Here is a 56,834-nt window from a genome sequence, read left to right as displayed (position 1 = left end):
CACGGTGCCGGCGGCGTTGGCACGGCCAGGCTTGATCGCGGTGGAGCCCAGCAGGGCGCCCACGAACGCGGGCAACAGGTAGTCCATGCCGACACTCGGGTTGCCGATCTGCTGCTGCGAGGCCAGCAGGACACCGGCGAAGCCGACCACCAACCCTGAGCCGGTGAAGGCGAGGATGCCGTAGCGGCGGGTGGGGATGCCGACGAGTTCGGCGGCGCGGGCATTGGAGCCGATGACGTACAGGTAGCGGCCGAGCGGCAGCCGCTCGAGCAGCAGCCAGAGCGCGGCGGCGAGGGCAAGCACGTAGAAGGCGGGCACGGGGAGGCCGAGAAGCTTGGAGTCGTACAGGTCCGTGAAGGCCGGAGGCAGGCCCTGCGGGCCCGGGACGATCCTGGCGCCGTCGGTGCTCCAGAGGGTGAGGGCGTACAGGACGCTGCCGGTGCCCAGGGTGGCGATGAAGGAGTCGATCTGGGCGAACTCCACGAGCAGGCCGTTGAGCACGCCGACGATCCCCCCGCCGAGGATGACGGTGGCGCAGGCCAGCGGCCAGGACCACCCGTTGCCCACGATGAGCTGCATCGTCATGACATGGGCGAGCCCCAGGCCGTAGCCGATCGACAGGTCGAACTTGCCGATGACGATGGGGATCATCGCGCCTAGCGCGAGGATGGCCGGGATCGACTGGTTGGACAGGATCGACGAGGCGTTGGCCAGGGTCGGGAAGGTGTCCGGCAGTGCCAGGGAGAACCCGATGAACAGCAGCACGGCCAGGACGAGCAGGCCATACGTGCCGACCAGGTGACCACGCAGGCGGCCGGCCGCGGACCGCGCGGTGCCGGTCGCCATCACTCGCCCACCGTTCCGGTCAGGGCCGGCCCAGTCAAAGCAGGCCCAGTCAAAGCAGGCATGGCCGAGGCGGCGTGGGTGAGCTCGGTGACGGTGAGGTCGTCGCCGCTCAGCTCGGCGGTCACGGTGCCGCGTACGAACACCAGGGCGCGGTGGCACACGTTGGCTATCTCCTCGAAGTCGGTGGAAATGAGCAGGACGGCGAGTCCTTCTGCGAGTGCGCCGTCGAGCAGGCGATAGATCTCGGCCTTGGCGCCCACGTCCACACCGGCGGTCGGCTCTTCGAGGATCACCACGCGCCTGCTGATGCGCAGCCAGCGTCCGATCATGATCTTCTGTTGGTTCCCGCCCGACAGGGTGGCGATCGGCGCCTCGGAGTCGGCGGGCCGCACGCCGAACCGCTCGACCAGGGACGTCGCCTCAGCGCGCTCGCGCCGGGGGCCGATCCAACGCAGTAGGGATCGGCCCCCGACGCGAGGGTTGGCCAGGAAGTTCTCGCGGACGGTGAGTTCGAGCGCGCAGCCTTCCTCGTGGCGGTTGCTGGTGACGAATCCGATGCCCGCGTCGACGGCGGCGGCGACCGACCCGGGCCGGTACGGCCTGCCGTCGAGCAGCGCCTCACCGCCCAGGAGCGGCCGCGCTCCGGCGAGGGCCCGGCCGAGCTCCATGTGGCCCGCGCCGGTGAGGCCCACCATGCCGAGGACCTCCCCGGCACGCAGATCCAGATCGACCGGCCCGGCGCCGCGCGTGGTGACGCCGGTGAGCCGGAGCACGGTGGCGCCGGGGGCGCGAGAGGCGTGGGGCCGATGGCTCTCCGGCTCGTGTCCCACGATGTCGTGCACGAGCCGGTCGGGACCGTGGTCGGCGAGGTGGCCCTGGCTGATGAGGCGGCCGTCACGCAGGACCGCGAAACGGTCGGCCACCTGATAGACCTCGTCGAGCCGGTGGCTGACGTAGACGATGCCGTGCCCGCGGTCGCGCAGCGTGTGCAGGACGTCGAACAGCCGCGCGCAATCCGTGGCGGGCAGGCTGGCCGTGGGCTCGTCGAGGACGATGAGCCCGGCCTGGGTGGACAGCGCGCGGGCGATGGCGACGAGGGAGCGTTCAGCGCGCGTGAGGTCGGCCACCGGCGTGTCCGGATGCAGATGACCGGCGACGATCCCGAGGGCCTCGGCGCAGCGCTCGCGGACCCGCCGCCGGGAGACGAGCCCGGCGCTGCGCGGGTAGCCGGTGCCGAGGGCGATGTTCTCGGCCACCGTCATCCACTCCACCAGGCCGAGGTCCTGATGGATGAACGACATCTCGGCGGAGGCGACGCCCGTGCCGAGGGAGTGTCCCGCCACGGTGACCCGGCCCTCGTCGGCGCGGTAGACGCCGGCGAGGATCTTGATGAGCGTCGACTTCCCCGCGCCGTTGTGACCCAGGAGCGCGAGCACGCTGCCCTTGTGGATGTCGAGGTCGAGATCGGCCAGTGCCAGGGTGCCGCCGAACCGCTTGCGCAGGCCCCGGATGGTCACCAGCGGACTGGGTGCCGCGTCGTCGGTAGCGTCATGCACGGATTTCTCCGAAGGGATCTTCCGGCCGATGACCATTCACCGGCACGAACAGAATCCTGTACATCGACCAGTATGTTGGTCAATAGTTGAGGCGGTATTTGTTGCCGCAAAGTTAAGGCGGCCGTACGGAGCGATGTCCGTACGGCCGCCGTAAGGGTCGGTGGCCCGCTCAGCCGCCGCCGTCGGCGCCTCCCTTGGGCAGCAGAGGGTTCTCCATGCCCGCCGCGATCGCGCGCAGGTCGGCGAGCAGCGCCTCGCGGAACTCCTCGTCGAGACGGGCCTTGAGCACGGTGACGCTGATCGCGAACGGTGCCGAGTCCGTGCGGAACCCGCTGACCGGCACCGCGAGGCAGACAATGCCCGCGGTGGTCTCCTCGTCGTCGATCGCGTAGCCGCGCCGGCGGGTCGCCTCCAGGTCCGCCAGCAGCGCGGGCACGGAGGTGATCGACCGCTCGCTCAACGCGACCAGGGGACGTGTGCGAAGCCGGTCCTCGGCCACCGCCCGGTCCAGGGTCGACAGGATGGCCTTCCCCGTCGCCGTGCAGTTGGCGGGGAAGCGGTCGCCGATGTTGGCCGTCAGCCGCAGCGGCTGCGTGCCGTCATATCGGCCCAGGTAGAGCACGTCCATGCCGTCCAGCACGGCGACCCGCGCGGTCTCCCTGGAGATGTGCCCGCTGCGCCGGCACAGCTCGTAGAAGTCGCGCAACTGGTCGACGGTGGCGAGGTAGCGGCCGCCGAGTTCGACGAGTTTGCGCCCGAGGCCGAAGCCTTGGCCGATGCGGGCGACCATGCCCGCCGCCTCCAGTGAGGCGCACAGGTTCGCCGTCGAGGATTTCGGCAGACCGAGAGCGCGGGCTATCTCGCTGACCGACAGCGGGCGCCCCTCCGCTTCGCCGAGCGTGTCGAGGATGGCCACGGCCCGCGTGATCGCGGGGACGAGGCTTCCCGGATCGCTTGCGCTCACCAGCAACTCCACCCATCATTCTGTTCATCGTTCAGCATGCTGTTATTGTCCGTCCTGTGTCCCTGAACGACAACGTCGTTGCACCCGCTTCGTCCGCCGGGACCCTCCGACCGTAGCGCCGATGCGGGCGTGCCGATCCCCACCCCCTCCGAGCCTTGGAGCGCTGAGCAACAGATGACCAGCCCGGAAGAATCCCCGCCGCCGACCCCCGGCAACGGGCCTACGGTCTCCCGCCAGGAGTTCGACGAGCTGTTCGCGGCCGTACGCACCTGGGGCCGGTGGACCTGCGCCGACCGCGGCGCCTGGAACCGCGTCACCCCGGAGCACGTCCAGCGCGCCGCCGCACTCGTCCGCATCGGCGTCACCGTCCCGATGGCATTGCCGTGGAACACCGTGCCCGGCCCGGACAACGGCAAGCCCGCTCTGCACTACATGTCCGACCTCGGCGACGTGGAGGCCCCCGAGCCGGCCACGCACAAGGACTTCATCGCCGTCGACTACCACGGCAAGGGCGTCAGTCACCTCGACGCCCTCTCCCACATCGCCTACCGGGGGCAGCTCTACGACGGCCGCACCGCCCGCGAGGTGGTCGACGCCGGGGGAGCCCGGTTCGGCGCGGTCGCCGCGCTCGGGCCGCTCGTCACCAAGGGCGTACTCCTCGACCTGCCCGCCGTGCTCGGCATCAGCTGGCTGGAGCCCGGCCGGGCCGTGCACGCGGAAGACGTCCTCGCCGCCGAGAAGGCGCTCGGCGTGACCATCGGCGAAGGCGACGCGGTGCTGTTGCGCTCCGGACACGTCCGCCGCCGCGCCGAGCTCGGCGCCTGGAACCCGGACAATGCCAGCGCCGGTTTCCACGTCGACGCGATACCGCTGCTGGCCGAACGCGGGATCGCCCTGCTCGGCGCCGACGGCGACAGCGACGTTCGCCCGTCCCCGGTCGAAGGGCTGCATTCCCCGGTGCACGCACTGGCCATCACCGCCATGGGCGTGCCGCTGCTCGACAACCTGGACCTGGAGCCGCTCTCCGCCGCCTGCGCCGACGCGGACCGCTACGAGTTCCTGCTCGCCGTGGCACCGCTGAACATCCCCGGCGGGACGGGGTCGCCCGTGAACCCGGTAGCGGTCCTATGACGGCCGGTCCGCGGATCACGGTGGGCGTCAGCCGGGACTTCCTGGACGACGACGGCCGCAACGTGTGGGGCGACATCCGGCTCGGCGAGCTGGACGTCGCCGGGATCGCCTGGCATTACCTGCCGCGCGACACCGGCGAACTGCTCGCGGCGGACGTGGCCGGCCTGGATGCCGTCCTGTTCGCCGCGCCCGCCGTCACCGAGCGCACCTTCGCGGGCCTCGACCGCCCCCCGCTGCTGTTCGCCCGCTTCGGTGTCGGCTACGACGCGGTGGACCTCGACGCCTGCACCCGGCACGACGCCCTGGTGACGATCACCCCGGACGGCGCGCGCCGGCCGGTGGCGACGGCCGCCCTCACCCTGCTGCTGGCCACTTTGCACAACCTCACCGCCAAGGACCGGCTGGTACGGGAGGGACGCTGGGCCGAGAAGGACCGGTGGATGGGCCGCGGGCTCACCGGCCGCCGCATCGGCCTGATCGGCCTCGGCAACACCGCCGGTGACCTGGTGGGGCTGCTGAGGCCGTTCGACGTCGAGGTCATCGCGTCCGATCCGTACTGCACGCAGGAGACCGCCCGCAGGCTCGGCGTACGCCTCGCGGACGTCGACACGGTGATGGCGGAGGCCGACGCGGTGATCGTCATGTGCGTGCTGACCGAGGAGACCCGCCACCTTATCGACGCGCGTCGACTGGCCCTGATGCGACCCACGGCCGTGCTGCTCAACGTGGCCCGCGGCCCCATCGTCGACGAGGCTGCGCTCATCGAGGCGCTGCGGTCGGGTCGCATCCGCGCTGCAGGGCTGGACGTGTTCGAGACCGAGCCGCCCGAACCCGGCAATCCCCTCCTGCACCTGGACAACGTCGTGCTCAGCCCGCACGCGCTGGCCTGGACCGACGAGATGTCGGCGGGCAACGGCGGCAGCGCGGTCCAGGCCGTGCTCGACGTGGCGGCCGGCCGGGTTCCGCGTTTCGTGGTCAATCGCGACGTCGTCGGCCGGCCGGCCCTCGCGGACCGGCTAGGCGCGCTGGCGGCTCGCGCGGAGGTCCGTACCGTTCTCGACACCGGGGCAGGCGCGCCGGCGGCTCGGGCGGAGGGAGGCTCATGACGCCCGTGCAGGAGACCGTCGGTTTCGTCGGGCTCGGCGCCATGGGCTTGCCGATGGCGGCGAACCTCGCCAAGAGCGGATACGACGTCCTGGCCTGGAACCGCGCCCGCCCGCCGCTGCAGGCCGCCGGATCGTCCGGCTGCCGCACTGCGGGACGCCCGGCGCAGGTGAGCGCCGCCGCACCCGTCGTCATCACCATGCTGCCCGACCTGCCCCAGGTCGCCGAGGTGCTGGACGGCCCGGACGGGCTGCTCTCCGGGGACCCGGCCATGGACATCCTGCTCGTGATGGGCACCGTCTCCCCGACCGGCGTGCGTGCGCTGGCCGAGCGGCTGCGCCCGTACGGCATCACGGTCATCGACGCCCCTGTCAGCGGCGGAGTGACCGGCGCCCGCGACGCCACGTTATCGATCATGGCGGGCGGGCCGGTGGACGCCGTTGAGCGCGTCCGCCCATACCTGGAGTCCATGGGTTCGACCGTCCGCCGCATGGGGGACACCGGCGCCGGATCACTCGCGAAGGCCTGCAACCAGCTCGTCGTCGCAGGCACCCTGGTCGCCCTGGCCGAAGCCGTGCTCCTCGCCGAACGCGGCGGACTCGAACCGACGGAGCTGCTCGACGTGCTGGCCGGTGGGCTGGCCGCCTCGGAAGTGCTCGCGCAGAAGCGTCACCACCTGGCCACCGGGGACTTCACACCCTCTGGTCCGGCCCGCTACCTCCGCAAGGACCTGGGGTTCGTCCTGGAGAGCGCCGCCGGCGCGCGGACCGCGCTGCCGCTCTCCACGGCCGTCGCCCGGCTGTACGAGGCGGTCGACGCCGAAGGGCTCGGCCACCTCGACAACAGCGTCGTCCTGGACATTCTTCGCAACACTCCCGCAAAGGACTGAGACCAATGCAGGTAGGAATCGTCGGCCTCGGACGCATGGCGGCAACTCGCGCTTGAGCGACGACGCCGAGCACGCCCGCGCTACCAGGGCATCTCGCGCAACACCCGGTACAACTGCTCGGTGAGGTGCCGCGTGGCGGCCATCCGCCGCGCGGCCACGGGGTCGGGCGTGACGGTGCGATGGGCACGGAAGCCGGCTTCGGATGTCGCGGAGGGCAGCGAGGGGAGGGCGCCGAGAGCACGCCAACCCAGCAACGCGGCGCCGAAGCCGGAGCCGGCGGCGTCGTCCGTGATCTCCAGCGGCATGTCGAGGGCGGCGGCGAGCACCTCGGCCCACAGCGGTGAGCGCAGTGCGCCGCCGGTGGCCCGCACCGCGGTGATCGCCGACCCGGCCGCGAGCACTGAGTCGCGTACCAGTGCGAGCTGCTGCCCGACCCCCTCGATCATGGCCCTCGTCAGATGCGCCCTGCCGTGTCCGCGCCGGAGCCCGACCAGGGCGCCCCGAGCGTCCGGATCCCACCATGGGGCGCGTTCGCCGAGCAGGTGCGGCAGCCCGATCAGACCTTCAGCGCCGGGTTCCACCTGTGCCGCCTCTTTGAGGAGGTCGGCGAGGTCGGCGCCGCCGAACGACTCGGCCGCCCATTGGGCGACCACCCCGGCGTTGCTGACCGCGCCGCCGAGCACCCACAGTCCGTCGGCGAGGTAATAGCAGAACACCCGGCCCTGCTCGTCCACGCCCGGGCGGTCGCGTACGACCCGGAGGGCCCCGCTGGTGCCGAGGGACAGAGCCGCCATTCCCGGGACGGTGGCGCCCACGGCGAGGTTGGCCAGCGGGCCGTCCCCCGCGCCGGCGACCACGGGCAGTCCGGCGGGCAACCCCAATGCGCGGGCCGGCTCAGGAAGCAGTGTCAACACCTCGGTGGGCGGTACGAGCTCGGGCAGCCGATCGCCGGACACTCCGGCGACATCCAGCGCGGGTCCGTGCCATCGGGAGTTCCGCAGGTCCATGAGCCCCATGCCCGACGCACAGGAGAGGTCGGTCACCAGCCGGCCGGTGAACTGGAGCAGGACGAGATCTTTCAGACCACACCAGCGGGTCGTACGCCGGACGAGCTCGGGCTCGTGAACGGAGAACCAGGCGAGCTTGGCCATCGGCGACATGGGATGCACAGGAGTGCCGGTCGCCCGATGCAGCTCGGTGCCGCCGCCGTCGGCGCGCAACCGCCGGGCGACATCGGCCGAACGGGTGTCCGCCCAGCTCAGTGCGGGGGTAAGCGGGTGGTCAGAGGGGCCGAGCGCGAGGAGCGTGTGCATGGCAGCACTGAAGGACAGCCCACGCACCGCCAGGCCGCGCCGCGCGCAGACTTCGGCGCTCTCGCGCACCGCGTCGTACACTCCGGCGAGCACCTCTCCGGGGTCGTGCACGGCTTCGCCGTCGCGCCCGGTGCGCATTGGAGCTGGGCGCTCGACCGTCGAGACCAGCCGATGGGCTCGGTCCACCGCGACGACCTTGGTCATGGTGGAGCCCAGGTCGATGCCGAGCACGATCTCGCCCGCGACCGTCATCATCGTCTCCGTTCGGCTCAGAATCCGGGGGCGGGCGTTCACCGGCTAGCGGGCGTCGGCGAGGTCGGCGAGATCCCGGCCCCGGGTCTCCGGCGTGAAGAACGTGGTCCCGAAGGTGATCAGCGAGAGGACCACGACGTACGCGGCCAGCGGCCACCACGAGTTGCTGAACGCCAGCAGCAGGGCCGCGCCGATCATGGGCGCCACTCCGCCGGCGATGATCGCGCTGAACTCCCGGCCGATCGCCACACCGGTGTAGCGGTGCCGGGCGCCGAACAACTCGGACAACAGCGCGCACTGCGCGCCCAGCATGCCGTTGACCCCGACTCCGATGCCCAGGGTGATGACCACGCAGATCAGAACCGTGTTTCCGGTACTCAGCAGCGCGAACGCGGGAACGGCGAACAGCGCCTGGAAGAGCGCCGCCATGCGGTACAGCGGCACCCGGCCGATCCGGTCGGACAGCATGCCGAACAGGGGAATGGAGACCACGCCGGCGAGCGAGGCGCAGGCCACCGCCAGCGGGCCGACCGAGGCGGACACTCCGACGACGGCGGTCACGTAGCTGATGCTGAACGTGGAATACAGATAGGACGTGCCGTTCTCGGCCATCCGCAGCCCGAAGGTGATGAACAGGTTCCGGCGACTGTGCGCGACCAGGTCCCGCAGCGGACGCTTGCTCACGTCCCCGGACTCCGACAGCTGTTCGAAGGTGGGGCTCTCGTCCATCTGCCGCCGGATGTAGACCGCGAGCACGATGAGCACCGCGCTCAGCAGGAACGGCACCCGCCATACCCATCCGAACAGCAGGTCCTGGTCCAGCGTGGCGAGCGGGATGAACAGGACGGTGGCGGCCAGCATGCCGACCTGGATGCCGACGAAGGGCAGTGCGGCGTAGTAGCCGCGCCGGGCCCGGGGGGCGTACTCGGCCATCAGCGTCGACGCGCCGGCCTGCTCGGCCCCGGCGCCGAAGCCCTGGAGCACCCGCAGGATCATCAGCAGGATCGGACTCCACACGCCCGCGGTCTCATAGGTGGGCAGCAGCCCGATGGCGAACGACGAGCCGCCCATCAGCGCGACCGTCACGACCAGCACCGTTTTCCGGCCATGCCGGTCGCCCAGTGACCCGAAGAACAGCCCACCGAGCGGACGGGCGACGAAGCCGACCGCGTAGGTGGCGAAGATCGCCACGAGCCCGACCGCCGAGCCGAGCCCGGGGAAGAACAAGTGCCGGAACACCAGGGCCGAGGCGAGGCCGTAGATGGCGAAGTCGTAGTACTCGAGGGCGCTGCCCACCGAGCTGGTCAAGAGTGCGCGACGCAGTCCGGGGGTCGTGGGGGGTGCTGTCGCCGCCGGTGGTCTGGGTTGTCGAGGTTGGCACCTGCATGGGGGGATGCCGCCTTCCGTCTCGCGGAGGTAACACGCAGTTCATCTGCGGACGACTGAGACCGTAACAGGAAGCAGCACACAAGCCAATATTCTGAACACATCTTGTTACGCGCAGCGAGTTCAGGAAGCGCCATCCATTTCGGCCTCTCACCTGGTAGATCGGGTCATCGGGGAGGTCTGGGCCGCGATCGGAGCTTGCCAGGCGCGGTCGAGGAGAGTTCAATATGCTGATACGAGGACAGAATATGGGCCAGGAGGGTGCATGGAGGAGCAGATAGAGGTGGGGATCGCCGGGCTGGGCGTCATGGGCGCGGCCATCGCCCGCCGGCTGGTGAAGCAGGGGCGGCCGGTGCGGGTCTACGACATCCGGCCCGACACCGTCGCCGAGCTCTCCTCAGAAGGGGCGCTCGCGGCGCGGTCGCCGGGGCATCTCGCCGAGTCGTCCGTGGTGCTCCTCTCCCTCAACACCGCCGACATCGTCGAGGACGTGGCCTTCGGGCCGGAGGGCGTGCTCGCCGGCGCGCCGGACGGCGTACTGGTGATCGACATGTCCAGCATCGACCCCGACCGCACGCGCGAGTTCGCCCGGCGCGCCGCGAAGCTCGGCGCCGGCTGGGTGGACGCGCCGCTGTCCGGCGGGGCGCCGGGAGCCGCGCGTGGTGAGCTGACTCTGATGCTCGGCGGTGATGACGAGCACGTGGAGCGGGCCCTGCCCGTGCTGGAAGACCTGGCCTGCCGGCTGACCCACCTCGGCCCGGCGGGCTCCGGGCAACTGGCGAAGTCCATCAATCAGGTGCTGGTCGGTTGCGGGTTCGCCGCCCTCGCCGAGGCCGCCGCGCTGGTGCGGGCGGCCGGGCTGCCGGCGCGGCAGGTGCTCGCGGCTCTCTCCGGGGGTAGGGGGGACTCCGCGCTGTTGCAGGAGTTCTTCGTGAAGTTCGCCGAGTTCGATCTCTCGCCGACCGGGAGAGTCAGCAATATGGTCAAAGATCTGGAAGCCGCCCGCGACTACGCGCGCTCGGCCGGCGTGCCGCTGCCGGTCACCTCCGCCGTCGCCGAGCTGCACCGCTGGCTGGCCGCCGCCGGTCACGGCGAGGCCGACAACGCCGCACTGATGCACTACTACTGTCCGACGGAGGCCGGCTCATGAAGGGTTCCGCGTTGTTCGACCTGTCGGGGCGCCGCGCTCTGGTGACGGGGTCCAGCAAGGGCATCGGGGAGGCCCTGGCCACCGGACTGGCCGAGGCGGGCGCCGAGATCGTGCTCAACGGCCGCGACCCCGAGGCGCTGGAGCGCGCACGGGACAGGCTGGTGGAACGCACCGGGGCGAAGGCGCACGCGATGCCCTTCGACGTCACCGACCCGGCGGCCGTGCAGCGGGCGGTCCAGGAGATCGAGCACCGGGTCGGCGCGGTGGACATCCTGGTGAACAACACCGGGATCCAGCACCGTGAGCCGCTGCTCCAGGTGCCGGCGGAGACCTTCGACAGGGTTGTCCACACCAATCTGACCAGCGCCTTCCTCGTCGGACGCGCGGTCGCCGCAGGCATGATCGAGCGCGGTTACGGAAAGATCGTCAATATCTGCTCCGTGCAGACCTGGCTCGCCCGGCCCGGCATCGCGGCCTACTCCGCGTCCAAGGGCGGCCTGGCGATGCTGACCAAGGGCATGTGCGCGGAATGGGCGGCCTCCGGGGTGACGGTCAACGGGCTCGCCCCCGGATACGTGATCACCGAGCTGACCCGCCCGCTCGTCGACGATCCCCCCTTCGACGCCTGGATCCGGGGCCGCACCCCGGCCGGGCGCTGGGCGTCCGTCGAGGACCTCGTCGGAACGCTGGTGTGGCTCGCGGCACCGGCGTCGGATTTCGTCAACGGCCAGGTCATCGCCGTCGACGGCGGACTGACCGCGGTCATCTGAGGAAGGGTGGGTCAAGACATGACGTCGACGACGACGCGGCCGGCCATGCGCGCGGTGGTGGCGCACGGCGCGGGAGACCTACGCCTGGAAGAACGCCCCATCCCGGTGCCCGGACCGGGCGAGGTGGCGGTGGACATCAGCTACGGCGGCATCTGCGGCTCTGACCTGCATTACTGGCGGCACGGCGCGGTCGGCGAGTTCCGCCTGCGCGAGCCGCTGATCCTCGGCCACGAGATCGTGGGCCGGGTGCGTGCGGCCGGCCCCGGCGCGCGGCTGTCCCCAGGAACCCCGGTGGCCGTGCACCCGCTGGTGTCGTGCGGGAAATGCCGGCAGTGCCGCGCCGGGCGGCGCAACACGTGCCTGGACACCGGCTACCTCGGCAGCGCCGCCCGCTCGCCTCACGTGCAGGGCGGCTTCGCCGACGTCCTGGTGGCGCCCGCCGAGCGGGTGCTGCCGCTCCCCGAGGGCCTGGACCTGAGGATGGCCGCCGTCGCCGAGCCGGCGGCGGTGGCCTGGCACGCCGTGCGGCAGGCGGGCGATGTGCGCGGCAAACGGGTGCTCGTGACCGGTGCGGGTCCCATCGGCTGCCTGGTGGTCGCGGCGCTGCGGGCGTCCGGCGCCGGCGAGATCGTCGTGACCGACGTGTTCGAGGAGCCGCTGACGGTCGCGAAGGCAGTGGGCGCCACCTCGGTGATCCGCGTCGGTGGGACCATGGACACCGGCGTGATCGAGGACCTGGCGGCGGACCTCGCCATCGAGTCCTCCGGCACCTCCGCGGGCCTGCGCAGCTGCGTGTACGGGGTGGACCGGGGCGCCACCGTGGTGGGCCTCGGCCTGCTTCCGCCAGGAGACACGCCGCTCCCCGCCAACACGATGATCACGCGAGAGCTTCGGTTCGTCGGCTCTTTCCGCTTCGACACCGAGCTCGGGGAGGTCCTCCAGGCACTGGCCGACGGCCGCCTCGCCGTCGATCCGGTGATCTCCTCCGTGCTTCCGGCGGAACGCGCGAACGACGCGTTCGAGCTGGCCGCCGACCCGGCGCGCTCCTGCAAGGTCCTGCTCGGCTTCGCCGATCCCGGCGCGGCGTGACCATGCCGCCCGCCGGTCCGGGTACGCCTGGTGTAAGTCTGAAGATTTCCCTGAAACGGAGCACAACATGTCTGGCACGCCCGCATCTCGCCCGCGCGTCGTGGTCTCCCGCGCCGACCTCCCGGGAGACGCCGTCGCCCGCCTGGCCGAGCGCTACGACGTCACCGTGTGGGAGGGGACGGCGCCACCCGTCCCCGCCGAACTCGCCGACCTGGCCCACGGGTGCGACGCCCTGCTCGCCGTTGGCAACGACCGCATAGGAGGCGAGTTCCTGGACGCGGCCGGGCCGCGGTTGCGCGTCGTGGCGCTGGCGTCGATGGGGTACGACAGCGTCGACGTGGCGGCGGCCGGCGAACGCGGTGTCGTCGTCACACACACGCCGGACGTGCTGGCCGACACCACCGCCGACGTGGCGATGGCGCTGATCCTGATGGCGCGGCGCCGCCTGGTCGCCGGCATGGACGCCATGCGGCGCGGCGAGTGGGGCTCGGCCGCCGTGACCGAGTTCTTCGGCCTGGACGTCCACGGCGCGACCCTCGGGCTGATCGGCTACGGCCAGATCGCGCGCGCCCTGGCTCGCCGGGCGGCCGGGTTCGGCATGCGGGTGCAGCACCATCACCCGAGACGAAAGGAGGACGACGCGCAGTCTCGCTGGGTCCCCTTCGACGAGCTGCTGTCGACCAGCGACGTGATCTCCATCCACACGCCTCTGACACCTGAGACCTCGGGCATGATCGGCCGCGAGGAGCTGGCCAGGATGAAGCCGACGGCGACTCTGGTCAACACCGCCCGGGGCGGGATTGTCGACGAGGATGCCCTGCTGGCGGCCCTGCGCCGAGGCGAGCTGCACTCGGCGGGACTCGATGTGATGACCGATGAGCCCCGTACGGATCCGGCCGACCCGCTGTTCGCCGAGCCGCGCCTGGTGGTGCTGCCGCACGTGGGCTCGGCGACCGGGGCGACGCGCGCGGCGATGACCGACCTCGCAGCCCGCAACATCGAGGCCGTCCTCGGTGGCGAAGCCGCGCCGACCCCGCTGCCCGGAACCCAGGACCGGCCGGGTCGCTGACCTCGTCTATCGCGCTGGCGGAACGTCGTTCCAAAAACTGTACAGAGGTACCGCGGTCTGGGTCATCGTTCGTAGTATGGGAGCACAGCGTAATGACAAGAGGAGCCCTCATGATCCAGGCCGTCGGCGCCTCTCTGGCGGAGCAGCCCGAGGAGCGTTCGCTGCGCTCGGTCGAAAGCCGCTCCCCTGCAGTGACCAGGGCGGTCGCGGTGCTGGAGATCCTCTCCAAGAGCAGGCGGCCGCTGTCCGTGACCGAGCTGGCGAGGGCGCTCGACCTGGCGAAGTCCACCGTCGCGAATCTCTGCGCGGCGCTGGAGGACAGCCACATGATCCGCCGCATCGACGGCCGCTGGGCGCTGGATTACAAGGTGCTCGAGCTCGGCCAGGGCTTCCTCGCCGGCACCGACATACTGGGCGAGTTCCGCACGGGCGCCGCCGCGCTTCCCGCGGCCTCGCAGGAGACGTTGCTGCTGGCCACGCTGGACGACCTCGAGGTCGTCTACCTCGCCCGGCACGACGGCAGCCAGCCCGTCCGGCTGGCCAGCGACATCGGGCGGCGCATGCCGGCCGTGGTGACCGCGCTCGGCAAGGCCATGCTCGCCTCTCTTCCCGCGGACGAGCTGGAGCGGCGCCTGGCCCGAGTGCAGGAGCTGCCGGCGTTCACGCCCCGTTCCCACCGGAGCATGGACGCTCTGCGCCGTGATCTGGACAGCACTCGCGAGCGCGGCTACTCCGTCGACGACGAGGAAAACACCGAAGGCATCACCTGCGTGGGCGTCGCCGTGCCCGGCGACCGCCCCACTCCCGTGGCGGTCAGCGCGACCCTGCTCACCGTGCGGTTCACCACCCGGCTCCGCGAATCCCTCGTCGAGGACCTCGGCTCGCTCGCGCAGCGCCTGGCCAGGGTCGCCCCCATCTCGTGAGGCCGGTCAGGCGGCGTAGCGCTCGACGCTGACGACCTGCCCGCCCGTCTTGTGCAGCACCGCGAACGCGCCCTTGCGCAGGTGGACGTTCTTGCCGCTCAGCGCCTGGATCAGCTCGGGCAGCACCTTGCCGTGACTGCACACGGCGGCGGGCACCGTGATGTCCCTGACCAGGGCCGGCGTCTTGTGCGGGTCCTGGCTCTCCTCGCTGAGCAGCGGCTCGACCTTGATCTCGCCGTCATAGGCGTCATCGTAGGGTTCTAAGGTCTGCACGCAGCGGGTGCTGGGCGAGCTCATCAGGACCTCGGGCCGGTAGGCGGGCAGCGCGGTGGCCAGGGCGGCCGCCTGGGAGCGGCCGACGGCGTCCAGCGGCCGCAGCGCGTCGTCGCCGGTCCACTCGCTCCTGGAGCCGGCCGAGCCGTGCCGGATGAGGACGAGGGGCACGGTCTCGAGCGGCGCCACGGTCAGCGCCCGCAGCAGGCCCGCGTCCCATTCGTACGTCAGCAGCGCCTTGGCCTCCTCCAGCGGAAGCCAGCGCAGCTCGTCCACTTCTTCGCCGGGCACGAACCCGTCGTCGGCGACCGCGCGGGCCGTCCAGTAGTCGACCCGCTTGAGCCGGCCCCTGCTGATGTAGTGCACGGGCGGCAGGGCGCGGCCGAGCGCGACGGTCATGCCGGTCTCCTCGCGTACTTCGCGGAGGGCGGCGGCGATCACGTGTTCCCCGGTCTTCAGCTTGCCCTTGGGGAAGGTCCAGTCGTCGTAGGCGGGGCGGTGAATGACAGCGACCTGGGGGCTGCTCTCCGCGCCCCTCCAGACCACGGCTCCGGCTGCGCGGAGCAGGTCAGTCATCAACGGTCCTCCAGCGGCGCGTACTGATGAGATGGCTCTGCAGGTCCTCGCCGGGATGGCGGGCCCACGTGCCATCGGAGTTGAGCCACCACACGTTCGTGGTCTCGGCCATGGCCTTGTCCATCAGCTCGATGAGGTAGGCCCTGTGTTGCTGCGACGTCACCTTGACCAGGGCTTCGACGCGGCGATCGATGTTCCTGCGCATGAGGTCGGCGCTGCCGATCCAGACCTCGGGCCGCCGGCCCAGGCCGAACTCGTACACCCGGGAGTGCTCGAGGAAGCGCCCCAGAATTGACCTTACGCGGATATTTTCTGACAGGTCCGGGACGCCGGGCCTGAGGATGCAAATGCCACGCACCCACAGGTCCACCGGGACTCCCGCCCTGGACGCCCGGTAGAGCGCGTCGATGATCTGCTCGTCCACCAGCGAGTTGGTCTTGATCCGGATCCTGGCGGGGCGGCCGGCCTGCTGGTGGGCGATCTCCCGCTCGATCCTGGCCAGCAGCCCGGTGCGCATGGAGTGCGGCGCGACCAGCAGCCTGCGGTAGGCGGAGTGGTTGGAGTAGCCGGTCAGGTGGATGAACAGGTCGGTGACGTCCTCGCCGACCAGCGGGTCCGCCGTGAGCAGGCCGAAGTCCTCGTACTGGCGGGCGGTCTTGGGGTTGTAGTTGCCGGTGCCGATGTGGCAGTAGCGGCGCAGCTCGCCCGAGGCCTCCTGGCGCACCACGAGGGCCAGCTTGCAGTGGGTCTTCAGGCCGACCACGCCGTAGACGACGTGGCAGCCGGCGCGCTCCAGCTTCCTGGCCCAGGAGATGTTGGCGTGCTCGTCGAAGCGGGCCTTGATCTCCACGACCACCACGACCTGCTTGCCGGCCTCGGCCGCGTCGATCAGGGCGTTGACGATGGGGGAGTCACCACTGGTCCGGTAGAGGGTCTGCTTGATCGCCAGCACCCGGGGGTCGTCCGCGGCCACCTCGATGAAGCGCTGCACGCTGGTGGCGAACGAGTCGTACGGGTGGTGTAGCAGCACGTCGCGCTCGCGCAGGACCGCGAAGAGGTCGTCCTCGGCGTTGATCACCTCCGCCGGCACGAAGGGGCGGTAGCTGAGCTCGCCGCGCTCCAGGTCGGCGATGGCGTGCAGGCCCGACAGGTCGAGCGGCCCGGACACGCGGTAGATCTCGTGCGGCGCCAGCTCCAGCTCCTCCACGAGCGGGGCCAGCACCTCGGGGGTGATCGTGTCCTCGACCTCCAGCCGCACCGGCGGGCCGAAGCGCCGCTTGAGCAGCTCCTTCTCCAGGGCCTGCATGAGGTTCTCGGTGACGTCCTCGTCGACGTCGAGGTCCTCGTTCCTGGTGACGCGGAAGGCGTGGTGCTGGAGGATCTCCATGCCCTTGAAGAGCTGGCCCAGGTGGGCTGCGATCACGTCCTCAAGGGGGACGAACCGGTCCTTGGACGCCTGGACGAACCGCGGCAGCTGCGAGGGGACCTTGACCCGGGCGAAGACCGTGTGATCGGTCACCGGGTTGCGCACCAGAACCGCCAGGTTCAGGCTGAGCCCGGAAATATAGGGAAACGGGTGTGCGGGGTCCACGGCCAGCGGCGTCAGGACCGGCCTGATCCGCTCCCTGAACAGCTTGCGCAGCTCCGTGCGCTCCTCGCGGCCCAGATCGTCCCACCGGACGATCTCGATGCCCACGCCCGCCAGCTCCGGGGAGATCTTGTCGTGGAAGACCGCCGCATGCCGCCTGGCCAGCTCGTCCGCGATCGCCGCGATCCTGACCAGCTCTTCGCGCGGCTTCAGCCCGCTCTTGGTCCGCAGCAGCAGGCCCGTCGCCATACGCCGCTTGAGGCCCGCCACCCGTACACGGAAGAACTCGTCCAGGTTGCTCGCGAAGATCGCTAGAAACCGCACCCGCTCGAGCAGCGGAAGTGTGGGGTCTTCGGCCAGTTCCAGCACCCGCTCGTTGAACTGGAGCCAGCTCTCCTCACGGTTGAGGAACCGCTCCTGTGGCAGCGGCAGGTCGTTGGCAGATTGCAGCGGTTCGGCGGACATATGACCTATATTGCCCTTATTGGTTGAACAGAACGTTAACGGAGTAGCAACGACGCGCTCCGGCCGGTCATTCCCGATCGGCCATTCAGGTCATTGTGGCGGCGCGTGCGTGCAAAGCCGTCACTCCGGCTGATCAACCTGCTCAAGACGGGCGGCGCGCTCGGCCAGCCGCGCCTCCCGCTGGCGGATCTTCTCCTCGCGCTCGTGCGCTTTCTCCGCCTCTTTCAAGAGCCGCTCGCGCTCCTTCAGCTCGCGCACCCGGGCCTTTTCGGCCTCCTTGAGCTCGCGCTGGCGGATCTTCTCCGCCTCCTTGGCCTCCTTCTCGCGGGCCTTCTCGAACTCGCGCAACTCCTTCTCGCCCGCGCGGGGCTTGGCGGGCGCGGGGAAGAGCTCGCGGCTGACCGCGGTGATGGTGGGGTTGGCGTTGAGTCCGGTCAGGCCGTTCCAGGCCAGGTTGACGAGGTGGGCGGCGACCTCCTCGCGGCCCGGTTTGCGTACGTCCAGCCACCACTGGCCGGTCAGTGCCACCATGCCCACCAGCATCTGCGCGTACATCGGCGCGAGCTTGGGATCGTAGCCGCGGGCCGCGAACTCGTCGGCCAGGACGTCCTCGACCTGGCTGGCGATCTCGCTGATCAGACTCGCGAAGGAGCCGGTGCCCGACGCGGCGTGCGAGTCGCGCACCAGGATGCGGAAGCCCTCGCTGCTCTCCTCGATGTACTGCAGCAATGCCAGCGCGGCGCGCTCCAGCTTGATGAGGGAGTGAGAGGCCGACAGGGCCTCGGTGATCATGGTGAGGAGTTTTTGCATCTCGCGGTCGACCACGACCGCGTAGACGCCCTCCTTGCCACCGAAATGCTCGTATACCACTGGTTTCGACACCTGTGCGGTAGCGGCGATTTCCTCGATAGAGGTCCCGTCGAACCCCTTCTCCGCGAAGAGCGTGCGACTGATGCGGATCAGCTGCTCTCGTCGCTCGCTGCCGGACATACGCCTGCGAGATCGGGGTTCGGTCACGGTTTCCATAATGACGGCCACGGATCCATGGCCGTTCATCGGATTATCGTCGTCAGGCAATGCGCTTCGCCGCCAGGCGCTCCGGCGTCGGCCAGCGGACGTCGTACACCCAGCCCAGCTTCTCGAAGATCCTGATCAGGCCGGCGCTCAGGTCGATCTGGCCCTTGAGGGCGCCGTGGCGGGCGCAGGTCGGGTCGGAGTGGTGCAGGTTGTGCCACGACTCGCCGAAGGACGGGATGGCCAGCCACCACACGTTGCGGGACTTGTCGCGCACCTGGAAGTCCTCTTCGCCGAAGACGTGGCAGATGGAGTTGATCGACCAGGTCACGTGGTGCAGCAGGCCGATGCGGACGAGCGTGCCCCAGAACAGCGCGGTCAGCGCGCCCTGCCAGGACCAGGTGATGAGCCCGCCCAGGACGCCGGGCAGCACCATCGAGGCAACGGCGAGCGGGCCGAACCACTTGTGCAGCTTGAGCACGTCCTGGTCCTTGCACAGGTCCGGCGCGTACTTCTCCCTGTTGGTGCGCTCGCTCTCGAACAGCCAGCCCATGTGGGCGTAGAGCAGGCCCTTGGCCATGTTCTTGAAACCAGGGCCGAAACGCCACGGCGAGTGCGGGTCGCCCTCCTTGTCGGAGAACTTGTGGTGCTTGCGGTGCGTGGCCACCCAGTCGAGCACCGACATCTCCAGCGACAGGCTGCCGGCGATGCCGAGGGCGATCTTCAGCGGCCGCTTGGCCTTGAACGAGCCGTGCGTGAAGTAGCGGTGCAGCCCCACGGTGACGCCGAGTCCCGAAACCATGTAGAAGACGAACGCAATCGCGATGTCCGTCCAGCCGAGACCCCATCCCCATGCGAGCGGCACGGCGGCGGCAATCGCGACCAAGGGCAGTCCGACGACCAGACCGAAGATGATCAGTTCTGCGCGGGATTTCGGCTCGGGTTCGAAGTCGGGCTTTGGGGTGGGTGCGGAGCGCTCGGCGAGAACGGTCATGGGCGACCTCCAACGACATGTATGTGAATGAATGTCCTGGCTACGCAACCGTAACCTACGCCATCGTAAGTAAGGAAGACCTAAGCAAGCATGTGGGGAATGTGACGGGTCGCCCGCGCAAGGTGAGCGGGTTCGTGCCTTGCTGCTTTAGGGACGGTCTGTTAAGGGGCGTTACCGCCGTCACCTGCGGAGTTCCGGCACGGAGGTAATTACGGGCGCGCGCCGGGGTCCGGGCTCTGTATCGTAGGGGGGTGTCGGACGTCACGTGTCCGATCTATCCCGGATCGTCTAATCGGCAGGACAAGTGGTTTTGGTCCACTTTGTAGGGGTTCGAGTCCTCTTCCGGGAGCCTTGAGGTCCTCCCGAGAGAGAATGTTCCGGGTGCGGCCAGGTATCCTCACGGTGTCGGGAGGGTAGCGGTGCGGTAGCCGTACCAAATGCCCTGATCCGTCCAGTCACAGGGAGCCTCAGTCCGTGAGTGTGCCGCGCCCGGCAGCTGTCATCGTCCTCGCCGCGGGCGAGGGCACCCGGATGAAGAGCCAGACCCCGAAAGTCCTGCACGAGCTGTGCGGTCGCGCTCTGGTGGACCACATGCTCGCCGCCGCCCGCGACCTGGGGCCTGAGCGCCTCATCGTCGTCATCGGGCATGCGCTCGAGCAGGTCGGCGGCCACCTGGCCGCCACCAGCCCCGACGCGCGAGCCGTCGTCCAGGAGGAGCAGCGCGGCACCGGCCACGCGGTCCGCACCGTGCTCGAGGAGGTCGGCACGATCTCCGGCACAGTGCTGGTCACCTACGGCGACGTGCCGCTCCTGCGCACCCAGACCCTCGCCGCGCTGCTCGAACGGCACGCCGCCGAGGGCAACGCGGTCACCGTGCTGACCGCCGAGGTGCCCGATCCGACCGGCTACGGGCGGATCATCCGCGACGGGAACGGCGCCGTCCTGGAGATCGTCGAGGAGAAGGACGCCACGCCGGAGCAGCGTGCCATCAAGGAGATGAACTCCGGCATCTACGCCTTCGACGGCGAACTGCTCGCCGATGGCGTCAAGCGCGTGTCCACCGACAACGCCCAGGGCGAGGAATACCTCACCGACGTCCTGTCCATCCTGCGCGGCGACGGCCACCGGGTCGGCGCCTGCGTGGCCGGCGACCACGTCGAGGTCGAGGGCGTCAACGACCGCGTGCAGCTCGCCGCCGCCCGCAAGGTGCTCAACCAGCGCCTGCTGGAGGGCCACATGCGGGCCGGCGTCACGATCATCGACCCGGCCAGCACCTGGATCGACGTGGGCGTGCGGATCGCGTCCGACGCCGTCATCCACCCCGGCACGCAGCTGCACGGCGACACCGTCATCGAGACCGGCGCCGAGGTCGGCCCGGCCACCACGCTGACCGGCACCCGGGTGGGCGAGCGGGCCGTCGTGCGCAACGCCGTCTGCGACAGCGCCGAGATCGGCCCCGAGGCCAACGTCGGCCCGTACGCCTACCTGCGGCCCGGCACCGTGCTGGGGCGCAAGTCCAAGGCCGGCACGTTCGTCGAGATGAAGAACGCGAAGGTCGGCGACCGCTCGAAAGTGCCGCACCTGACCTATGCGGGCGACGCCACGATCGGCGAGGACGCCAACATCGGCGCCGCCACCGTCTTCGTCAACTACGACGGGGTCAACAAGCACCACACCACCGTGGGCGACGGCGTATTCGTCGGCTGCGACACCATGCTCGTCGCCCCGGTGACCGTCAACGACGGCGCCTACACGGCGGCGGGCTCGGTGATCGTAGACGAGGTGCCCCCGGGCGCGATGGGGGTGGCGCGGGCACGGCAGCGCAACATTGAGAAATGGGTCTTGCGCAGGCGCGCGGGCACGAAGTCGGCCGCGGCCGCCGAGCGGGCGCTGGCGCGGCAAGAGCAGCAGGAGCAGCAGGAGATGGAACAGTGACCAGCATCAAGCAGCCGGGTGAGAAGAACCTCATGCTCTTCTCCGGGCGGGCCCACCCGGAGCTGGCGGAGGAGGTCGCCCGGCACGTCGGCGTCTCACTCACTCCCACCAAGCTGGTCGATTTCGCCAACGGCGAGATCTACGTCCGCTTCATGGAGTCCGTACGCGGCTGCGACGCCTTCGTGATCCAGAGCCACACCGGGCCCATCAACAAGTGGATCATGGAACAGCTCATCATGGTCGACGCGCTGAAGCGGGCCTCCGCCAAGCGCATCACCGTGGTCATGCCGTTCTTCGGCTACGCCCGACAAGACAAGAAGGGCCGCGGCCGCGAGCCCATCACGGCCCGGCTGATGGCCGACATGTTCAAGACCGCGGGCGCCGACCGGCTCATGTCGATCGACCTGCACACCTCGCAGATCCAGGGCTTCTTCGACGGGCCGGTGGACCACCTGTTCGCCATGCCGGTCCTGGAGCGCTACCTCAAGAACAAGCTGGACCTGGAGCACACCACGGTCGTCTCGCCCGACACCGGCCGCGTCCGCCTGTCGGAGCGCTGGGCGGACACGCTCGGCACACCGATGGCGTTCATCCACAAGCGCCGCGACCTCGACGTAGCCAACCAGGTGAAGGTCAACGAGGTGGTCGGAGACGTACGCGGGCGCACCTGCGTGGTGATCGACGACATGATCGACACCGCGGGGACGATCTGCAAGGCCGCCGACGCCCTCTACGAGCAGGGCGCCACCAACGTGATCACCGCCGCCACCCACGCGGTCTTCTCCGACCCGGCCGTGGACCGGCTGAAGAACTCCAGGATCTCCGAGGTCATCGTCACCAACACGCTGCCGTTGGCGCAGGCCAGCAGGTTCGACAAGCTGACGGTCCTGTCCATCGCGCCGCTCATCGCCCGGGCCATCACCGAGATCTTCAACGACGGCTCGGTGACGAGCTTGTTCGAGGGTGACACCTGACGCCTATAGAATGAGGAGGTTGCGCTCGTAACGCCTTCCGCTAGGGCGGGTGAGGGAGAGCGCACCACACCGATCCCCGATGCATCCCTAGGAGATGGCATGTCTGAAGTACGTATCGCCGCCGAGTCCCGCACCGCGTTCGGCAAGGGCGCCGCTCGCAAGATCCGCCGCGCCAACAAGGTGCCTGCCGTTCTCTACGGGCACGGCATCGACCCCAAGCACCTGAGCCTGCCCGGCCACGAGGTGCTGCTCGCGCTCCGCACGCCCAACGTGCTGATCCGCCTCGAGGGTGACGGCGTGGACGAGCTGGCCCTGCCCAAGGGCGTGCAGCGCGACCCGATCAAGGGCTTCGTCGAGCACGTCGACCTGCTCCTGGTCAAGCGCGGCGAGAAGGTCACCGTCGAGATCCCGGTCACCACCGTCGGCGACGTGCACTCCGACGGCCTGCTCGACCAGCAGCTCGTCCAGGTCGCCGTGGAGGCCGAGGCCACCCACATCCCGACCGGCGTCGAGGTCAACGTCGAGGGCCTGGAGGTCGGCACCGCCATCACCGCCTCCCAGCTCCAGCTCCCGCAGGGCGCCACGCTGGTCGCCGGCCCCGAGACCGTCATCCTCCAGGTCATCGGCAAGCCGGTCGAGGCTCCGGAGGAGGCCGCCGAGGGCGAGGTCGCCGTGGCCGCCGCCGAGGGCGAGACCGCCGAGGCCCCGGCCGAATAACCACCGTGAACGGGGCGGCCGGCACACGGCCGCCCCGTTTTCGCGATTAAAGGGAAGCGCATGGACCGCTGGCTGATCGCCGGACTGGGCAACCCGGGGCCCGAATACGCCGGCAACCGGCACAACGCCGGATTCATGGTGCTCGACGAGCTGGCCGCCAGGGCGGGCGGGCGGTTCAAGGCGCACAAGAGCCGGGCCGAGGTGTGCGAGACCCGTGCCGCCATCCTGGCCAAGCCGCTGACGTACATGAACCTGTCCGGCGGACCGGTCAAGGCGCTCGCCGACTTCTACAAGATCGGCCCGGACCGGCTGATCGTCGTGCACGACGAGCTCGACGTGCCCTACGGCGCGTTGCGCGCCAAGCTCGGCGGCGGCGACAACGGCCACAACGGTCTCAAGTCGATCACCAAGGTCCTGGGCACCCGCGACTACCTGCGGGTCCGGTTCGGCATCGGGCGCCCGCCCGGCCGCATGGACGCCGCCACCTTCGTGCTGAGGGACTTCGCCACCGCCGAACGCAAGGACCTGCCTTTTCTCGTCGACCGGGCGGCCGACGTCGTGGAATCGCTGATGGCCCGCGGCCTCGAAGCCACGCAGAACGAGTACCACCGGGCTGATCTGCACATTTCCGGCCCTCCTCGCTGATCGCCGCATAGGTCCTTTCGCCGGTTCTCCGCTTGTCGTGTCGCTACGATCGGTGACTGTCCGCTCATGAATGGTCACAGTGGAGGCGCGCGTGCGCGGTGGGGGACTCATGACCGTCGGCCATGTGGTCTCATGGCGAGCCGGTCCCCGCACGCCTGCCTGGATCCGCTCCTATCGCCTGTGCGCCGTCGCGGCCGACCTGTGCGGCGCCGGCATCGGGTCCGCCGTGGCCTTCTTCGTGCGCTTCGGCGGGCTCACTCCCTACGCGCTTCCCTACCTGCTGGTCAGCCTGGCGCTGCCGGTGGTGTGGACGAGCGCGGTGGCGCTCAACCGGGCCTATGAGCCGCGCTTGATCGGCGTCGGCTCCGAGGAGTTCCGCAGGATCCTGCAGTGCGGCGTGGCGCTCACCGCCGGCACCGCCATCGGGTCCTATCTGACCAAGACCGACGTCGCCCGCGGCTACGTCGTGCTCGCGCTGCCCCTGGTCACGCTGCTCACGCTGGTCTTCAGGCACGCGTTGCGCAGCGCGCTGCACCGGCGCAGGGCGGTCGGCGCCTGCATGCGCAAGGTGGTCGCGGCGGGCCACGCGGCCTCGATCGCCGAGCTGGTCGAGTTGTTCCGCAGGGAGCGTTACCACGGCATGGAGGTCGTGGCGGCCTGCGTGCCTGCGGCCGCGCCCGGGGAGTGGGTGGCCGGAGTGCCGGTTCTCGGCGACCTCAGCGACGTGCCGCTCGCGGTGGCACAGCTCGACGCCGACACCGTGGCCGTGCTGGCCTGCCCTGAGATGGACGGGCAGGCGCTGCGGCGGCTGGCCTGGCGGCTGGAACGCACGCACACCGAGCTCGTGGTCGCTCCCGCGCTGATGGACGTGGCCGGGCCGCGCACCACGATCAGGCCCGCCGCCGGGCTGCCGCTCCTCCATGTGGAGCATCCCGAGCTGGCCGGGGCCAGGCAGCTGATCAAGAACGTCTTCGACCGGCTGGTCGCTGTCGCGCTGCTGGTGCTGCTCGCGCCGGTGCTGGCCGGGCTGGCGGCGGCCGTGCGTGTGACGAGCCCCGGACCCGCGTTGTTCAGGCAGACCCGGGTGGGCAGGGACGGCAAACCGTTCACGATCCTGAAGTTCCGCACCATGCGGCGCGGCTCGGAGCAGCAGAAGATCACCTTGGTCAGCGACCGTGACGGGGTGCTGTTCAAGATCCGGAACGATCCACGCGTCACGCCGCTCGGCATGCGGATGCGCCGTCACTCGCTCGACGAGCTGCCCCAGCTCATCAACGTCGTGCTCGGCCACATGTCGCTGGTGGGGCCCAGGCCGCCGTTGCCGGAGGAGGTCGCGCGCTACGGTGACGACGTGCGCAGACGGCTCCTCGTACGTCCTGGGCTGACCGGGCTGTGGCAGGTCAGTGGTAGATCTGACCTATCTTGGGAGGAATCCGTACGTCTCGACCTGCGTTACGTGGAGAACTGGTCCCTCACGCTGGACTTGCAGATCCTGTGGAAGACTTGGTCGGCTGTCGCCCGCGGGCAAGGAGCATATTGATGACGATTCGCGACGACCACGCGCTCGCCGCTGACCTGGCGAGCGAGGCGGGCGAGCGGCTGCTGCGGATAAGGGAGCGCCTGGGGTTCGGCGACGCGCCCGCGCTCAAGGCGGAAGGCGATCGGGCCTCCCACGTCTTTCTGATGGAGTCCCTGGCCCGGCTGCGGCCCTCCGACAGCGTGTTGTCGGAGGAGGCCACCCGCGAGGAGCGGCTCGACCCGCGCAGGCTCGCGGCGGACCGGGTGTGGATCGTGGATCCCCTCGACGGCACGCGCGAGTTTTCGGAGCGGCGAGCCGGCCCCGGAAGCGGCAGCTTGCGTAACCAAGACGGGGCCGAAGGGAGCGCGACCATAAGCGCAGAGGAGGGCCGGGCGGACTGGGCCGTGCACGTGGCGTTGTGGGAGCGCGGGCAGCTGACCGCGGGCGCCGTGGCGCTGCCCGCCCAGGGCCGCACACTGAGCACCGCCGAGCCGCCCAAGCCGCCCGCCTACGACGGAGGCCGCTTCCGCATCGCAGTCAGCCGCACCAGGCCGCCCGAGTTCGTCCAGAAATTGGCCTACCTTGCGGGCGCCGACCTCGTGCCGATCGGCTCGGCGGGGGCGAAGATCTCCGCGGTGCTCACCGGCGAGGTCGAGGCATACGTGCACGCCGGCGGCCAGTATGAGTGGGATTCCGCCGCGCCCGTCGCCGTCGCGCTGGCCGCCGGGGCCCACGCGAGCCGGATCGACGGCTCGCAGCTCACCTATAACCAAGCCGACCCGTCACTACCAGATATTCTGGTTTCCCTACCGGAGCTGGCGGCATCTCTGCTCGCCGGCATTCGGGACCTGCACCGCTGAAACGCCGGAGGAAGCACCCATGCTCCAGCGCGACTACACGACGTCGCAGCTTGACGTGCTCGAAGCCGAGGCCATCCACATCATGCGAGAGGTGGCGGCCGAGTTCGAGCGTCCGTGTCTGCTCTTCTCCGGGGGCAAGGACTCGATCGTCATGCTCCGCATTGCGGAGAAGGCGTTCTGGCCCGCGCCGATTCCGTTCCCCCTCATGCATGTGGACACCAGCCACAACTTCGACGAGGTCATCGAGTTCCGCGACCGCCGATCCGCGGAGCTGGGCGCCCGCCTGATCGTGGCCAGTGTCCAGGACTCCATCGACCAGGGCCGGGTCGTGGAGGAGACGGGGCGGCGCGCCTCGCGTAACCGGCTGCAGACCACCACGCTGCTGGATGCGATCGAGGAGCACGAGTTCGACGCCGTGTTCGGCGGCGCGCGCCGCGACGAGGAGAAGGCCCGCGCCAAGGAGCGCGTGTTCTCCTTCCGCGACGACTTCGGTCAGTGGGACCCGAAGAACCAGCGCCCCGAGCTGTGGAACCTTTACAACGCGCGCATCCGCAAGGGCGAGCACATCCGCGTCTTCCCCCTATCCAACTGGACCGAGCTCGACGTCTGGGACTACATCAGGCGCGAGGGCATCGAGATCCCCTCCATCTACTTCGCCCACACCCGCAAGGTGTTCGAGCGTGACGGCATGCTGCTGCCCGACTCCGACGTGGTGCAGCGCGGCGACGACGAGCCGCTGTTCGAGGCCGTCGTCCGTTACCGGACCGTGGGTGACATGACCTGCACCGGCGCCGTGCAGTCCACGGCCGCCACGGTCGAGGAGATCATCGAGGAGATCGCGGCCACCCGGATCACCGAGCGCGGGGCCACCAGGGCCGACGACCGCTCGTCCGAGGCCGCCATGGAGGACCGCAAGCGAGAGGGCTACTTCTAAAATGGACATTCTTCGCTTTGCCACGGCGGGAAGCGTCGACGACGGCAAGTCCACCCTCATCGGACGGTTGCTCTACGACTCCAAGGCGATCTTCGAGGACCAGCTCGAAGCCGTCGAGCGGACCTCACGTGACCGCGGCACCGAATACACCGACCTGTCGCTGCTGACCGACGGGCTGCGGGCCGAGCGCGAGCAGGGCATCACGATCGACGTGGCCTACCGCTATTTCGCGACGCCGCGCCGGAAGTTCATCATCGCGGACACGCCGGGGCACATTCAGTACACCCGCAACATGGTCACCGGCGCCTCCACGGCCGACCTGGCGATCATCCTCATCGACGCCCGCAAGGGCGTGCTGGAGCAGTCGCGCCGGCACGCGTTCCTGACCTCGCTGCTGCGAGTCCCGCACCTGGTGCTGGCCGTCAACAAGATGGACCTGGTGGACTACTCGCAGGAGCGGTTCGAGGAGATCAGGGAGGAGTTCACGGCGTTCGCCTCCAAGCTCAACGTCTCCGACCTGACGTTCATCCCGATCTCCGCGCTCAACGGCGACAACGTGGTCTCCCGCTCGGAGAACATGCCCTGGTATCTCGGCACGTCGCTGCTGCACCACCTGGAGAACGTGCACATCGCCTCCGACCGCAACCTGACCGACGTGCGCTTCCCCGTGCAATACGTCATCCGCCCGCAGCGCGCCACCGAGCACGCCTTCCATGACTACCGCGGCTACGCCGGGCAGGTGGCGGGCGGCGTGCTGAAGCCGGGTGACGAGGTGGTGCACCTGCCGTCGGGCCTGACCACGCGGATCGCCTCGATCGACACGTTCGACGGCCCGGTGGAGGAGGCGTTCCCGCCCATGTCGGTGACGCTGCGTTTCGAGGACGACCTCGACATCTCGCGCGGCGACATGATCGCCCGGCCCAACAACCAGCCGAACGTGGCGCAGGAGCTGGAGGCGATGGTCTGCTGGATGGGCGACGGGGTCAAGCTGACGCCGCGCTCCAAGCTGACCATCAAGCACACCACCCGTACGGCCCGCGCTCTCGTCCGCGACCTGCACTACCGGCTCGACGTCAACACCCTGCACCGGGACGAGGAGGCGACCTCGCTCGGCCTCAACGAGATCGGGCGGGTGTCGTTGCGCGTCACGCAGCCGCTGTTCGTTGACGACTACGGGCGTAACCGGCTCACGGGCGGCTTCATCCTGGTGGACGAGGCCACGAACAGCACGGTCGGCGCTGGCATGATCATGGACGGCCGCTGAACGGTAGATCTTTTCGCTCTTCCCTTACCCGCTGATTACTCTCCGCGTTAGGGTTCTCGCGTTCCGTATTCGCGACGCGAAAGCCCTCCTCCGTGACCGACCGCGCTATCACCACCCGGGTGATCTACTTGGGCGGTTTGGGCCGTAGTGGCACCACTCTGCTCGAGAGGCTCCTTGGCGAGCTGCCCGGCGTGGTCGCGCTTGGGGAGGTAGTGCACCTGTGGGAGCGGGGAGTCCTGGCGAAGGAACCCTGCGGGTGTGGCGAGCCCTTCCCCGCCTGCGCCTTCTGGTGCCAGGTCGGGGAGCGTGCGTTCGGTGGTTGGGCGAGCGTGACGGCCAACCGGGTCCTGATGCTCAGGCGCCGGGTCGATCGCACCCGCAGGATCGTCCGCATCGCCCACCGGGACCTGGCCGAATACGTGCAGGCCTACCGGTTGGTTTACGCCGCCACCGGCGCCCGCGTCGTGATCGACTCCAGCAAGCACGCCTCCCTCGCCTGGTGTCTGGTGACGAGTGGCGTGGACGTCCACGTGGTCCATGTGGTCAGGGATCCGCGTGCCGTCGCCTACTCCTGGGGCAGGACCGTGGCGCGGCCTGAGGACGGGCAGCCGATGACCCGCTGGGGGCCCGCCCGCACGGCGCTGCAGTGGAGCGCGCAGAATGCCGCACTGGAGCTGCTCGCGCGGCGCGGGGCCCGCGTGACGACGGTCCGCTACGAGGATCTGCTCGCCGCCCCTGAGCACACGCTCACGGGGCTGGTCCGCGAGCTCGGGCTGTCCGGCGTCCCCGGGCTCCCGTTCGTCGACGGCCACGCCGTCTGGCTGGGGCTGTCGCACACGGTGTCCGGCAATCCGATGCGGTTCCACGTGGGGCGGGTGGAGCTGCGGCGAGACGACTCCTGGGCGACGGGGCTGGGCGATGGTGACCGGCGGGTGGTCAACGCGCTGACGTGGCCGCTCAGGGTCAGATACGGGTACGGGAGGGCGGCGGGGTGACGCGGCTGCCATCCGTGGGCGTGGTGATCCCAACGCGCGGCGACCGTCCCGGGCCGTTGCGCGAGGCCGTTGAGGGCGTGCTGGCTCAGGATTATGAGGGCGAGTTGGCGCTGGTCGTCGTGGCGGACACCACAACGACCCCAGGCGTGGCGTCTGTGGACGCGGCTGCTCCTGGTGTGGTGTGTGCGGGTGCGGCGGGACTTGGTGTGGTGTGTGCGGGCGCGGCGGGACCTTGTGTGGCGGCTGCGGACGCGACGGCCCCTGATGGGTCGTCTGCGGGCGAGGCGGCTCGTGGTGTGGCGGCTGCGGGCCCGGCGGCTCGTGGTGTGGCGGCTGCTGGCCCGGCGGCCCCTGGTGTGGCGGCTGTGGACGCGGCTGCTCCTGGTGTGGTGTGTGCGGGCCCGGCGGGACCTTGTGTGGCGGCTGCGGACATGGCGGACCTGGGGTTGGCCCGTGGTGATGCGGCGGTTGTCGTCCTGCCGAACACGCGCACCCCAGGGCTCCCAGGCGCCCGCAACACCGGCATCGCCGCCTGTGACACCGATCTCGTGGCCTTCTGCGACGACGACGACGTCTGGCTGCCGGGCAAGCTCACGGCCCAAGTGCGCGCGCTGCGGGACGCCAGTGGTGAGTTCGCCAGCTGCGGCATCGAGGTCGCCTACGGTCACCGCCGCGTGGCCCGGCTCGCCGGCACGGAGTCCATAACCGCAGACGATCTTCTGCGGTCGCGCATGGTGATGGTCCACTCATCGACGTTCCTGTTCGTGCGTGGCGCGCTGTGGGTCGACGAGAGCGCGCCCGCCGGACAGAACGAGGACTGGGACCTGGCGCTGCGAGCGGCCAAGCGGCGGCCGATCGCGCACGTCGACCGGCCGCTCGTCCGGGTGCGCTGGGGCGGGTCCCACTACGTCGCCCGCTGGGCGGACCGCATTGCCGGGCTCGACTGGATGCTCGCCCGGTACCCCGAACTGGCCGTGGACCCGCGCGGCGCGGCACGGGTCTACGGCCAGCTGGCTTTCAGCCACGCCGCCTTGGGACGCCGGCGCGAGGCCGCGCGCTGGGCCCTCCGCACGTTCGCGGCCCGGGCCGCCGAGCCACGGGCGCCGATCGCCCTGGCGGTGGCCGCCGGCCTCGTCTCGGCGCCGACCGTGCTGTCGATGTTGCACAACCGGGGACACGGGATTTGACCTCGCCGTACACAGGGATCGGGCCATCGACCCCAGCCCCTTCGCCGGCTTCGGAATCCGGCGCGGTGGCGCCCGAGGGTGCGCCCGGGTCCGGCACCATGCCCGGCGTGCCCGGGTCCGGCACCATGCCCGGCAAGTGCGCCGCCGGCGGGCGAGTGCGGGTGGGCGGGGTCGGGGTGGATGCGCTCACCGAGGAGCAGGTGGTGCAGCGGGTGGCCGGCGAGCTGGAGGCAGGCAGAGGCGGCCGGATCGTCACCCCCAACGTCGACATTTGCCGGATCACCGCCGCCTGCCCCGAGCTGAAGGACCTGGTGTGCTCGGCCGAGCTGGTGGTGCCCGACGGGATGCCGTTGGTGTGGGCGGCCCGGCTGCTGGGCACGCCGCTGCCCGAGCGCGTCACCGGAGCCGACCTCCTCTGGGCGCTCAGCGAGCTGGCCGCCCGCCGAGGCTGGCCCGTCTACGTGCTCGGCGGCGGCCCTCCAGACGTCCCGCAGCGAGCCGTCGGCGAGCTCATGAGCCGCTATCCACGGCTACGGGTCTGCGGCTCGCACGCGCCGCCCTACGGCTTCGACGCCACCTCGGAGGGACGCGAGCTCGTACGGCGCAGGCTCGTCGCCGCGCAGCCGCGGCTCGTCTTCGTCGGCCTCGGCTTCCCGCGGCAGGACCAGCTCATCGTGGACCTGCGGAAAGAGCTGCCGGAGGCATGGTTCCTCGGATGCGGGGCGGCGATCGCCTTCGCGGCGGGCACCGTGCCGAGAGCGCCGGGATGGATGCGGCAGACCGGGCTGGAGTGGGCGTTCCGGCTGGCCGGCGAGCCGGGCCGGCTGGCACGCCGCTACCTGGTCGACGATCTGCCGTTCGCGGCGCGGCTGCTGGGCCGCTGCCTGGCGACCCGTCTCAGGAGAAGAGCCGATCCAGCCCGGACGTGAGGGCGCGGACGCGCGCCGCCTCTTCCTCGCCAAGGCCGCGTGCGGTCCCGTCGAGCGCGCGACGCGAGTCCATGCGCCGGTACGCCGTGCGCGACAGGCCCGACCAGGCGAAAGCACCGGCGACCCGCCCGGAGCCCCCCGTGCACGCCCTGGCGATGCGACGCGCGGCGGCAGGCGTCCAGGGCAGATCCGCGTAGGCGTACAGCCGCTGGAAACCGGCGATCGGGTCGGCGGCCAGCGACTCGTACGAGGTGACGAGGACGCCGGGCGTCCGGGTCAGGATCGTGTGGGCGACCCGCCACAGCGCGGCGGCCGTGGCGATGCGGTCGTCGGAGCCGGCGAGGACACGCAGCTCCAGCACCTCCGGATGGTCGCGGACCAGCAGCGGCTGGTCCAGGAGCTCACGGACGTCGACCGTCCACCCCAGCCGTTGCCAGCTGGCCACGAACGACACCGGATCCCGTACCAGCGCGACCACCCGGCACCCCAGCCGCCGGGCGAACCACCCCGCGCTCAGCACCGCGAACGGGTCGTCGAGCAACGCGCGCCGCCCCGCCAGGCGGCCCAGCGCGAAAGCGGTCCCGTAGCGGAGCAGGCGGGCCAGGTCGTAGGGGGAGCGGTTCGCGCGCAGCTCGGCCAGCCAGTGGTAGCGCAGGGCGACCGTATCCCGGAAGGCAGGCAGCCAGGCGCCGGCGTTGTCGTCGCAGATGTACTGGAACCGGTGCGTCACCTCGGCCCTGAGCACTCCCGGGCAGCGGCCGGGCGGGTGTTGCGGGTTGAGCGGCTCGTTCACGTAGACGAGGTCGCCGCCGGCCGTGAGCATCTTGCCCGTCCAGCTGGTGCCGCTGCGCGGGAGCCCGGTGACGAGGACGGGCGCGCTCATGCCGCCGCCCAGGCACGCGACCGCAGCGCCGCCAGGGTGTGACGGCCGAACGGGTGCAGCCCGTAGCGGCGGTGGAGCTGCCACAGCGGGAGCAGGTTCTTGACGAGCACCCCGCCCGACCAGCCGGCGACCGCGCCGAGCGCCCCATGGGCAGGGATGAGCGCCAGGTCCAGCGCCAGCGTGCATGCGACGGCCGCCAGCAGGTTGAGGAGGCTCGTCCAGGTATGCCCCGCGGCGGTGAGCACGACGTCCACCATCCCGCAGGCTGTGGCCACCATCATCGTCCCGGCCAGCACCAGCGCCACCGGCGCCGCGGACCCGTACGAGGGGCCGAACAGCCGCAGCAGCCACGGCGCCAGCGCGGCGTAGCCGAGCCACACCGGCCACGTCAGCAGGACCAGCCAGATGGTCGCGGCCTGGTAGAGCTCCCGGGCACGCGCAGGCTCCCCGCTCGCGAGCGCGCCGACCAGCCGAGCCTGTACGGCCTGCGCGAGCCCTTGGTTCGCCAGCTGCCCGACGACCTTGAACCGTGTGGCCGCCGTGTAGACGGCAGCCTGCGCAGGCCCCGCGAGCAGCGCGACGACCACGATGTCCACCCGCTGGAACACCGCCTGGACCGCCCCCGCCACTGACCGGGGAGCCGTGTGGCGCCACAGGTCCCGCCCCGTCCCCGGCAGGTACGGGCTCCGCGGCGCCCGCCCCCGCACCCCGGCCGCGGCCAGGACCAGCACCGGCACGTAGGGCAGGGCCCAGGCCACCGGCAACCACTCGACCGCCCCGGCCACGGCCACCCCGGCGACCAGGACCAGCTGGGCGGCAGGCAGCACCATCCCGTCCAGGAGCACGGTCGGGCGCATGGCCCCGAAGCCGCGGGTGGCGGCCAGCAGCACATCACCCAGCACCACGACCGGCACGACCGCCGCCACCACCCCCACCTGGGGGTACAACACCGCCGCCGCGCCGCCCGCCGCCACCGCACAGGGCACGAGCGCCGCCCTGATATATCCGGAAATGCCGAGATAGCCGTACGTATCCGCGCGGGCGATGAAGTACACGAGCCCATTGCCCGCATCCAGCTTGGCGATCCCCGCCGCCATGAGCACCACGGCGGTCGCCGTGAAGAAGCCCCCGGCCTCAGCGGCCGTGAACGCCCTGGTCACGACCACCACCAGCACGAACTGTGCCAAGGCGGAGAAGGCCGCCGCCGTGACCCCCGCGATCCCGGCCCGCCCCGGCCCCTCGACCGGGCACTGGGTCAGCGCCGCCACGACGGTTCCTCGCCCAGCCACCGCACCAGCCGCGCGTCGTACGGCTCGAAGTGCTCCCGCAGCGCCCGCCCGAGCACATGGGGTACCGGCCGCGTCAAGGCCCGCCCGTTGTGCTGCTCGAACACCGGATACCCCAGATGCGGCACCCCCAGGAACTCCAGCACCCGGTCGTAGACCAGCTCCGGGTCCCGGAAGAACCGGTGGCTGTCCAGCACCAGCATCCGGTCCCGCCCGATCAGCGGCTCCAGCCGGTCGAGCTGATCGGCGTAGCGGCCCCGGGCCACGTACGCGTGGTGGCGGTGCGAGTGGTGCAGCGCGTACGGCGACCCGCGCAGCAGCGCCTCTGCCCCCGCCAGCCGTCCTTCCTCCAGCTCGATCGCGTACTCGAGGTGTGACTCCGTCTCGAACCCCCTGGCCAGCTCGTGGGCGTGGGCCGAGCAGGCCCGCTCCACCGGATCGCGGACCAGGACGATCAGCTTCACGTCGGGCAGATCGGCCGCTATCCGCTCCCCGGCCAGCGGATGGAACAGGTAATAGGGCGACGACTCGAATGCCAGCGGCCGGCCGCCGTACCGGCGTCCGACCAGCGCCGCCCCCACCCGCAGCGGAAAGTGCGCCTGATACCAGGACAGCCCGTGCCAGTAGGCGACGTCGAAGTAGTGCACGCCCTTGTGCAGCACCGGCTTGAGCAGCAGCGGATGTTGGGCGAGGGCCCGGTACAGGGACGTGGTGCCGCACCGCTGCGCCCCCGTGATCAGGAACGACGGCAGCACCCGTGCGCTGGACGTGAGCCTGCCCGCGCCCCGCGACAGCGACAGCGCGGACCGCTTGGTGGTCCTCATGTCAGCAGCTCCTCGTGGTCGACGGCCGGGTTGAGCCACGTCTGCGGCGGCCCGAGCGGCGTGTGCCCGTCCGCGGCGTGTCGGTCGGCCAGCGCGATGAGGTAGCGCAGCGCGGTCTGCCTGGCCGTGGCCGCCGACAGCCCCAGAGGGGCCAGCTCGCGTGCCGCCCGCGCCACGCATGCCCGGGCGGCGGTAGGGGGATCCATCCTGCGCAGCGCCCGCTGGAAGAAGTGGTGCACGGCGTCGAACCCGTAGGGCACGCCGAGCTCGTAGCGTTCCCAGTCCCACACGAGCAGCCGCCCGCCGGGCGCCGGGCACACGTTCCACGGCGCGAAGTCCCCGTGCCAGGCCGGGCTGGGACCTCCGGTTCGCGCGATCTCCTCGATCGCGGCCAGCAGCAGCGGCCGGGGCACGCGACGGCGCCGCACCGGCAGCGGCGACAGCGCCAGCACCGCCAGCCCGCGCCAGTCGCCGTGGTGGAGCACCGCGGGCGGGGTCACGGTCTTCAGCCCGAGTCCCGCCAGCCTGCGCAGCGCCGCGGCTTCGGAGGCGATCAGGTCGCGTGCGCGGGGGCTGTCGCCGATCTTCACGAACGCGAGCGGCCGGCCGCCGGAGCGGGCCTCCAGGATCGGCTTGCGGTTGGCCCGCAGCGCGGGACGTACGTGGAGGACGGTCTCCACCGGCCGGCCGAAGACCTCGCTCAAATGCGCCGTGATCGATCCCCCGCCCGGAACCACGACCTCCGACCACAGATGCCACCACCGGCGTGGCGCCAACCGGCGGGGCAGGGCGGCGTGCGGCAGCACGGTGTACGCCCGGGGCGAGCCAGGCCCCGGATAGAGCAGCCGGACGGTCTCGGAGAGGTAATCGAGGCGGGCGGCGGCATCGCTCATGCGTTTCTCCACAGAAGGGCGAAGGAGATGAGGTAGAGGCCGAGCGGGGTGACCAGGCCGTCGTAGACGAACATGTAGATCAGCACCAGCCCCATCACGAGGACCCCCGCCAGCCCGATGGGGCTGCGGTCGGACCAGTGGCGGCGGATCGCGCCGAGGAAGAACGCGACGTACAGTGCCGCCCCCGTGAACCCCTGCGTGATGATCAGCAGCCAGAGTTGCCCGTCGCTGCCGAGCGGCGGGTGCCCGCAGGTCGTGCACCACTCGGTACGGCCCGTGGTGATCGTGCGGTGGTTGCCCATCGCGTTGCGGGTGTTGCCGTAGCCGATCACCGGTGAGTGCTGGGCGGCCGCGAGGGTGGCGGTCACGGTGAAGGCCCTGATGTCGTTCGAGTGTGGTTTGTCCAGCCGCTGCCCGACGAGCGCCGCGAGCGGGCTGAGCGCGAAGGCCAGCGCGGCCGCCGCCACGGCCCCGCACAACGCCACCCTGGTGCGTCCGCCGACCCGGAGGATCAGGTAAACGACTGCAAGGCCGAGGCCGATCCACAGGCCGCGGTTGAGCGAGTAGACGATGGGGATCGCGGCCAGGGCGATCGCGGCGGCCACGAAGAGCTTGTGCCGCGGCCCGCCGTAGACCCACCAGCCGACCACGGCCCAGATCAGCAGCACCGACACGTTGCTGCCCCACGCGTTTGCCCATTCGAACGGGGCCTCCGGCCTGGGCATGGCGTAGCCGAGCACCTTCTGTGTCTGGGCGGCCGTGGGGTGGATCAGGTTCTGGACGAACGGGTTGTCGCCCAGCCACCGCGGCAGCAGCCACTCGACCGGCGAGGTGTAGGAGAACCCGGGCAGGAACACGCCGAGCAGCCCGCCCGCGACCGTCGTGACGAACAGCACGCCGAGCATGCGCACCAGGCGCAGTTGCGGCAGCTCGCGCTCGGTCAGGTTGCCGAGGTAGAGCACCATGATCAGGACGGCCGCGTACAGCGCCAGCCGCATGGCGTAACCGACGATCCGGCCGGGGCCGAGCTCGCCGTACGTGCCCGGCGGCGTCTCGGCGAGCATGATCGCACTCACCAGGTAGCCGGCGATCAGCAACAACCACAGCCCGAACCCGGGCGGCACCCTGATCGGGCGGCGCCGCCACAACAGCACCGCCATCGGCACGGCCAGGACGACCACCGACAGGCCGCCGAACCCGAGCGCCCACCAGAGCGGGTAGCCGACCAGCAACGCCGCGATGGGCCAGGCGGGTCCCCTCACGTCGGCTGGCCGGGGCGGGGTGGGCGCAGCGCCTGCATGGGTGTGGTCTCCGCCGACACGCTCACCCCGAACTCGCCGGTGGCGACGAGCTTGCCGAGCGGCGTGTGCGGGCGCGGCTCCAGCAGCGGAACGAACGACGGCACCGCGTCGGCGGCGGTCACCACGCCGATGATCGGCACGTCGTGCCGGCTCAACCGGCTCGCGGCGGCCGTGACCTGCTGCGCGGTGACCCGGCCGAGCCCCACGAGCAGCAGGGCCGCGTCGGCCCTGGCCAGGTCGCGCACGTCGGAGCCGTCGAGCACCGACAGCGGCGCGCGGACCTCCAGCGGCTCCGCGGCGAACGAGGCGCCGAGGTCCGCAGGCAGCGTCTTGATCAGCAGCCGTTTGCCGGGGCACGCGGCGACCACGGCGCAGGCCAGATCGTGCGCCACACCGTGCTCACGGGGGTCGGAGAGGTCACCCAGCACGGGCAGGCCGGTCAGCCGCTCGACGTCGGCGGCCGTACGCAGCCGGGTGTCGAGGCGGTCGCGGGCGTATGCGGCGGCGGAGCCGGTCAGGAGCCCCGCCATCAGCCCGGTGCCGAGGTAGAGCGGCAGGCTGGGCGAGCTGGGCGCGGCCGGCGGCGCGGCCCGGCTGATGATCGCGCCGGGCGTCACCGCGACCGTGCGCAACGCGTCGTGCTTGAGCGCGAGACTGGCGGCCTGCCGGTTGAGCACGCCCTGCCGCTGCAGCGCTATCGCCCGCTCGGGGCTGCCCTTGGGCAGTTGGCCGAGCTCCTTGATGCCCGCGTCGATGCCGGCGTTGACCTGCTTGAGCTTGGCCAGCACCGCCTGCTGCTGCGCGGCGAGCGCGTCCAGCGTGCTCTCGCGCCGGTGCGCGAGGTAGGCCTCGGCGTACGCATGGGACTGGGCGGCGGAGACGCCGGGCTCTGAGGCGGTGACGGAGATCCACAGGACCGCCGAGTTCGGCGGCACCGAGACCACGGCGGGCTCGGCCTTCTCGATCCCCAGCGCCTGCGCGGCGCGGGTGGCGACGACGGCCGACTGCGCGACCTGAGCCTCGGTGTCGAGGTTGAGCGGCTCGCGCTGGCGTGCGGTCACCGGGTTGCCCGGCTCCTGCGGCCCGACCGGCATGACGTGTACCTGCGTGACGGCGGTGTAGGCGGGCGGGGTGAGGCGCATCAGCGCGAGCCCGGCCGTGCCGCCGAACACCACGCAGCCCACGAGCAGCAACCACCGCCTGCGCAGGAGCGAGAGATGCTCGTCCAGGTCGGCGCCGGGGCGGCGGGCCTGGACGTCCGGCGACTGGCTCATGGGGGAGGTCTCCTGGAAGGTGTGCGTATTGTCGTCGGCCGACGACTCTGCGTCACATGTCGAGGCGTGCGCCCACTATAGGCCGGACGATCAGACCCCGGTCGAATACCCCAAGATTTTCTCCTGTACGGCAGGAAAGAAGGGACGCAATAAATCGAAATAGCCGGAAAATCCGGGCGCACTATTACCCAGCGTGAACTGCGAAGACTTCCCCGCGGGCGGCAATGACATGGCAAGGTTCAGGTGTGACAAGGCGGGGGTCCTTCGACAAGGGGGTTGAACGGCTTTGCTGCTACGGGGAATTACCACCAGAACAACCGGGCTCGTCGTGGTCGCGGCACTTGCCGCCTGCTCGGGCGCCGAGGGCTCCGACGCCCGGGCGCCGGCGACCGCGCCCGTCAAGGACAAGATCGCGGGTGCGCCGGCCTGCACGGCCACCGCCCGGCTCATCCCGTCGTGCGGCGCGTGGTGGGGCCTGGCGCCCGAGGTCTTCACCGGCGCCCCGGTCGAGCAGGCGCTGCGCGGCGCCGAGACCCGCATGGGCGCCGCCGCGGACGTGCTGCACGTCTACCACCGGGGCAGCGAGTTGTTCCCCACCGAAGTCGAGGTCAGGCTGGCCCGCGATCCGGCGCGACCACGCCTGCTCATGATCAACTGGAAGCCGTCGTTCGACCACACCTGGGCGGAGATCGCCGACGGGGCGCTGGACGGCAGGATCGACCGGCTGGCCGGATATCTCAGGAGCACGTTCCCCGAGCGGTTCTTCCTCACCCTCCACCACGAGCCGGAGAACGACGTGGACGCCTCGTCCGGGTCGGGCATGCGGGCCGCCGACTATGCCGCGATGTACCGGCACATCGTGCTCAGGCTGCGCGAGCAAGGGGTTCGGAACGCCGTCATGGTCATGACGTACATGGGGGCGCCCAACTGGGCGGCCGAGCCCTGGTTCGAGGAGCTCTATCCGGGCGACGACGTGGTGGACTGGGTGGCCATGGATCCCTACGCCGACGACCGGGTCCAGAGCTTCGACGGGCTGGTCAACAAGACCCGCGAGGAATACGCGCAGTGGCCGGGCTTCTACCGGTGGATGCAGATGCGCTTCCCCGGCAAGCCGGTCATGGTGGCCGAGTGGGGGGTGTTCGAGCGGTCCAGGGACCCCGGGTTCAAGCGGAAGTTCTTCGAGTCGGTACGGCGGCAGGTCAAGCGGTATCCCCAGATCAAGGCGCTGCTTTACTTCGACTCGCCGCGGGCGCCGCGCGGCGACACCAGCTTCGACTCCAACGGTGAAGCCGACCGGGCCTTCACCCGGCTCGCGCGTGATCGGTACTTCCGCTCGACTCCCGTTCCGCGCCCGTAACGCTGGAGCTCCGCCACCTCCAGCCCGCGAGGATGATCGCGCCGGCCACCACGAGTGCCCAGACAGTGAGCGTGTTGCTCGCGTCGAGCAGCTTGAGCGCCGAGGCGAGCAACACGATCGCCAGCAAGGCCCTGATCAGCCCGCCAGGGGCGCGTGAGGAGATCCTGGCGCCGAGGTAGACACCCGGGATCGAGCCGATGAGCAGCGACACCGTGAGGTCCATCTGGAAGTCACCGAACAGCAGGTGGCCGAGCGCGGCCGAGGTGACCAGCGGCACCGCCTGCACCAGGTCGGTGCCGACGAGCTGGTTGGCCTTGAGCGCCGGGTAGAGCACGAGCAGGGCCACGATGATCAGCGATCCCGAGCCGACGGAGGAGACGCCGACCACCAGTCCGCCTACCATACCGACCAGTAGGGTCGGAATCGGGCGCACGACGATGTCGTGGGCGCTCGACGTCCCGCCCCGCGTGCCGAGCCACGCCTTGATCGCCATCCCCGCGACGGCCAGCAAGAGCGCCACGCCCAGGGCGTACTTGACCGCGTCGCTGACCGCGAACGCCCGCGCCAGGAACACCCCGCAGAACGCGGCCGGCACCGACCCCGCGCACAGCCAGCCCACCAGACGCAGGTTGACCGTGCCGCGTCGCAGGTGCACGACGCTGCCCACCGGCTTCATCACGGCCGAGGCCACCAGGTCGCTGGAGACGGCGGCGAGCGGCGGCACGTTGAAGAACAACATCATCATCGGGGTCATCAGCGCCCCGCCGCCCATGCCGGTCAGCCCGACGACGATCGCGACGAGAAAGGAGCCGGCGATCAGGGGGAAGTCGATCAACGAACCCATCCTCCAGACCGCAGCGTCCCCAGCACCTGGGAGACCGCCGCGTCGATCGTCATGTGCGTGGTGTCGATCACCAGGTCGGCGTCGTCCGGCTCCTCGTAGGGGTCGGAGATGCCGGTGAACTCGGGGATGAGCCCGGCGCGGGCCTTGGCGTACAGGCCCTTGCGGTCGCGCCGCTCGCACTCCTCCAGCGGCGTCGCGACGTGCACGAGCAGGAAGTCGGCGCCGACCGACTCGACCATCTCGCGCACCTCGGCGCGGGTGGCCGCGTAGGGGGCGATGGGGGCGCAGATGGCCAGCCCGCCGTGCCGCGCGGCCTCGGCGGCCACGAAGCCGATGCGCCGGATGTTGAGGTCGCGGTCGCTCTTGGAGAACGTCAGGCCCTTGGACAGCAGCTGCCGGACCACGTCGCCGTCGAGGTAGGTCACCGTGCGGGTGCCGAGCTCCAGCAGCGCGTCGCGCAGGCCGCGGGCGATCGTGGACTTGCCCGAGCCGGACAGGCCGGTGAAGAAGACCACGAGCCCGCGCCGGTGCGGCGGCCCGGGGATGCTCACCGGCTCGGGCCCGGCGAGGTGCTCGGTCGCGCCGTAGGCGGTGGCGACGTGCTCGCGCAGCTCCAGGTCGATCTCGGGCTCGGCGCGCGGCGCCAGCGGCACGGAGACGACGATGGTGCCGTCGGGGAGCCGGTCCTTGGCGCGGAGCGCGGCGCGGACGATCGCGGGGCCGGGCTCGCCGTACGAGAGGGGGAGAAGCATGATCACCGCGTCGAGTTCCTTCGCGGTGTCGACGATCTCGGAGAGGTCGTCGAGCGGGCCCCGCATGGTGACGGCGAGTGCGGGACGTCCGCCGAGCTCTTCCCTCACCTGCGCCGGGGTACGCCGCAGGCGCGCGAACGGCCCGTGCTCCGGTGCGCCGAGGGCCTTGACGGGCCCGCTGGTCAGTCCGTCGGGCTCCTGCGCGGTCACCGTGAGCACGGCGAGCGGCAGGCCCTCCGGGTCTAGTAGCGTGACCTCGTCGCCGGGGGAGACCTCGACCGGCAGATGAAGTGTGACGGGCGCGGGCCAGGGGGTGCCGTCGGCGAGCGTGCCGCTCTCATGGACCGCGTGGAGATCGTCGTGGCCCAGAAATCCGGTCAGCGGGTCGAACGCCCCGGAAAGCAGCAGCTCGAGGTCGGCCAGCTCGTGCGGCTCGGGGGTCCACTCCACGGTTCCTGCATCCCAACTATTCCGATTGAATTGGTAGAGAATTGTAGGAAGCGAGTCTACCCACTGCCGCCGACGTGTCGCTAGATGACCCGGGCGAAGTGGTGCTGCGGCTTCCTGATCACCATCGTGATCTCGTCGTGAGAGGCAGGGTAGCGGCCGCTGGTCAACTTGGAGACGGCTCTGACCGCCGCGCCGGCGAACCGGCTCTCGCGGGCCGGGCCGCTGACGTTCCGCTCGTCGTCGGTGATCATGAGGCCGCGGCTGAGACAGAACGCGTACATGCCGTCGCTCGACACCAGCGGCTCGTACACCTTCGGCAGCGGCCCCGGCGTGCCCGGGGTGACGAGCGGGCGCCACAGCAGGCGGCGCAGCCACGACGGGGTGATCCGGTCGAGCAGGCCGTAGGCGGATCTGCGGTCGCGCATGCGCAGTAGCACCAGCCCGCCCGGGCGCAGGGCCCGCAGGAGGCGGTCGAAGACGAGTTCGGCGTGCCTGACCCGCTCCAGCAGGAACGACAGCTGGATCACGTCGTAGGACCTGGGCGGCAGTGGCACGCCGCGCAGGTCGCCCAGCGACCACGTGACCAGGTCGGGTCGCTCGTCCAGCATGGCCCTGATCGCGGGGTGGTCCTCGTCGACGCCGGTGGCCCTGGTCTCGACCCGATCCAGCCTCAGCGGCTCGTCGTGGGCGCAGCCGGCGACCAGCACGTCGAGTCGTCTGCAGAGCTGGCTGGTCCAGTGCTCGCGGAGCCGTTGCTCGAAGAGATCGCCCCGCTGGGCGACAGTTCGCACCTCAGACATGTCACCTACAGTAGTCACTCGATCGATATCAGTAAGGCATTTCCCTGCTAGCGTCCTGGTCTGTGAGCGATCACATCTACGTGGGAAACGCGGGCTCGGACGCGGCCGGCGACCGCGGATGGCTGCTCGGACACTTCAAGCCGCCCGGCGATCCGCGGCACAGCGACGAGGTCGAGATCAAGTGGGGTGTGCATCCGCCGGGCGATGAGCGGGCGCAGTGGGTGCGCGGGGAGGAGCGTACGGCCCTGCTCGTCCTCATCAGCGGCCGGTTCCGGGTCGAGCTGCCGGGCCGCAGCGTGCTTCTGGCCGAGCCGGGCGACTATGTGGTGTGGGGCAAGGGCGTCGACCACGCGTGGCGGGCGGAGGAGGCTTCCACCGTCCTGACCGTCCGCTGGCCCTCCGTGCCTGGTTACAGAGTCGGCTGATGTCCGCGGCGAGTACCCTTGAAGAGGACCCCCGCGACCTGAGACGGCCGGGGGTAGTCGTGTTGCCGCTTTCTGGGGCTGTGGGCGTATCTGATGAGTCTTTCCGGACTGCTTGACCTTGTTCGTGCTGACCCGAAACTGACCGCCGCGCTCGAAGAGGGCGGCGACGTCTCTCTGATCGCGCCGTCCGCGCTGCGGCCGTTCGGCGTGGCCGCGCTGGCCGCGCACGACCAGCGGATTGTGCTCGCGGTCACCGCGACCGGGCGTGAGGCCGAAGACCTCGCCGCGGCGCTGACCAGCCTGATCGAGCCCAACTCCGTGGCGGTGTTCCCGGCGTGGGAGACGCTGCCGCACGAGCGGCTCTCGCCGCGCAGCGACACCGTGGGGCAGCGCCTGGCCGTGCTCAGGAGGCTCGCCCACCCGGTCAAGGGCGACACCGCGGCCGGGCCGCTCAGCGTGATCGTGACGCCGGTCAGGGCGCTGCTGCAACCGATCGTGAAGGGCCTGGGCGACCTGGAGCCGATCAGGTTGCGCGCGGGTGACGACGCCGACCTCGAAGACGTCGTGGACCGGCTCGTCACCAACGGTTACCACCGGGTCGACATGGTGGAGAAGCGCGGCGAGGTGGCCGTGCGCGGCGGGCTGCTCGACGTGTTCCCGCCGACCGAGGAGCATCCGCTGCGGCTGGAGTTCTGGGGCGACACGGTCGAGGAGATCCGCTGGTTCAAGGTGGCCGACCAGCGCTCGCTGGAGGCGGCCGAGGACGGGCTGTTCGCGCCGCCGTGCCGTGAGCTGCTGCTGACCGACGAGGTCAGGGCCAAGGCACGGGAGCTGGCCGAGGAGCACCCCGCGCTGGCCGAGGTGCTCGACCAGCTCGCCGACGGCACGCCCGTGGAGGGCATGGAGGCGTTCGCGCCGGTGCTGGCGGGGGAGATGGACCTGCTGCTCGACCACCTGCCGGTCCGGTCCGCCGTGTTCGTGTGCGACCCGGAGCGGATCAGAGGGCGGGCCGAGGAGCTCGTCCGCACCTCGCAGGAGTTCCTGGAGGCCTCCTGGATCAACGCGGCGGCCGGTGGCGAGGCGCCGATCGACCTGGGCGCGGCCGCGTTCCGCTCGCTGGAGGAGATCCGCGACCACGCCGACGCGTTGGGGCAGCCGTGGTGGACCATGGCGCCGTTCGGCGGCGGCGTGGAGCTGGACGCGCAGGACTGCGAGGCCTACCGCGGCGACACCGCCAAGGCACTGGCCGACATCAAGGGCTGGCTGGCCGACGAGAAGGCGGTCGTCCTGCTCAGCGAGGGCCACGGGCCCGCCGAGCGCATGGTGGAGCTGCTCAAGGGCGTGGACGTGCCGGCCAGGCTCCAGCAGTTCCTGGACAAGCCCCCCGAGCCCAAGGTCGTGCACGTCACGACCGGCCTGATCGAGCACGGGTTCATCACACCCAGCCTGGCCGTGCTCACCCATCTGGACCTGGTCGGGCAGAAGGCGTCCACCAAGGACATGCGGCGGCTGCCCTCGCGCCGCCGCAACATGGTCGATCCGCTCCAGCTCAAGGTCGGCGACCACGTGGTGCACGAGCAGCACGGCGTAGGCCGCTACGTCGAGATGGTGCAGCGCACGGTGCAGGGCGCCACCCGCGAATACCTCGTCATCGAGTACGCCAAGGGCGACCGCCTCTATGTGCCCACCGACCAGCTCGACGAGGTCACCCGCTACGTCGGCGGCGAGGCGCCCACGCTCAACCGCATGGGCGGCACCGACTGGGCCAAGGCCAAGTCACGGGCGAAGAAGGCGGTCAAGGAGATCGCCGGCGAGCTGATCAGGCTCTACTCGGCCCGCATGGCCTCGCCCGGCCACCCGTTCGCCGACGACTCGCCGTGGCAGCGGGAGATGGAGGACGCCTTCCCCTACGCCGAGACCGGCGACCAGCTGGCGGCCATCGACGAGGTCAAGCGCGACATGGAGCGCGGCGTGCCGATGGACCGGCTGATCTGCGGCGACGTGGGCTACGGCAAGACCGAGATCGCGGTGCGGGCGGCGTTCAAGGCCGTGCAGGACGGCAAGCAGGTCGCGGTGCTGGTGCCGACGACGCTGCTGGTGCAGCAGCACATGTCGACGTTCACCGAGCGGTTCTCCAGCTTCCCCGTCACGCTCAAGCCGGTCTCCCGCTTCCAGACCGACGGCGAGGTCAAGGGCACGCTCGAAGGGCTCAGGTCGGGCGCGGTCGATGTGGTGATCGGCACGCACCGGCTGCTCAGCCCCGAGGTGCGTTTCAAGGACCTCGGTCTGATCATCATCGACGAGGAGCAGCGGTTCGGCGTCGAGCACAAGGAGGCCATGAAGCACCTGCGCACGCAGGTGGACGTGCTGGCCATGTCGGCCACGCCCATCCCGCGCACGCTGGAGATGGGCCTGACCGGCATCCGCGAGATGTCCACGATCCTCACGCCGCCGGAGGAGCGGCACCCGATCCTCACGTTCGTGGGGCCGTACGAGGAGAAGCAGATCGGCGCGGCGATCAGGCGCGAGTTGATGCGCGACGGCCAGATCTTCTTCGTGCACAACCGGGTGGCCTCGATCAACAGGGTCGCCGCGCGGCTGCGCGAGCTGGTCCCCGAGGCCCGCATCGCCGTGGCGCACGGGCAGATGAACGAGCACCAGCTCGAGAAGATCATGGTGGGTTTCTGGGAGCGGGAGTACGACCTGCTCGTCTCCACCACGATCGTCGAGTCCGGCCTCGACGTGCCCAACGCCAACACGCTGATCGTGGACCGGGCCGACAACTACGGCCTGTCGCAGCTGCACCAGCTCAGGGGCCGGGTCGGGCGCGGCAGGGAGCGCGGCTACGCCTACTTCCTCTATCCGCCGGAGAAGCCGCTGACCGAGACCGCGCACGAGCGCCTCGCCACCATCTCTCAGCACACCGAGATGGGCGCGGGCATGTACGTCGCGATGAAGGACCTGGAGATCCGCGGCGCGGGCAACGTGCTCGGCGCCGAGCAGTCCGGCTTCATCGCGGGCGTCGGGTTCGACCTCTACGTGCGGCTGATGGCCGAGGCCGTGCAGGAGCAGAAGGCCAAGCTCGACGGCAGGGAAGTGCGCGAGGAGGTGCCCGACGTCAAGGTCGAGCTGCCGATCAACGCCCACATCCCGCACGACTACGTCACCTCCGAGCGGCTGCGGCTGGAGGCGTACAAGCGGATCGCGGCCATCGCCGGGGAGAGCGACATCGACGAGGTGCGCGAGGAGCTCATCGACCGCTACGGCAAGCCGCCGGTGGAGGTGGACAACCTGCTGGAGGTGGCCAAGTTCCGGATCAAGGCCCGCCGGGGAGGGCTCACGGACGTCACGCTGCAGGGACAGAACATCAAGTTCGGCCCGGCCAGATTGAGGGAGTCGCAGCAGGTGCGCCTGGACCGGCTCTACAAGAAGGCCATCTACAAGCAGGCCGCGGAGACGTTGCTGGTGCCGATACCCAAGACCAAGCCGCTGGGCGGGCAGCCGTTGCGCGATCTCGATCTGCTCAAATGGTGCGGCGACCTGGTCGAGGCGATGTTCCTCGAGCCCGCACGGGTAAGCTAGCGGCGGTTTTTCGGTCGAAAGGGACACGTACGTGAAGTCGATACGAGTGGCTGTGGCCGCCGCGGCGGTGGGCATGACGCTGACCGCCTGCTCCTCGCCCATGCACGCCGGTGCCGCGGCCGTGGTCGGGAACGAGCGCATCTCCGCAAGCCAGGTGAACGAGAACACACAGGTCTACGTCACTGCGCTGAGGAACGCCAAGCTGGACGAGCAGACGAAGGCCGCCCTCGCCGGCACCACTCTGGAACAGGCCGCGCTGCAAGGCACGTCGGCCAGCCAGCTCGTGCTGCGCAACATGGTCGAGGTCAGCGCGTTCAGGCAGCTCATGGCGCGTTACAACGTGCAGGTGAGCCAGACGGAGATCGACAACGCGCTCAAGGATCCCGGCCAATACCCGTCCGCTGAGCTCAGACTGCTGTTCAGCGGTGTCGCGCCCCAAAACGCGCGCGAATACGGCCGGGTGGTGGTCGGCGTGGCGAAGTTGCAGCAGCAGTTCGGCGGCGAGAGCGGGCAGCAGCGGCTCCTCCAGGAGTTCAGCGCGTTCCAGCCGGTCTTCAGCCCGCGCTACGGCGCGCTCAACCCGCAGCGTTCGCAGGAGAACCCGGCGATGTTCGTCGACACCGGCAGGTTCGGCAAGCTCACTCCGCCACAGCAGCAGCAACCGCAGCAGCAACCGCAGCAGCAACCGCAGGGATAGCCGATGCCGCTGATCCTCGTCACCTCCTCGCCCAGGGTCGCGCCGGGCCTGCTGAGCCACCAGGCCTGGCAGGCGCTGCGCTCGGGCCCGGTGCTGACCGGCTCTGCCGCGCACCCTCAGCTGCCCTATCTGGCCGAGGCCGGGATCGAGGTCGAGGTCGTCGAGCCGGACCCGCGCGGGCTGGCGGCGCGGGCGGTCGGTGAGACCGTCGTGTGGCTGGCCGAGGACGACGAGGACTTCATGCGCGCCGTGGGGCACGCCGCCGTCGCGCTCGAGGAGCCGCCGCTGATCGAGGTGGTGCCGGGCTCGTACGATCTGCCGGGCGCGCGGGTGCTCGACCTGGTCGCGGTGATGGACCGGCTGCGTACGGAATGCCCGTGGGACCGTAAGCAGACCCACGAGTCGCTGGTGCCGTACCTGCTCGAAGAGGCCTACGAGGTGCTGGAGACCATCGAGCAGGGCGACTATCCCTCGCTCCGCGAGGAGCTGGGCGACCTGCTGCTGCAGGTGGTCTTCCACGCCCGGGTGGCCGAGGGCTTCGACATGGACGACGTGGCGGCCGGGATCGTGGAGAAGCTCGTGCGCCGCCATCCCCACGTGTTCGGCTCGGTGCGGGCCGAGAGCGCCGACGAGGTCAACGACAACTGGGAGGCGATCAAGGCGGCCGAGCGCGCGTCCAAGGGGCGCGAGTCGGCGCTCGACGGCGTTCCCATGGGGCAGCCGGCGCTGTCGCTGGCCGCTCAGCTGCTGCGCAGGGCCGGGCGGGCGGGCGCGCCCGAGGCGCTGTCCGCAGGGGTCGGACAGGGCGTGGCGCGAGAGCTATTCGACCTGGTGCGCCGCGCCGGCGACGCCGGAATCGACGCCGAGGCCGAGCTACGCGCCGCGGCGCGCGCGTACCGAGACCGCGTACGTGCATGGGAAAAGCACTAGTACGGCGGGTTACCACCCGACGAAGTCCCCGCGATACGCGACTAGCGGCCGACCAGCGACATGCGTGGGAGACCGGGACCGATAGGCTCTGAAGGCATATTGCCTTTCGATTTAGGAGCGCATCCCGTGGCTACCATCGAGGTCGTTTACGCTCGCGAGATCCTCGACTCCCGCGGCAACCCGACCGTCGAGGTCGAAGTGGTCCTCGACGACGGCAGCAGCGGCCGCGCGGCCGTGCCCAGCGGGGCGTCCACCGGCCAGTTCGAGGCGGTCGAGCTGCGTGACGGCGGCAAGCGTTACGGCGGCAAGGGCGTCGAGAAGGCCGTGCTCGCCGTGACCGACCAGATCTTCGAGGAGATCAACGGCATCGAGGCCGAGGACCAGCGCATCATCGACCAGATCATGATCGATCTGGACCGCACGCCCAACAAGGCCAACCTCGGCGCCAACGCCATCCTGGGCGTCTCGCTGGCGGTCGCGAAGGCCGCCGCGGACAGCGCCGAACTGCCGCTCTTCCGCTACGTGGGCGGGCCCAACGCGCATGTGCTGCCGGTCCCGATGATGAACATCCTCAACGGCGGCGCCCACGCCGACACCAACGTCGACATCCAGGAGTTCATGATCGCGCCGATCGGGGCGGAGACGTTCCGCGAGGCCGTGCGCATGGGCACCGAGGTCTACCACGCGCTCAAGAGCGTGCTCAAGGAGAAGGGCTACGCCACGGGCCTGGGCGACGAGGGCGGCTTCGCGCCCAACCTGCCGTCCAACCGCGACGCGCTCGACCTGATCCTGGTCGCGATCGAGCGCGCCGGCTACGTGCCGGGCGAGGACATCGCGCTCGCGCTCGACGTGGCCGCCTCCGAGTTCCACAACGACGGCGTCTACACGATCGACGGCAAGGGCCTGTCGGCGGCCGAGCTCATCGCCTTCTACGAGGACCTGGTCGCCAACTACCCGCTGGTCTCCATCGAGGACCCGCTCAACGAGGAGGACTGGGAGGGCTGGAAGGCCATCACCACCTCCCTCGGCGACAAGGTGCAGCTCGTCGGCGACGACCTGTTCGTCACCAACCCCGAGCGGCTGGAGCGCGGCATCAAGGACGGGGCCGCCAACGCCCTGCTGGTCAAGGTCAACCAGATCGGCACGCTGTCGGAGACGCTCGACGCCGTGGACCTGGCCCACCGCAACGGCTACAAGTGCATGATGAGCCACCGCTCCGGCGAGACCGAGGACACGACGATCGCCGACCTCGCCGTGGCGGTCAACTGCGGTCAGATCAAGACCGGCGCGCCGGCCCGCTCGGACCGGGTGGCGAAGTACAACCAGCTGCTGCGCATCGAGGAGCTCCTCGACGACGCCGCCCGTTACGCGGGTCGCGCCGCTTTCCCGCGTTTCCGGCGCTAGTTTCGAGTACGGGCTCGCGGCTGCCCGAAATCTGGCCGTGAGCCCATACTTGAGGGGGTGCACGTGGCGAAGAGACCGCAGCTGACCGGGCGGGCCGCCATCCTGGCCGTGGTGGTGTGCGCGATCGCGATGAGCCTGGCCTACCCTGTGCGGGAATACATCAGCCTGCGCCGCAGCATTTCCGAGCTGCAGGCGGAAAAGGCCAGGGTCGAGGCGGAGAAGCAGGCGCTGCTGGCCCGTGACCGGCAGAGCAACGACCCCAACTGGATCAAGAAGACGGCCAAGGAGCGGCTGCATTACTGCGGTCCCGGCGAGAAGTGCTTCGTGGTGATGGAGCCCGAGCAGGGCAAGGAGCAGGCGGCCGTCAAGCAGGCCGCGACGGTGCCGCCGTGGTACCAGACGCTCTGGGAGTCCGTGGAGGCCGCCGACAACGGCACCGGACGCAGGGCAGTCACCGGGAAGGACAGTGTTGGAAAGTAAAGACGTCGAGGTCGTGCAGAAGCAGCTCGGGCGCCCGCCCCGAGGGCTGCGCGGGGTGGTGCACCGCTGCCCGTGCGGCAACCCCGACGTGGTGGAGACCGCGCCGCGGTTGCCCGACGGCTCGCCCTTCCCGACCCTCTACTACCTGACCTGCCCCAAGGCGGCCTCGGCCATCGGCACCCTGGAGGGTTCCGGCCTGATGCGGGAGATGCAGGCCAGACTGGCCACCGAGCCCGATCTGGCCGCCGCTTACCAGGCCGCGCACGACGACTACGTGGCCAGGCGTGACATGGCGGCGAAGGAAGAGGGCATGGCGCCGCTCCCGCGCGACATGCAGAGCACGGGCGGCATGCCGCAGCGGGTCAAGTGCCTGCACGCCCTGGTCGCGCACGAGCTGGCGGCGCCCGGGGTCAACCCGTTCGGCAGGGAGGCGCTCGACGCCCTCCCCGACTGGTGGAGTGACGGACCATGCGTGTAGCCGCCGTCGACTGCGGCACCAACTCCGTACGCCTGCTCATCGCCGACGTCAGCGACGAGCTGATCGACGACGTCGACCGGCGGATGGAGATCGTCCGCCTCGGCCAGGGCGTCGACCGGACCGGCAGGCTCGCCCCCGACGCCTTGGAACGCACGTTCAAGGCCATGCGGACCTACCGCGAGCTGATCGAGCGGGAGGGCGCCGTCGCGACCCGGGTGGTGGCTACGAGCGCCACTAGGGACGCGGCCAACCGGCAGGAGTTCGTGGACGGGGTGCGGGAGATCTTCGGCGTGGAGCCGGAGGTCGTGTCGGGCGCCGAGGAAGCCGAGTTGTCCTTCGTCGGCGCGACCAAGGGCCTGCTCAGGCTGTCGCCGGAGACCGAGGTCCCGCAGGGGCCGCTGCCGCCCTACCTGGTGGTGGACATCGGCGGCGGGTCCACGGAGTTCGTGCTCGGCACCGAGCACGCCGAGGCGGCGCTGTCAGTGGACATCGGCTGCGTACGCCTGACCGAGCGGCATCTCAAGGACGCCGGCGACCCGCCGTCCGCGCCCGCGCTGGAGGCCGTGGTGGCCGACATCGAGGCGGCGCTCGACCGGGTCGAGGCGGAGGTGCCGGTCGAGCGGGCGCACACGCTCGTGGGCCTGGCCGGTTCGGTGACGACCGTCGCGGGCGTGGCGCTGGACCTGCCGGCCTACGACCCGGCGCGGATCCACCACTCCCGCATATCGGCCGGGCAGGTTCACGACGTGACGCGGCGGTTGCTGGCGATGACCCATGGTGAGCGCGCCGCCGTTTCGGTCATGCACCCGGGAAGAGTTGACGTGATTGGCGCCGGTGCGCTAATTCTTGACCGGATCGTGCGTCGTTTCGCGTTTGCGCAGGTCGTCGTGAGCGAACACGACATCCTTGACGGTATTGCCTGGTCACTGACGCGATAGATGCGGCTAATCCGGACATTTCCGATCTACGTCGTGTGTTGAGTGTGCAATCATTATTGTGCTTAGGTAAAGGGGCATTACGGGGGCTTTGCCATATCGCTGTGCACGGATGGTGCCTGCGTGGCGACCGTTCCCGAGCGCGTCTTTTCCCTCACGGAATGGAGCACTCTCAGATGAAGTTCGCTGGGTTAGCAGCGCGCAAGGCGGCGGCGTTCGGCGCGTCGGTCGCCGCGCTGGCCGCCCTGACCGCGGGCCTGGCCGCAGGCCCCGCGCAGGCGGCGACCGCGGCCAAGGGCGGGCCGAAGGTCTCGGCCTCCGCGCCCAAGGCCACTCCGGGCAAGTACGAAGGTTCCTGCCCGGTCAAGGTCAACTTCTCGGCCAAGATCAAGGTGTCCGTCAAGGGCAAGACCGAGCTGGCCTACCGCTGGCTGCACGGTGACGGGTCCAAGAGCAAGGTCAAGGTGATCAAGCTCACGGGCAAGGGCACCAAGACGGTGACGGTCAAGCAGTCCATCACCTTCAAGGAAGACGTCAAGGGCTGGGAGGCCGTTCAGGTCCTCGGTCCGAAGAAGTACACGTCGAAGAAGGGCTACTTCGCCGTCTCCTGTGAGGCAGAAGAGCCCAAGGTCGACATTCACGTGCCGTCGGCCCCGTCGGTGTCGGCCCGCGCTTGGGCCAACCCCGACACGTACGTCGGCGAGTGCACTCCGGGCGACAAGATCGACTTCACCGGCCTGATCAAGGTCGACGAGCCGAGCTGGGTCAAGTACCGCTGGGTGCTCAACGGTGACGTCGTCGACTACGGCAAGATCAAGGTCTACGACGTCCGCAAGGTCGGCTTCGGCCTCTCCCCGCGTGACAGCCACCGCGGCTGGGCGCAGCTGGAGGTCCTCCGTCCCGACCACGTCTCCTCGAACCGGGCCTACTACAAGGTCTGGTGCAAGGACCCGGCCCCCGCTCCCGTCACGAAGGTGTCGGCCTCCTCTCTGGTGACCGCCACCAACCACGACGGCTGCAAGGTGGGCGCCCACGCCACGGTCAGCGCGACCGGTGCCGCGAAGGTCCAGTGGACCTGGTCGGTGAACGGCACGTCCGTGGCCAAGGGTGAGACCGTGTTCGGCGGCGCTGCGTCGCAGACCGTCACGCTCTCCGAACTCCCGCTGACCGGTGACGCCGTCAAGGGCGGCGACGTCGCGCTGACGGTCACCGGGCCGAACAACGCCGAAACGATCACGCAGAAGTACGTTGCGTGCAACCTTCCGGCTCCCGCCTCCGACCCGTCCGCCACGACGAAGTAGTGAACGAGGGTTTGAGCGAGTAACAACCGGGTGGCGCCTCGATGCGTCCACCCGGTTTTCTCGTTACCACTTGCCTGAGGAGACGCCCTCGGCGTCCAGGGCCTGCCTGACGGCCATGCCCAACCCTGCCTGGAGCAGGTGACACCATCGATGTCATGAGCTTCGTACCTCCTGGCACCGGATGGCCCGGCGATCCCGCGACCGCTGACACCCCGGTCGCGCTCGACCCCGCGGACGTGCGCCGCCTCGCCGCCACCAGCAGTACGCTCGCCGAGCTCACGGCCAGGCAGTCGGTCTGCCGCGCCTGCCCCCGTCTGGTGGAATGGCGGGAGAAGGTCGCCGAGGAAAAGCGGCGCGCGTTCACGACCGAGACCTACTGGGGCCGTCCGGTCCCCGGCTGGGGCGACGAGCACCCGCGGATCGTGATTGTCGGCCTCGCCCCGGCCGCGCACGGGGGCAACAGGACCGGGCGGATCTTCACCGGCGACCGCAGCGGCGACTGGTTGTTCGCCTCGCTCTACCGCAGCGGCCTGGCGGCGCAGGAGACCAGCACGCACGCCGGCGACGGGCAGAAGCTCTTCGGCGCGCGCGTGCTCGCCTCGGTGCGCTGCGCGCCGCCTGCCAACAAGCCTTCGCCTTCGGAGAAGAGCACCTGTTTCCCGTGGATGGCCCGGGAGCTGGCGCTGGTCGCGCCGACCGTGCGCGTGGTCGTGGCGCTCGGCGCGTACGCCTGGCAGGCCATGTGGCCGGCGCTGAAGGACGCGGGCTACGAGCTGCCGCGCAGCCGGCCGCCCTTCGGGCACGGCGTCGAGGCCGAGGCCCGCTACGCCGGCGCCCCCGTCACGCTGATCGGCTGCTACCACCCCAGCCAGCAGAACACCTTCACCGGCCGCGTCACCGCCCAGATGCTGGACGACGTCTTCACCAGGGCCAGGTCACTGGCTGTGTGACGCGTTGCACCACGCCCGGATTGGATTCGTCGAGCGTGGTTGACGTAAGCTTGTGAATGCTTTCACAAGCATTCCACGAGGGATGGGGCCTCAGGATGAACAAGCACATATTGATCGTCGGTGGCGGATACGTCGGCCTGTACACAGCGCTCCGGCTGCAGCGCAAGCTCCATCGCGAGCTCCGCGGTGGCGAGGTGCGCGTCACGATCATCGACCCCCAGTCCTACATGACCTACCAGCCCTTCTTGCCTGAGGCGGCCGCGGGTAACCTGTCGCCCCGGCACCTGGTGGCCCCTCTGCGGCGGATCCTGCCGAAGGTGCGCATTCTCAACGGCATGGTCACCAACGTCGACCACGCCGAGCGCGTCGCCACCTTCCAGCCGCCCGAGGGCGAGCCGCGTCAGATCGCCTACGACGTGATCGTGATGGCCGCCGGGTCGATCTCCCGTACGCTGCCCATCCCCGGCCTGACCGATATCGGCATCGGCTTCAAGACCGTGGGCGAGGCCATCGCGCTGCGCAACCGCGTCCTGCACCTGCTCGATGTGGCCGAGTCCACCGACGACCCCGACGTGAAGCGCAGGGCGCTCACGTTCGTGGTGGTCGGCGCGGGCTTCGCGGGCGTGGAGGCGCTCGCCGAGCTCGAGGACATGGCCAAGGACTCGGTGCGTTACTACCGCAACATCGAGCCGTCCGACATCCGCTGGGTGCTCGTCGAGGCCACGAACCGGGTGCTACCCGAAGTCGGCCCCGAGATGGGCAAGTGGACGCTGGAGCAGCTGCGCGAGCGCGGCATCGACGTCAAGCTCGAGACCCGGCTCGAGTCGTGCGAGGGCGGGCGCGTGGTGCTCTCCGACGGCTCGGAGTTCGACGCGGAGACCCTCGTGTGGACCGCGGGCGTCAAGCCCAGCCCGGTGGTCAAGGAAGGCGACCTGCCCCTCGACGAGCGCGGCCGCATCAAGACCACCACCATGCTCACCGTGGCGGGAACGCAGGACGCCTTCGCCGCCGGCGACGCGGCGGGGGTGCCCGACGTGACGAACCCGGGACAATACTGCGCGCCCAACGCCCAGCACGCGGTCCGGCAGGCCAAGGTGCTGGCCGACAACGTCATCCGGCACCTGCGCGGACAGCAACTGGTCGAATACCGGCACAAGTATGTCGGATCGGTGGCCGGATTGGGCCTGCATCAGGGCGTCGCCAATGTCTATGGCGTCAAGCTTCGCGGATTCCCTGCGTGGTTCATGCACCGCACCTACCATCTGTCGCGGGTGCCGACGCTGAACCGCAAGGTCCGTGTCGTCGTCGACTGGACCCTGGCTCTGTTCTTCAAGCGAGAGACGATCTCGCTGGGTGAGATGGAGCACCCGCGCGAGGACTTCAGGGCCGCCGTCGCGACGATGCGCCGCTAGCCCTGGTACGGCAGCGCCCCGGTGATCGTCGCCGGGGCGTCTCGGCACCCCTGCAGCAAGCGGAAGGGGTTGCACGGGTGGGGCTCTCAGCGGTGACGGTGCTCGGCGTGGACAGGCCCGGCGTGATCGCCGCAGTCACCGGTTCACTCACCGACTGCGGGGCGAACATCCAGGACTCGACCATGACGCTGCTCGGCGGCCACGTGGCGATGATGCTCCTGGTCTCCGGCGACCTGGACTCCGCCGAGCTGCTCAAGCGGCTGCGGGCGCCCGATCTGGTGGTGACCGCCTCCGCCATCGAGGCCAGGCGCCACTTCTGCGAGGACGGGGGCGGGCTCGGCTACGTGCTGACCGTGCACGGCCCCGACCGGCCCGGGATCATCTCGGGCATCAGCGCCGTGCTGGCCGCGGACGGCGGGAACATCACCGGCATGAGCACTCGGCTCTCCGGGCGGCTGTACGTGCTCATCGCCGACGTCGAGCTGCCGAAGGAGGTGGACGTGGCGGCGCTCATGCGCAGGCTGGCGGCCGTCGGCGCCAGCCTGGACTCGGAGATCACCTTCCGCCCCGTGGAACCGGACCTGATGTGAATAGACCCCGGGGGACGCCGCGCGAGGTGCTCAGCGCTCCCCACCCGATCCTGTCCGCCGTGGCCGAGCCGGTGGACCCGACAGACCCCGACGTTGTGGCGGCCGCCGCCGATCTGCTGGCCACCCTCCGCCACAAGCCGTCCACAACCGGCCTGGCGGGCCCTCAGATCGGCCTGAGACTGCGTCTGATCGCCTTTGACACCCGGGCCCACCCTCGCGGCCGATCGTCGGCTGGAGAGCTCGTGGTGGCCAATCCACGCCTCGCCAGAGCGTCCCACTGGGATCGCGGACGGGAGGGGTGCGCCTCGATCGCGGGGCTCACGGCCGACGTCCTGCGAGCTACGCGTATCACCCTACGTGGGCATTTGCCAGGCACGGGCGAGGCAGTCACCATCGAAGCTGATGCCCTCGAAGCCCGTTGCATTCAGCACCAACTGGACCATCTGGACGGTCTACTCTTCTTGGACAGAGTCCCCGGAGCCCTATCACTTCACCGCAGACTTCACAGTTGTGACGCCTGATGCGAAGTTGTGCTCCTCGGAAGCATGGTCCGTTTCGTATGATTGCGGCGCCCCCGTAGCCCAATGGCAGAGGCAAACCCCTTAAAAGGGTTGTAGTGCGGGTTCGAATCCCGCCGGGGGCACCTGCCCTCTACCATTGGAAATCCGTTTTCCATAGCCCCCATGACCTTGGGAACTCCCCGGTGGCCACGTTCGTTGTCAACGCTGCCGACGTCCCAAATGGACATCGATCTGAGCGCGAGTTGACCAAGGTGCCACCGAGCCCCTTAGGCTCGGTGACACAGGAGGCAGCGATGGAGAGCAAGAACCCCGTATTCAGCAGGTCACGTCAGCAGGCGGGGGGTTGGGCGGGACCCACCCCGTCTCCCGACCAGCTGCAGAACATGTACGACTCCCCGTCGTACGCACCACCGAGCCGGCCCGCATACCGGACCATGACCCTCGACGACGTCGTGGTGCGCGGGTTCATCACCCTCGGCACCCTTGTCGCTGCCGCCGCCGCGGCATGGGTGCTGAATGTCCCGCCGACGGTCGCGATCGGCGCCGCCATCGTCGCGATGATCCTCGGGTTGATCGCCTCGTTCACGCAGAGCACCAACCCGGTCCTCATCCTGGCCTACGCGGCGTTCGAGGGCGTGTTCCTCGGCACGATCAGCCGCCTCTTCGACAGCTTCTTCGGAGGCAGCGGCAGCATCGTGCTGCAGGCGGTGCTCGGCACGGCATTCGCCTTCGGCGCCGTGCTGACCGTTTACACCCTGCGCGTCATCCGCGTGACACCCAAGCTCGTGAAGTACGGCATCGCCGCGGCGATCGCCGCGGTCGGGCTGATCCTCGTCAACCTGCTCGTCGGCCTCTTCAACGGCGTCGGGCTCGGTCTGCGCACGGACAGCCCGCTCGGCTGGATCTTCAGCATCGCGATGATCCTCATCGGCTGCTTCTTCCTGCTGCTCGACTTCGACTCCATCGAGCAGGGGGTCAAGCAGGGCGCTCCGGAGAAGTTCGCTTGGCAGTGCGTGTTCGGGCTGACGCTCAGCCTGGTCTGGATCTACCTCGAGATCCTGCGCTTCGTCAGCTATTTCAGCAGCAGTGACTGATCGTTAACGCCAGCGTAACCACGGAGGGCCCCACCGTTCAGGTGGGGCCCTCTCTTTGTG

52 protein-coding genes and 2 tRNA genes (1 of these 54 cut by a window edge) are annotated in these 56,834 nt (G+C 70.2%); 36 read left to right on the top strand and 18 right to left on the bottom strand.

Going from position 1 to position 56,834, the window contains the following annotated elements:
- The 3 genes from Q9G87_RS36265 to Q9G87_RS36255 all read right to left on the bottom strand — a co-directional run.
- Positions 1-846: the 5' portion of an ABC transporter permease gene (locus tag Q9G87_RS36265; protein ID WP_305921083.1), read on the bottom strand. Its footprint begins 240 nt before the window's first position; 846 of the gene's 1,086 nt are visible here — the first part of the coding sequence; the start codon lies at positions 844-846; its stop codon lies beyond the left edge, outside the window.
- Entirely contained in the window at positions 846-2,402 is a 1,557-nt protein-coding gene (locus Q9G87_RS36260; protein WP_305921082.1) for a sugar ABC transporter ATP-binding protein, read from the bottom strand. The genes Q9G87_RS36265 and Q9G87_RS36260 overlap by 1 nt, the downstream gene beginning before the upstream one ends.
- Before the next feature lie 169 nt (positions 2,403-2,571).
- Complete coding sequence (locus tag Q9G87_RS36255; RefSeq protein ID WP_305921081.1) at positions 2,572-3,366, bottom strand: IclR family transcriptional regulator; 795 nt, start codon at positions 3,364-3,366, stop codon at positions 2,572-2,574.
- A gap of 174 nt (positions 3,367-3,540) precedes the next feature.
- On the opposite strand from Q9G87_RS36255, the gene Q9G87_RS36250 reads away from it, so the two are divergent.
- The 3 genes from Q9G87_RS36250 to Q9G87_RS36240 are packed head-to-tail and all read left to right on the top strand — an operon-like array spanning position 3,541 to position 6,490.
- A complete protein-coding gene (locus Q9G87_RS36250) occupies positions 3,541-4,497 on the top strand; it encodes a cyclase family protein (protein WP_305921080.1) in 957 nt (318 codons plus the stop codon).
- Positions 4,494-5,603: an NAD(P)-dependent oxidoreductase gene (locus Q9G87_RS36245; RefSeq protein WP_305921079.1), complete on the top strand. Its 1,110-nt coding sequence runs from the start codon at positions 4,494-4,496 to the stop codon at positions 5,601-5,603. Before Q9G87_RS36250 ends, Q9G87_RS36245 begins: the two co-directional genes overlap by 4 nt.
- A complete protein-coding gene (locus tag Q9G87_RS36240; RefSeq protein ID WP_305921078.1) occupies positions 5,600-6,490 on the top strand; it encodes an NAD(P)-dependent oxidoreductase in 891 nt (296 codons plus the stop codon). The genes Q9G87_RS36245 and Q9G87_RS36240 overlap by 4 nt, the downstream gene beginning before the upstream one ends.
- Before the next feature lie 80 nt (positions 6,491-6,570).
- Here the strand turns inward: Q9G87_RS36240 and Q9G87_RS36235 are convergent, their stop codons facing one another.
- Together Q9G87_RS36235 and Q9G87_RS36230 are read right to left on the bottom strand one after the other, a co-directional pair.
- Positions 6,571-8,058 (bottom strand): gluconokinase, encoded by a 1,488-nt coding sequence (locus Q9G87_RS36235; RefSeq protein ID WP_305921077.1) that lies wholly within the window; start codon positions 8,056-8,058, stop codon positions 6,571-6,573.
- A 42-nt stretch (positions 8,059-8,100) separates the two neighbouring features.
- Entirely contained in the window at positions 8,101-9,351 is a 1,251-nt protein-coding gene (locus tag Q9G87_RS36230) for an MFS transporter (RefSeq protein ID WP_305921076.1), read from the bottom strand.
- A gap of 355 nt (positions 9,352-9,706) precedes the next feature.
- On the opposite strand from Q9G87_RS36230, the gene Q9G87_RS36225 reads away from it, so the two are divergent.
- The 5 genes from Q9G87_RS36225 to Q9G87_RS36205 all read left to right on the top strand — a co-directional run bounded on the left by Q9G87_RS36225 (position 9,707) and on the right by Q9G87_RS36205 (position 14,442).
- Positions 9,707-10,591 carry an NAD(P)-dependent oxidoreductase gene (locus tag Q9G87_RS36225; protein WP_305921075.1) on the top strand — a complete coding sequence of 295 codons (885 nt, stop codon included), beginning with the start codon at positions 9,707-9,709 and terminating at the stop codon, positions 10,589-10,591.
- The gene (locus Q9G87_RS36220) at positions 10,588-11,361 is read left to right on the top strand and encodes an SDR family oxidoreductase (RefSeq protein WP_305921074.1); all 774 of its coding nucleotides are present in this window, start codon (positions 10,588-10,590) and stop codon (positions 11,359-11,361) included. Before Q9G87_RS36225 ends, Q9G87_RS36220 begins: the two co-directional genes overlap by 4 nt.
- Before the next feature lie 18 nt (positions 11,362-11,379).
- Positions 11,380-12,450, top strand: coding sequence for an L-idonate 5-dehydrogenase (locus Q9G87_RS36215; protein ID WP_305921073.1), 1,071 nt, complete (start codon positions 11,380-11,382; stop codon positions 12,448-12,450).
- 67 nt (positions 12,451-12,517) lie between these two features.
- Positions 12,518-13,519 carry a 2-hydroxyacid dehydrogenase gene (locus Q9G87_RS36210; RefSeq protein ID WP_305921072.1) on the top strand — a complete coding sequence of 334 codons (1,002 nt, stop codon included), beginning with the start codon at positions 12,518-12,520 and terminating at the stop codon, positions 13,517-13,519.
- A gap of 110 nt (positions 13,520-13,629) precedes the next feature.
- Positions 13,630-14,442, top strand: coding sequence for an IclR family transcriptional regulator (locus tag Q9G87_RS36205; protein WP_305921071.1), 813 nt, complete (start codon positions 13,630-13,632; stop codon positions 14,440-14,442).
- A 6-nt stretch (positions 14,443-14,448) separates the two neighbouring features.
- On the opposite strand, the gene Q9G87_RS36200 is transcribed toward Q9G87_RS36205, so the two are convergent.
- The 4 genes from Q9G87_RS36200 to Q9G87_RS36185 all read right to left on the bottom strand — a co-directional run bounded on the left by Q9G87_RS36200 (position 14,449) and on the right by Q9G87_RS36185 (position 19,352).
- Positions 14,449-15,291: an NUDIX hydrolase gene (locus Q9G87_RS36200; protein ID WP_305921070.1), complete on the bottom strand. Its 843-nt coding sequence runs from the start codon at positions 15,289-15,291 to the stop codon at positions 14,449-14,451.
- Complete coding sequence (locus tag Q9G87_RS36195; protein ID WP_305921069.1) at positions 15,284-17,344, bottom strand: RNA degradosome polyphosphate kinase; 2,061 nt, start codon at positions 17,342-17,344, stop codon at positions 15,284-15,286. Before Q9G87_RS36195 ends, Q9G87_RS36200 begins: the two co-directional genes overlap by 8 nt.
- 120 nt (positions 17,345-17,464) lie before the next feature.
- Entirely contained in the window at positions 17,465-18,370 is a 906-nt protein-coding gene (locus tag Q9G87_RS36190; RefSeq protein WP_305921233.1) for a TetR/AcrR family transcriptional regulator, read from the bottom strand.
- Positions 18,371-18,413: 43 nt separating this feature from the next.
- Positions 18,414-19,352 carry an acyl-CoA desaturase gene (locus Q9G87_RS36185; protein ID WP_305921068.1) on the bottom strand — a complete coding sequence of 313 codons (939 nt, stop codon included), beginning with the start codon at positions 19,350-19,352 and terminating at the stop codon, positions 18,414-18,416.
- 277 nt (positions 19,353-19,629) lie between these two features.
- Between Q9G87_RS36185 and Q9G87_RS36180 the strand changes: the two genes are divergently transcribed.
- From Q9G87_RS36180 to Q9G87_RS36125, 12 genes are all read left to right on the top strand, one after another.
- Positions 19,630-19,701, top strand: a tRNA-Gln gene (locus tag Q9G87_RS36180).
- A gap of 125 nt (positions 19,702-19,826) precedes the next feature.
- On the top strand, positions 19,827-21,287 hold the full coding sequence (gene glmU, locus Q9G87_RS36175) for a bifunctional UDP-N-acetylglucosamine diphosphorylase/glucosamine-1-phosphate N-acetyltransferase GlmU (protein ID WP_305921067.1): 1,461 nt from the start codon (positions 19,827-19,829) through the stop codon (positions 21,285-21,287).
- Positions 21,284-22,261: a ribose-phosphate diphosphokinase gene (locus Q9G87_RS36170; protein WP_305921066.1), complete on the top strand. Its 978-nt coding sequence runs from the start codon at positions 21,284-21,286 to the stop codon at positions 22,259-22,261. Before glmU ends, Q9G87_RS36170 begins: the two co-directional genes overlap by 4 nt.
- Positions 22,262-22,360: 99 nt before the next feature.
- A complete protein-coding gene (locus tag Q9G87_RS36165) occupies positions 22,361-22,978 on the top strand; it encodes a 50S ribosomal protein L25/general stress protein Ctc (RefSeq protein ID WP_305921065.1) in 618 nt (205 codons plus the stop codon).
- Between the two features lie 60 nt (positions 22,979-23,038).
- On the top strand, positions 23,039-23,623 hold the full coding sequence (gene pth / locus Q9G87_RS36160) for an aminoacyl-tRNA hydrolase (protein ID WP_305921064.1): 585 nt from the start codon (positions 23,039-23,041) through the stop codon (positions 23,621-23,623).
- A gap of 109 nt (positions 23,624-23,732) precedes the next feature.
- On the top strand, positions 23,733-25,163 hold the full coding sequence (locus Q9G87_RS36155) for a sugar transferase (protein WP_305921063.1): 1,431 nt from the start codon (positions 23,733-23,735) through the stop codon (positions 25,161-25,163).
- Positions 25,163-26,002 (top strand): 3'(2'),5'-bisphosphate nucleotidase CysQ, encoded by an 840-nt coding sequence (locus Q9G87_RS36150; RefSeq protein ID WP_305921062.1) that lies wholly within the window; start codon positions 25,163-25,165, stop codon positions 26,000-26,002. The genes Q9G87_RS36155 and Q9G87_RS36150 overlap by 1 nt, the downstream gene beginning before the upstream one ends.
- Before the next feature lie 19 nt (positions 26,003-26,021).
- Complete coding sequence (cysD, locus tag Q9G87_RS36145) at positions 26,022-26,936, top strand: sulfate adenylyltransferase subunit CysD (protein WP_305921061.1); 915 nt, start codon at positions 26,022-26,024, stop codon at positions 26,934-26,936.
- A gap of 1 nt (position 26,937) precedes the next feature.
- A complete protein-coding gene (gene cysN, locus Q9G87_RS36140; protein ID WP_305921060.1) occupies positions 26,938-28,200 on the top strand; it encodes a sulfate adenylyltransferase subunit CysN in 1,263 nt (420 codons plus the stop codon).
- A gap of 92 nt (positions 28,201-28,292) precedes the next feature.
- Positions 28,293-29,195 (top strand): sulfotransferase, encoded by a 903-nt coding sequence (locus tag Q9G87_RS36135; protein WP_305921059.1) that lies wholly within the window; start codon positions 28,293-28,295, stop codon positions 29,193-29,195.
- A gap of 416 nt (positions 29,196-29,611) precedes the next feature.
- Positions 29,612-30,382: a glycosyltransferase family 2 protein gene (locus tag Q9G87_RS36130; protein ID WP_305921058.1), complete on the top strand. Its 771-nt coding sequence runs from the start codon at positions 29,612-29,614 to the stop codon at positions 30,380-30,382.
- Positions 30,383-30,489: 107 nt separating this feature from the next.
- A complete protein-coding gene (locus Q9G87_RS36125) occupies positions 30,490-31,311 on the top strand; it encodes a WecB/TagA/CpsF family glycosyltransferase (protein WP_305921057.1) in 822 nt (273 codons plus the stop codon).
- Here Q9G87_RS36125 and Q9G87_RS36120 read toward each other — a convergent pair.
- The 6 genes from Q9G87_RS36120 to Q9G87_RS36095 are packed head-to-tail and all read right to left on the bottom strand — an operon-like array spanning position 31,280 to position 37,772.
- Positions 31,280-32,194, bottom strand: coding sequence for a sulfotransferase (locus tag Q9G87_RS36120; protein ID WP_305921056.1), 915 nt, complete (start codon positions 32,192-32,194; stop codon positions 31,280-31,282). The two genes, Q9G87_RS36125 and Q9G87_RS36120, sit on opposite strands and share 32 nt — an antisense overlap.
- Entirely contained in the window at positions 32,191-33,462 is a 1,272-nt protein-coding gene (locus tag Q9G87_RS36115; protein ID WP_305921055.1) for a lipopolysaccharide biosynthesis protein, read from the bottom strand. Before Q9G87_RS36115 ends, Q9G87_RS36120 begins: the two co-directional genes overlap by 4 nt.
- Positions 33,450-34,304, bottom strand: coding sequence for a sulfotransferase family protein (locus Q9G87_RS36110; protein WP_305921054.1), 855 nt, complete (start codon positions 34,302-34,304; stop codon positions 33,450-33,452). Before Q9G87_RS36110 ends, Q9G87_RS36115 begins: the two co-directional genes overlap by 13 nt.
- A complete protein-coding gene (locus tag Q9G87_RS36105; RefSeq protein WP_305921053.1) occupies positions 34,301-35,197 on the bottom strand; it encodes a hypothetical protein in 897 nt (298 codons plus the stop codon). Before Q9G87_RS36105 ends, Q9G87_RS36110 begins: the two co-directional genes overlap by 4 nt.
- Positions 35,194-36,459 carry an O-antigen ligase family protein gene (locus Q9G87_RS36100; protein ID WP_305921052.1) on the bottom strand — a complete coding sequence of 422 codons (1,266 nt, stop codon included), beginning with the start codon at positions 36,457-36,459 and terminating at the stop codon, positions 35,194-35,196. The genes Q9G87_RS36105 and Q9G87_RS36100 overlap by 4 nt, the downstream gene beginning before the upstream one ends.
- The gene (locus Q9G87_RS36095; protein ID WP_305921051.1) at positions 36,456-37,772 is read right to left on the bottom strand and encodes a Wzz/FepE/Etk N-terminal domain-containing protein; all 1,317 of its coding nucleotides are present in this window, start codon (positions 37,770-37,772) and stop codon (positions 36,456-36,458) included. The genes Q9G87_RS36100 and Q9G87_RS36095 overlap by 4 nt, the downstream gene beginning before the upstream one ends.
- A gap of 328 nt (positions 37,773-38,100) precedes the next feature.
- Between Q9G87_RS36095 and Q9G87_RS36090 the strand changes: the two genes are divergently transcribed.
- Positions 38,101-39,129, top strand: a complete 1,029-nt coding sequence (locus Q9G87_RS36090) for a glycoside hydrolase family 26 protein (RefSeq protein WP_305921050.1) — start codon at positions 38,101-38,103, stop codon at positions 39,127-39,129.
- On the opposite strand, the gene Q9G87_RS36085 is transcribed toward Q9G87_RS36090, so the two are convergent.
- From Q9G87_RS36085 to Q9G87_RS36075, 3 genes are all read right to left on the bottom strand, one after another.
- Positions 39,074-39,973 carry a sulfite exporter TauE/SafE family protein gene (locus Q9G87_RS36085; RefSeq protein WP_305921049.1) on the bottom strand — a complete coding sequence of 300 codons (900 nt, stop codon included), beginning with the start codon at positions 39,971-39,973 and terminating at the stop codon, positions 39,074-39,076. The genes Q9G87_RS36090 and Q9G87_RS36085 overlap by 56 nt on opposite strands.
- The gene (gene cysC, locus Q9G87_RS36080; RefSeq protein ID WP_305921048.1) at positions 39,961-41,175 is read right to left on the bottom strand and encodes an adenylyl-sulfate kinase; all 1,215 of its coding nucleotides are present in this window, start codon (positions 41,173-41,175) and stop codon (positions 39,961-39,963) included. Before cysC ends, Q9G87_RS36085 begins: the two co-directional genes overlap by 13 nt.
- An 80-nt stretch (positions 41,176-41,255) precedes the next feature.
- Positions 41,256-41,975, bottom strand: coding sequence for a class I SAM-dependent methyltransferase (locus tag Q9G87_RS36075; protein ID WP_305921047.1), 720 nt, complete (start codon positions 41,973-41,975; stop codon positions 41,256-41,258).
- Positions 41,976-42,037: 62 nt separating this feature from the next.
- Here Q9G87_RS36075 and Q9G87_RS36070 point away from each other — a divergent pair, with 62 nt between their 5' ends.
- The 15 genes from Q9G87_RS36070 (at position 42,038) to Q9G87_RS36000 (ending at position 56,774) form a co-directional block, all read left to right on the top strand.
- A complete protein-coding gene (locus tag Q9G87_RS36070) occupies positions 42,038-42,400 on the top strand; it encodes a cupin domain-containing protein (RefSeq protein WP_305921046.1) in 363 nt (120 codons plus the stop codon).
- 93 nt (positions 42,401-42,493) lie between these two features.
- A complete protein-coding gene (mfd, locus tag Q9G87_RS36065) occupies positions 42,494-45,982 on the top strand; it encodes a transcription-repair coupling factor (RefSeq protein WP_305921045.1) in 3,489 nt (1,162 codons plus the stop codon).
- A 31-nt stretch (positions 45,983-46,013) separates the two neighbouring features.
- Positions 46,014-46,679, top strand: coding sequence for a SurA N-terminal domain-containing protein (locus Q9G87_RS36060; RefSeq protein ID WP_305921044.1), 666 nt, complete (start codon positions 46,014-46,016; stop codon positions 46,677-46,679).
- 3 nt (positions 46,680-46,682) lie between these two features.
- The gene (locus Q9G87_RS36055; protein WP_305921043.1) at positions 46,683-47,609 is read left to right on the top strand and encodes a MazG family protein; all 927 of its coding nucleotides are present in this window, start codon (positions 46,683-46,685) and stop codon (positions 47,607-47,609) included.
- Positions 47,610-47,735: 126 nt separating this feature from the next.
- Positions 47,736-49,013, top strand: a complete 1,278-nt coding sequence (eno, locus tag Q9G87_RS36050) for a phosphopyruvate hydratase (protein ID WP_305921042.1) — start codon at positions 47,736-47,738, stop codon at positions 49,011-49,013.
- Between the two features lie 63 nt (positions 49,014-49,076).
- Positions 49,077-49,493, top strand: coding sequence for an FtsB family cell division protein (locus tag Q9G87_RS36045; protein ID WP_305921041.1), 417 nt, complete (start codon positions 49,077-49,079; stop codon positions 49,491-49,493).
- A complete protein-coding gene (locus Q9G87_RS36040) occupies positions 49,483-49,971 on the top strand; it encodes a DUF501 domain-containing protein (protein ID WP_305921040.1) in 489 nt (162 codons plus the stop codon). The genes Q9G87_RS36045 and Q9G87_RS36040 overlap by 11 nt, the downstream gene beginning before the upstream one ends.
- Positions 49,962-50,909: a Ppx/GppA phosphatase family protein gene (locus tag Q9G87_RS36035; RefSeq protein ID WP_305921039.1), complete on the top strand. Its 948-nt coding sequence runs from the start codon at positions 49,962-49,964 to the stop codon at positions 50,907-50,909. Before Q9G87_RS36040 ends, Q9G87_RS36035 begins: the two co-directional genes overlap by 10 nt.
- 173 nt (positions 50,910-51,082) lie before the next feature.
- Positions 51,083-52,207: a hypothetical protein gene (locus Q9G87_RS36030; protein WP_305921038.1), complete on the top strand. Its 1,125-nt coding sequence runs from the start codon at positions 51,083-51,085 to the stop codon at positions 52,205-52,207.
- A gap of 155 nt (positions 52,208-52,362) precedes the next feature.
- The gene (locus Q9G87_RS36025) at positions 52,363-53,157 is read left to right on the top strand and encodes a uracil-DNA glycosylase (protein ID WP_305921037.1); all 795 of its coding nucleotides are present in this window, start codon (positions 52,363-52,365) and stop codon (positions 53,155-53,157) included.
- A 95-nt stretch (positions 53,158-53,252) separates the two neighbouring features.
- Positions 53,253-54,569, top strand: coding sequence for an NAD(P)/FAD-dependent oxidoreductase (locus Q9G87_RS36020; RefSeq protein ID WP_305921036.1), 1,317 nt, complete (start codon positions 53,253-53,255; stop codon positions 54,567-54,569).
- Between the two features lie 77 nt (positions 54,570-54,646).
- The gene (locus Q9G87_RS36015; RefSeq protein WP_305921035.1) at positions 54,647-55,159 is read left to right on the top strand and encodes a glycine cleavage system protein R; all 513 of its coding nucleotides are present in this window, start codon (positions 54,647-54,649) and stop codon (positions 55,157-55,159) included.
- Positions 55,156-55,680, top strand: coding sequence for a peptide deformylase (locus Q9G87_RS36010; protein WP_371825873.1), 525 nt, complete (start codon positions 55,156-55,158; stop codon positions 55,678-55,680). Before Q9G87_RS36015 ends, Q9G87_RS36010 begins: the two co-directional genes overlap by 4 nt.
- Before the next feature lie 49 nt (positions 55,681-55,729).
- Positions 55,730-55,802 (top strand) — tRNA-Leu (locus tag Q9G87_RS36005).
- A gap of 171 nt (positions 55,803-55,973) precedes the next feature.
- Positions 55,974-56,774, top strand: a complete 801-nt coding sequence (locus Q9G87_RS36000; RefSeq protein ID WP_305921034.1) for a Bax inhibitor-1/YccA family protein — start codon at positions 55,974-55,976, stop codon at positions 56,772-56,774.
- Positions 56,775-56,834: the final 60 nt, after the last annotated feature.

The sequence above is a fragment of the Nonomuraea turcica genome (assembly GCF_030718205.1).
Lineage (GTDB): Bacteria > Actinomycetota > Actinomycetes > Streptosporangiales > Streptosporangiaceae > Nonomuraea.
The sequence above is the reverse complement of the archived record's forward strand: the minus strand, read 5'-3'. Positions and strand labels throughout refer to the sequence as shown.

What these genes read in the sequence shown, in the direction of transcription:
- Q9G87_RS36250 (WP_305921080.1), top strand. Translation starts at nt 3,541, where the DNA reads ATGACCAGCCCGGAAGAATCCCCGCCGCCGACCCCCGGCAACGGGCCT.
- Q9G87_RS36245 (WP_305921079.1), top strand. Translation starts at nt 4,494, where the DNA reads ATGACGGCCGGTCCGCGGATCACGGTGGGCGTCAGCCGGGACTTCCTG.
- Q9G87_RS36240 (WP_305921078.1), top strand. Translation starts at nt 5,600, where the DNA reads ATGACGCCCGTGCAGGAGACCGTCGGTTTCGTCGGGCTCGGCGCCATG.
- Q9G87_RS36235 (WP_305921077.1), bottom strand. Translation starts at nt 8,058, where the DNA reads ATGATGACGGTCGCGGGCGAGATCGTGCTCGGCATCGACCTGGGCTCC.
- Q9G87_RS36225 (WP_305921075.1), top strand. Translation starts at nt 9,707, where the DNA reads ATGGAGGAGCAGATAGAGGTGGGGATCGCCGGGCTGGGCGTCATGGGC.
- Q9G87_RS36220 (WP_305921074.1), top strand. Translation starts at nt 10,588, where the DNA reads ATGAAGGGTTCCGCGTTGTTCGACCTGTCGGGGCGCCGCGCTCTGGTG.
- Q9G87_RS36215 (WP_305921073.1), top strand. Translation starts at nt 11,380, where the DNA reads ATGACGTCGACGACGACGCGGCCGGCCATGCGCGCGGTGGTGGCGCAC.
- Q9G87_RS36210 (WP_305921072.1), top strand. Translation starts at nt 12,518, where the DNA reads ATGTCTGGCACGCCCGCATCTCGCCCGCGCGTCGTGGTCTCCCGCGCC.
- Q9G87_RS36205 (WP_305921071.1), top strand. Translation starts at nt 13,630, where the DNA reads ATGATCCAGGCCGTCGGCGCCTCTCTGGCGGAGCAGCCCGAGGAGCGT.
- Q9G87_RS36200 (WP_305921070.1), bottom strand. Translation starts at nt 15,291, where the DNA reads ATGACTGACCTGCTCCGCGCAGCCGGAGCCGTGGTCTGGAGGGGCGCG.
- Q9G87_RS36195 (WP_305921069.1), bottom strand. Translation starts at nt 17,344, where the DNA reads ATGTCCGCCGAACCGCTGCAATCTGCCAACGACCTGCCGCTGCCACAG.
- Q9G87_RS36190 (WP_305921233.1), bottom strand. Translation starts at nt 18,370, where the DNA reads ATGGAAACCGTGACCGAACCCCGATCTCGCAGGCGTATGTCCGGCAGC.
- Q9G87_RS36185 (WP_305921068.1), bottom strand. Translation starts at nt 19,352, where the DNA reads ATGACCGTTCTCGCCGAGCGCTCCGCACCCACCCCAAAGCCCGACTTC.
- Q9G87_RS36165 (WP_305921065.1), top strand. Translation starts at nt 22,361, where the DNA reads ATGTCTGAAGTACGTATCGCCGCCGAGTCCCGCACCGCGTTCGGCAAG.
- pth (WP_305921064.1), top strand. Translation starts at nt 23,039, where the DNA reads ATGGACCGCTGGCTGATCGCCGGACTGGGCAACCCGGGGCCCGAATAC.
- Q9G87_RS36155 (WP_305921063.1), top strand. Translation starts at nt 23,733, where the DNA reads ATGACCGTCGGCCATGTGGTCTCATGGCGAGCCGGTCCCCGCACGCCT.
- Q9G87_RS36150 (WP_305921062.1), top strand. Translation starts at nt 25,163, where the DNA reads ATGACGATTCGCGACGACCACGCGCTCGCCGCTGACCTGGCGAGCGAG.
- cysD (WP_305921061.1), top strand. Translation starts at nt 26,022, where the DNA reads ATGCTCCAGCGCGACTACACGACGTCGCAGCTTGACGTGCTCGAAGCC.
- cysN (WP_305921060.1), top strand. Translation starts at nt 26,938, where the DNA reads ATGGACATTCTTCGCTTTGCCACGGCGGGAAGCGTCGACGACGGCAAG.
- Q9G87_RS36120 (WP_305921056.1), bottom strand. Translation starts at nt 32,194, where the DNA reads ATGAGCGCGCCCGTCCTCGTCACCGGGCTCCCGCGCAGCGGCACCAGC.
- Q9G87_RS36110 (WP_305921054.1), bottom strand. Translation starts at nt 34,304, where the DNA reads ATGAGGACCACCAAGCGGTCCGCGCTGTCGCTGTCGCGGGGCGCGGGC.
- Q9G87_RS36105 (WP_305921053.1), bottom strand. Translation starts at nt 35,197, where the DNA reads ATGAGCGATGCCGCCGCCCGCCTCGATTACCTCTCCGAGACCGTCCGG.
- Q9G87_RS36095 (WP_305921051.1), bottom strand. Translation starts at nt 37,772, where the DNA reads ATGAGCCAGTCGCCGGACGTCCAGGCCCGCCGCCCCGGCGCCGACCTG.
- Q9G87_RS36085 (WP_305921049.1), bottom strand. Translation starts at nt 39,973, where the DNA reads ATGGGTTCGTTGATCGACTTCCCCCTGATCGCCGGCTCCTTTCTCGTC.
- Q9G87_RS36075 (WP_305921047.1), bottom strand. Translation starts at nt 41,975, where the DNA reads ATGTCTGAGGTGCGAACTGTCGCCCAGCGGGGCGATCTCTTCGAGCAA.
- mfd (WP_305921045.1), top strand. Translation starts at nt 42,494, where the DNA reads ATGAGTCTTTCCGGACTGCTTGACCTTGTTCGTGCTGACCCGAAACTG.
- Q9G87_RS36055 (WP_305921043.1), top strand. Translation starts at nt 46,683, where the DNA reads ATGCCGCTGATCCTCGTCACCTCCTCGCCCAGGGTCGCGCCGGGCCTG.
- Q9G87_RS36035 (WP_305921039.1), top strand. Translation starts at nt 49,962, where the DNA reads ATGCGTGTAGCCGCCGTCGACTGCGGCACCAACTCCGTACGCCTGCTC.
- Q9G87_RS36030 (WP_305921038.1), top strand. Translation starts at nt 51,083, where the DNA reads ATGAAGTTCGCTGGGTTAGCAGCGCGCAAGGCGGCGGCGTTCGGCGCG.
- Q9G87_RS36025 (WP_305921037.1), top strand. Translation starts at nt 52,363, where the DNA reads ATGAGCTTCGTACCTCCTGGCACCGGATGGCCCGGCGATCCCGCGACC.
- Q9G87_RS36020 (WP_305921036.1), top strand. Translation starts at nt 53,253, where the DNA reads ATGAACAAGCACATATTGATCGTCGGTGGCGGATACGTCGGCCTGTAC.
- Q9G87_RS36000 (WP_305921034.1), top strand. Translation starts at nt 55,974, where the DNA reads ATGGAGAGCAAGAACCCCGTATTCAGCAGGTCACGTCAGCAGGCGGGG.